The sequence below is a fragment of the Pseudomonas sp. W5-36 genome, assembly GCF_046540455.1.
Taxonomy (GTDB): Bacteria; Pseudomonadota; Gammaproteobacteria; order Pseudomonadales; family Pseudomonadaceae; genus Aquipseudomonas; species Aquipseudomonas graminis_B.
Window position 1 is genome coordinate 1 of sequence record NZ_JAXCIQ010000022.1, and the last position, 56422, is coordinate 56422.

Consider the following 56422-nt stretch of genomic DNA (forward strand, 5'->3'; position numbering starts at 1 on the left):
GTGGGCCGAGCCGCATGGATGCGGCGAGAGCGCCGTCAGGACATGGATGTCCGTTCGGCGCGGGCCCACGGAGCGTCGTCGGAGTGAGGGTATTCCGACGAAGGAGGAACCTAGCCAGGAGCAAGCACCCTTGGTTACTTGGGGTGCTTTTCCAAGTAACTCGCCGAAGGCGAAACACGAGGCCGTTAGGCCGAGGCTCTTGATCTTGAATTACTGCAAAGCATCACTGAGATGCCCCAACCCCGCCAGCTCCAGCTCCTGCCGCCGAATACTGTCCAGACTCACCGCCGCCCCCTGCGCATCGGGCACCGCATGCCAGACCACAAAATCCCGCTGAACATCCAAAAACAAAAAGAAATCGTTAAACAACTCCGCCTGCGAAAACCGCCGCTCCAATGCATCGCGCAACTGCTCCGGACGCAAGGCCCGGCCCTCGATATGCAACGCAATGCCCCAGTCCCGATGCTCACGTCGACTGACAAACGCCACGCCCGTCGCCACCGGCCAGATCGCCGCACGCTCAGCGGCGACGTGGGCATAAAACGCTGCTTTTTCCGATACCCGAATCATGCTCAGTCCTTTAATGGCACCACAGTAAAATCCTGCTCATGGTCACGCTCATCAATCCCCTGACGCATGTCCGGCGGCCACCAGATCACCAACTCCCGGTCATTGGAATCCGGCCGCTTGCACGAATAACCCGAGCACCCATGGGTGGCACACCCCGCCAACGTGGCAGTGACCAGAAACAGCAAAAGCAAACCGCGCAGGTTCATCGTGTAGCCCCCTTGAGCAGCGAAGGTCGGTTCTGTTTGGCCTTGCTCGACACCTGCGGCTGACGCAGGGCGATGTAGATTTCACTCTCCGCCCCCGGCTGCAGCCACGCATGGGGCCAGGCGCTGACACCCATCACCCAGCGACCGCCACAGCGGCTTTCGTCGATGCGCACCGGCTTGCTGGTGGTGTTGCGCGCCACGACCACCGCGATGCCCCAGTCCTTGCGGGTAAACCACTGGGAACGCTGGCGATCCATGCTCAGGCCGACGCCCGGATCACACAGGCTGTCGGCTTCGAACGGCAGGGTCTCGCCGCTGTTGAAGCCCACCGGGGTCACGCCGTCGAGCAACTGGGTGAAGGCGTTCTGCACATCGCTGCGGGTCGGTTGTTCACCACCGTCGCGACGTTCCTTGATGCGCTTCATCTGGTCATCGACATCGTGGGGGTTGCCGTTCTGCACGTAGCGCGCCGGATTGATCTGATCGCCGATCAGCCGAGGCGTGAGGATGAACAGGCGCTCACGCTGGTTCAGCTCGCGACTGCGGGACTGGAACAGCAGCTTGCCGATCACCGGAATGTCGCCCAGCAGCGGGATCTTGTTGACCTTGTCGGTGGTTTCCAGCCCGTGGAATCCGCCGATCACCAGGGAGCCATGCTCCGCGATCACCGCCTGGGTGCTGACGTTGCCCTTGCGCACCGCCGGCTGATCTTCGTTGATTTGCGAGGTGTCGATCTGGCCGTCCTCGATGTCGACGATCAGTTGCACCTGGGATTTGCCGTTCTGGTCCAGGGAGCGCGGAATCACCTGCAAGCTGGTGCCCGCCGTGATGGCCTGAATGTCGGCGACGCGTTCGGAAGTGGCAGTGAGGTATTCGGTGCGGCTGAAGTCGATCACCGCCGGCTGGTTTTCCAGGGTCAGAATCGACGGATTGCCGATCACCGACGCCGCGCCGTTGCCTTCGAGGGCATGCAGGTCGGCCGAAAATTTGCCGGCATCCTGGATAAACAGCGTGGTGCTGGTGCCCTGCTCGAACAGGTTGGCGCCGCCGCTCACGCTGCCGCCCTTGAAATTCCAGCGGCTGGACAGCTGCGCCAGTTCGTTGCGGTCGATGTCGAGAATCACCGCGTCGATCTCGATCAGGTTACGCGGCGTGTCCAGTTGCTTGACCAGCTTCTCGTACATCGCCCGGCGTTTGGGCAGGTCGTAGATCAGCACCGAGTTGTTGCGCACGTCGGCGCTGACGCGGATCTTCGAACGGCCCTTCTCTTCATTGGAGGACCCGCCGCGCTTGCCACGGGAACCCAGCACTCGGTCCAGCCCCTGTTCGATGGCGCCGGTGTCGAAACCCTGGCCTTCCATGCCGCCGTAATTCAGGCCCGACGACGTGGTGCCGCCTCCGGATCCGGCTGTACCACCCTGCCCTTGCAGCAGATTGACACCGTTGATGGATTCGCCACGGGAGCGGCTTTCCAGCAGCTCCTGAAGAATGCTCGCGACGCCGGCGACGGTGAGCTGTTGATCGCGATAACGAATGGTGCGGTCGGCGGCGTTGGCGTACTTCAGCGGCAGGACCACGACGTCCTGCTTCTCGGCTTTTTCCGGTGCCTCGACCTTCTTGCTGTAACTGCGCACGAAGTCGACGTACTTGGCCGGACCGCGCACCAGCACCACCCCTTCGTCGGGCAAGGCGCCCCAGCCGAAACGCTTGTCCAGCAGGCCGACATCGGACAGCGCCTGCTGCAGGTCATCGACCGCTTCCGGCGACACTTCGATCCGCGCCGAGGTCTGCTCGCTGGTAGGGCTGATGTACAGGGTTTCGTTGTAGACGAACCACTGAAAGTGATGCTCCTGACCCAGCCGGTCGAGGAATTCCTGAGGGTTCTGCGCACGAATGCGCCCGTCCAGCGTGCCCGACATCGCCGGCATGTCCAGACCGATGCCGAACTCCTTGGCGAAATCTGCCAGCGCAGTCGCCAGCTCGGTCTGCCGCGCATCGTAGGCGTAGGCGGTGTGTTTCCAGGCGTCAGGCACCGCTGCCAGCGCCGGCGCGCCGATGCCGATGCCGATCATCAGCAAAGGCAACCACATTAAGGCCTTGCGCATTTCACACTCCCGGTTGCCAGGTTTTGAGGGTCGAGCGGGACGACGAGGCGGTCGCGCTGCGAATCGAGGTTTGCATGAGGCTGAGCATCGCGGCGCGCTGATTGGCCAGGCGCTCCAGACGTTCGAGCAGTTGCGTGGGATTGCAGGGGTCGGGAATCCAGCTGACCAACACCACGCAGCGGGTGTCGGGGTCGATCGCCAGTCCGCCCTCACAGGCACAGGCCACGCCGGCACCGCCCTGGGCGAGTACCGCGTCGAGGCGTTGCGGGTCGCTGCCGTCGTAGGGATCGAGCACATCCAGGCTCAGGCGAATGCCGTTGCCCGACACCGCCAGTCGCGCGTTGGCATCGTCGATCCAGCAGTCCAGTGGTGCGAGCGGACGTCGCTCGCACCACTGAGCGAGGATCGCGCTGAATTCACTGAATTCCATCGATGATCGCTTTGGTGATGCCGTGTTTGGCGCGCAGCCCTTCGTTGAGGATCATGTTGGCGACGTTGGTCTGCTGCGAGGCATCGCTGAACGCCTGGAAGTCTTCCATGGTGCCGCTTTCCGAGGCGGTTTCGGCGGCCTCCTGCATGTCGTCCTGGGCGCGGGAATAGGAGTGATCGAGGTGGCTTTGCAGGGATTTGAAACTGATCATGCCGGTGGCTCCAACTGAGGGATTCAACCCCTGAGTGGAATCTGCGGCCGCTCCGGTTCCATGAACCGTCACAACCGGGTCAAGAAAATCTCATGAAGGCGCCGAAGACCCCACCAGCCCGCGGCGCAGGCTGTCCCAGTCGATGTCGAACGCGCCGTTGGCGTCGCTCAGGCGCAGGGTCTGCGGCGCCAGGGCAGGGTCGGGCTTGAGCTGCCAGTGACCGGCGAATCGACTGGCCGACAGCCACTCGCCGAGGCTGTCGAGCATGTCGGGATGGGCGCTGAGCACGGCGGTGGTTTCAACGGACTGTCCGGCAGCCAGATTGCGCATCAGGGCGCAGCTGCGTTCAGCGAGTGTGGTCTGGTCGAGCAACTCGGCAAGGGCCTCATTGAGCAGGGATTCCACGGCCTCCATCGACGCCTCGGCCAAGGCCAGTCGCTGCTGCTCAAGGTGCTGCAGAAAACCGTTGGCGCTGTCCCAGAATTGCGCCAGCGCCTGATCCTTTTCGTGCTGCGCCTGGGCGTGGGCGGCGGCCAGAATCTGCTCGGCTTCTGCCCGGGCATTGTCCAGCACCTCAGCGGCGAGCACGGTACTGGCCAGGTCTTCGCGACGCAGGATGTCGGTGACCAGCACGGTGGAGGAAGACAACACGAGACGACGCTTGGCGAGCATGTTCAGCTCCTGAAATACAATGAGGTAACGGCAATCATCAAGGCGTCGTCACTCGCCACAACACCGAGTACCAGAGGGTTTGCAGCTTGTTCTCGGGCAGCTCGGCGCACGCCGTCGGCAACACATCCGGCGCCCACGACAGGCGCAGCCGTGACCAGCAAGGCTCGCCCGCCCACGCCGCCAGCAATACGCGCGCATCGCTCACCGAGGCGTCCAGCCATAAACCGGGCCGCAACGCCTTGGCCACGGCGCGGCACCAGGGCTCATGCACGTGCCCGGCGTGATCAGCGCTCGCCTGCCCGCCCTGGCCGAAACAGATGCGGCCGGCCAACGACAGCGCCTGCTGCTGTTGCGCGTCACCCAGTTGCAGCCATTGCATCATCGAGTCAACGGGCGGCGGCGGTTGGCTGGGGACCACGCCGACGCTGTGCAGAAAGACGTCGTGCCGCGTGCCGAGCAACTCGGTGCCATCCTCGCGCGTCACGCCGCAATGGTGCGCGAACACGCCGATCCAGTCGGCATGGGCCCATTCCCATGGCGCACACCACCAGCGAATCCAGTGCTCCTCGGCGCTGAGCATTACGCCCTCACCGGCATGCTCGTCCGGGCACTACGGCGCAGGCCGATGCGTTGCAACAGCGCATCGCGCCAGTCACCCCGCAGGGCCAACACGATCAGGGCAATCAGCAGCAGCGCGGCAAACGGCGCGAGCCACAGCATGCGGTTCCAGAAATCCAGGTTGGCGCTGTCGACCAGAAACGGTCCGAAACTCACCAGCCGTTCGGTGTCCTGAAACTCCGCCGCCGGCACGAACACGATGGCGAATTTCTTCGAATCCAGGGGCTCGCCGGACATGCCGGGAATGCTGCTGGCGACCATCTGCTGAATACGCCCGCGCACGCTGTCGGGGTCGAGGGCCGAGGTGTGTTTGATGAACACCGCCGCTGAAGCCGGCTGCACCGGCTCGCCCGGCGCGATGCGTTCAGGCAGCACCACATGCACGCGGGCGACGATCACGCCGTCGATCTGCGACAGCGTCGCTTCCAGCTCCTGGGACAAGGCATAGATGTACCGCGCGCGCTCTTCCAGCGGCGTGGAAATAACCCCTTCTTTCTTGAAGATTTCACCCAGGCTGGTGCGCGAACGACGCGGCAGGCCGGCGGCATCGAGTATCCGCACCGCGCGATTGATCTCGGCGGTCGGCACGCTGATGACCACACCGGTCTTCTCGCTGCGCTTGCGCGCGTCGATGTGCTGGTCGGCGAGGCTGGCGATCACGTCGTTGGAATCCTGCTCGGACATCCCGGTGAACAGGTCCGTGTCATCGCTGCACCCGCTGAGCAGCAGCATCAGGCAGATCAGTCCTGCAGTCAGGTATTTCACGGCATGCCTCTACTGCAGGTTGGTCAGTTTATCGAGGGCCTGGGCGCTCTTGCTGACGACTTTGGTGGTCAGCGCCATTTGCAGCGAATACTGCGACAGCGACCGGCTCATCTGGGAAATTTCCAGCGGGTCGTCAGTGGTGGACGCCCGTTTCATCTTGCGCGCCGCTTGCTGCGAGAGCTTGTCGGTGGCGCCAAGACGGTCCGACAGCGCGCTGGCGATCTGTTCGGACAAATGGCTTTGCTGCATCGACAGCTCGGGACGCATGGCGGCGTTGAACAGATCGACGTCCGCCTGCGAAGGCCCGCTGACCAGTCCCTGATCCAGGCGCGGCTCAAGATCGGTGGACGGCGATTTGAGTTGGTTGACATTGGAAAGGGTCACGGGGGTTCTCCGGCAGACGGTGTCGAGGGGCGCAGCTCGGTTCAGGACAGGCTGTTGCTATTGCTGCTGTTGCCACCGCCCACCAATGCCGAGACAAGGGCAGCAGCGGCCTGGGCCAGGGTGTTTTGCTGATCCTGTTGGGCGAACGGGTTTTGCCCGCCTGCGCCGTTGACGCCGGCACCGTTCTGTTCCGCTTCAAGGCCTTTCTTGATCAGGCCGCTGAGCAGTTGCCCCAGGTCTTGGGTCACGCTCTGGGTGGCACCGCCCGACTGAGACGCATCGTTCATCGGCGTACCGAGGCCGCCGCCGACGCTGGCATTGACGCCCTTCTGCAGCAGATCACCGAGCAGTTGGCCGAGGTCCTGATTCACGCTGCCGGGGGTTTGCATAGCGCCGCCCGATGGATCGGCGGGAGAAAGGCTGCTCAGCTGCGATCCGCCGCCGGCATCACTGAGGCCGTTCTGTTGCTGATCGAGTTGACCGCCCAGAGAGTCGAGCGCAGAACGGAAATCAGCGGTCTCTTTGCCGTCGAGGAAGTTGTCGCCCTCAGCCGTGAGCTCATTCTTCCAGGAGCCCGAGTCCGGTGCCGGGAATTTGACCGGATCCTGGGCCGTGCGCTGGTCCATGAATTCAGCGATTTTTTCCAGCAGCGGCATGTCGCCCTTGGAGAAGGTGGTGCCTTTGTCCGTCTTGGTCAGGAGGTCGTCCAGGGAGGCCTTGGCCAGACCGTTGAGGGTCTTTGACATCAGGTCCGGCGCGCCGGCACCCGCCTGGCCTGCATCGGCGGCAGCACCAAAATTGTCGCCCAGCTTGTCTTTGATCAGGTCGCCCAGCGCCGCCTTGATCATGTCCGGATTGCCGCCGATCAGGGACGCCAACGGATTGTTCTTCTCCATCTGCTTGCCAACCATCTGGCCCAGCGGCGATTCCTTGTCCAGGTGCCCGTCCTTGGTCAGCGCCTGAGCCAGCTGATCAATGACGTCCTTCAGCGACTGCGGGGTCTTGTCGCCGCCTGACGTCGGCTGGGAAGCCACGGTGCCGATGTGCAGGTTTTGCAGCGGATTGGTATTGGCATTGAGACTTAGCATGAAACCTCCATCCTTAGGTGGATGCCCCCCTTTTCAGGGGGCGCTCGGACCGATCAGTAGCTGATGCCCTTGGCGTTCTGCGCTTCGGCACTGATCGCCTTGTTGGCGCTGTCTTCCTTGCCGGAACGGATGGCGCTGAGGACATCGTTGGTCTGCTTGCGGATGTCGGCTTCGGTCTGCATGGCAATCAGGCGCGCCTGGCTGGCATCGGCCTTTTCGGTAGCGGCGTTTTGTGCCGCTTCGGCCTTGGAAGGGGCAGCGGAATCAGTGATCTGGCCTTCCTGCTGGACTTTGGTCACAGCGTTGGCGCCCTGCTGAGTCGCCTGCCCGGCGCCAGTGATAAAGCTGTTGGCGAGGCCACCGACCATTGCTATTGGATTTGGCATGTCGAACACTCCTGAGTCATCACCAGCGAAAGTGCTTGGTGCCAATGGGTGGCCCGGACCTCAGGATCGGTTCCCATGTCGCTCAATAAAGTTCGTAGCAGGCGGGGACGCTGCGGATCTGGCCGTTTGAACGCAGGGTGTGTCGCCAGAGAAGGCGGGATAAACGGAGGTCAGACGTCGAGCTCTTTCATGCGGTGGTAGAGCGTCCGACGGGGGATTTCGAGCTCCTGGCTCACGGCATCGACGCTGTTGTTGTGGCGCTTGAGCGCGGCTTGAATCAGCGCTTTTTCGATGACCCGCAACTGCGATCTCAGGCCCGATGATTCGCCCTCTTCGCTGGCCTCGCCGCCTAGCAGCGGAAAGCCCATGACGTGACGCTTGGCCGCTGATTTCAGTTCGCGGATATTGCCCGGCCAATCGTGGTTGAGCAGAACATGGCGCAGCACGCCAGTGGTCTCGGGCATCGGAACACCCGATTCCTGCGCCGCGGCTTCAGCAAAACGCGCGAACAACGGCAAGATGCGCGCCCTCTGCTCGCGCAAAGGCGCCAGGGTCACGGTCAAGACGTTCAGGCGGAAATACAGGTCCCGGCGAAAACGTCCCTGTTCGACCATCTCGTCAAGGGAGCGCTGAGCCGAGGCGATGACGCACACGTCCAAGGCAATGGGTGATGTCGAGCCGAGGCGTTCGATGGAGCGCGTTTCCAGCACCCGCAGGAGTTTGGCTTGCAGGGCCAAGGGCATGCTGTCGATCTCGTCGAGGTACAACGTGCCGCCCTGGGCCGCTTCGATGTAGCCAACCCGGGCCCGATCGGCACCGGTGTAGGCGCCGCTGACCACGCCGAACAGTTCGCTCTCGGCCAGGGATTCCGGGATGGCCGCGCAGTTCATCGCCACCAGCCGGCCCTTACGACCGGACAGCGCATGAATCCGGCTGGCGACGGTGTCCTTGCCAGTCCCGGTTTCGCCTGACAGCAGCAGGTCGATCCCCAACTGGCCGAGACTGCGGGCCACCACCCGCAGGTTCGGCACCTGATGGTCGTCCTCCAGTTGCTGATCGAATAACTCGTACACACTCATCCACGACCTCTGGTATCTCAGGGTTACGCGACATTGGCTGCGCGAGATTGGCTGCGAGGCGTCCATTGCGAAACAGCGCGCTTGGTGAGGCAGGTATTTGTGGGGCTTCAGGGCGGAACTCGCGTTTTTAGGACCGGCTTTAGCCGGGAAGGCGTCAGGCGTCACACCACACATCTCATGCCGTTCACACCGGCCTCTTCCCGGCTGAAGCCGGTCCTACAAAATCGCCGCTTCTTCAGCATCATTCATCCCCAGCTCCTTCATCCGGTGGTACAGGGTGCGCCGAGGAATTTCGAGCTCCTGCACCACCGCTTCCAGGCTGTGTTTGTGACGCTTGAGTGCGTCTTCGATGAGCATCCTTTCGATGACGCGCAGTTGGGTCTTCAGGCCGGTTTCCAGGTCTCGGTCCGCAGGTGCATCGCCGCCCAGCAGCGGGAACCCCAGCACAAACCGCTTGGCGGCCGACTTCAGCTCGCGAATGTTGCCGGGCCATGAATGGCTGAGCAGGACCTGCACCAGGCGATTGTCCAGCTCGGGAACCGGGCAGCCAAAATCGGCGGCGACTTGCTGGGTGAACTGGTCGAACAATGGCAGGATCTGCTCGCGACGCTTGCGCAAGGCTGGCATTTGAATAGTCAGCACATTGAGCCGGAAAAACAGGTCGCGACGAAAAAGCCCTTGTTCCACGAGTTCATCCAGAGGGCGCTGCGCCGAAGCGATGACCCGAAGGTCCACCGGAATGAAGTCGGTCGACCCCAGGCGCTCGATGCCCCGGGTTTCCAGAATCCGCAGCAGCTTGGCCTGCAGGCTCAGCGGCATGCTGTCGATCTCGTCCAGGTACAGCGTGCCGCCGCAGGCCGCTTCGATGTACCCCTCCCGAGACCGACTGACACCGGTATAGGCGCCGTTCACGACCCCGAACAGCTGACTTTCCGCGAGGGATTCGGGAATAGCCGCGCAGTTCATACCGATGAAAGAACCTGTCCGACCGGACAAGTCATGAATACGTTTGGCCAGCGTGTCTTTCCCTGTTCCTGTCTCCCCGCACAGCAGCAAATCCATACTCAGGTTTGCGGTATTCAATGCTATCTGCTGGATATCCAGCGCCACATTTTCTGGCGGACAGGAACAGTCGCTTACATCGATTTCTTCTTTCATCGATACCTCTCGTAGTGGGAGCAAGCGATTTATTAATACCACGCATTACAAAGGCAGCCACAATTAAATTTAGTTCCCCGACGTCACGAGACCTACTTCACAGGCGACCAGTGATAGCACTTTGACTTTATTGACGAAGACAACTAATTATCCGCAAAACATTCAAACGACTATTTAAAATCATCCGTTGCCCCCGACTGGACGATGAAGCGTCGGAGGCGTCCAACGGCCCGGCCGGCCTGGCGCCTGCATCACAATAGCTTAACAATCATCAGGTTATGCTCTGCCATGGTGCGTCCCCTCTGTCTTCCCCTCATCGCTACGGCGGCGGCGAAGCGGTTGACAAGCCAGCACGCTGACTCATGCCGTTTCAAACTTATTGTCATTCCCCGCGCGCTCGACCACCGCGTATTTAATATTCGCTCGTCCCGAACAAGTAATGCGAACTTACTTGATCGCCTGACTTACATATCCCGTCCCTTTATAACTTATATAACGTCACGCACCTATTTAAGGCGAACCCATCATTGACACCTGAATTATTAGTTTCAAGGAAGGCTAGTTTAACTCCGTTCGGAAATCCGACTGAGCCAAGTCGGTTTTCCGAACACGCTTTACTGTACTCTCGCGTATAGGTCCAAACCCCCTGCGTTTAGCGGGTCGGACATACCGACTATCATGATTTGAACTATTAACAGCGAAGCAAAGGTTTGCGGATCAATAACGATTCGGTAATGGGATCCAACTATTCCTCGCCGCGCAGGATGATCTTCCAGGCACTGCTCAACGAGCCAAAAGGCTCATCAACCTATGGCAGTGGATGTTTCGAATTGTGTCTTCGGAGGCGACTGGCCATGATGTATCGGCGTTTTTACAAAACGCCGGCAAAGTTCGGTGAAATTTTCGTTAATTCATTGTGTGAATAAGTCTGACCCGGCTCATCCGGGTCGATGGGACGTGCAAAGCAGGCGGGCGGATGTGTGTCTGCGCCGGTACACGGCGAGCCCATTGCTGCCAAAAGTGGGCCCGAAGCGGACAACCTCACGGCTGAGGCGTCGCCTCAGGGGCGCACAATTCCCGCTGACGCCGTGGCAGTCGTGACCGCCAGTGCCTCGTTACCGTGCACGACGTCGTCGGTCATTTTGTCCAGAGTGGCGGAAAGCTGCTCGAACTGGTCGCGAGGCACGAGCAGGCGAGAGGGTCCGTCGGCGGTTTTTTTGCGCAGAAATGCCGGGTTGAGGTTCAACAGCACCGAGCGATCGATGCCGGCGCTGACAGCGAGCCGTTCCAGATCCACCGGCCGCGCCAGCTCCAGCTCCGTGAAATACGGCGCGTTGGCAACCGGGCTGAGTTTCACGCCATAGGTCTCGGGTTCGCGCACCAGCAACGACAGCGCCAGCAGGCGCGGCACATAATCCTGGGTTTCCTTCGGCAGGCTCAGGTGCCAGTAATCGGTGGGTAGCCCTCGCCGCTGATTTGCGTCGATAGCCCGGCTCACCGTGCCCTCCCCTGCGTTATAGGCGGCCATGGCCAGCAACCAGTCGCCACCGAACTGGCCATGCAGACGCGTCAGGTAATCCATCGCCGCTTTGCTGGACGCCACGACGTCCCGGCGGCCGTCGTACCAGGCGGTCTGGCGCAGGTCAAAATCGCGCCCGGTGGCCGCCATGAACTGCCACAGCCCGGCCGCGTCACGGATCGAATTGGCCTTGGGGTTGTAGGCGCTCTCGATGATCGGCAATAGGGCCAGTTCCGCCGGCATCGCGCGCTGATCGAGGGTTTCGACGATGAAGTGCAAATACGGGCTGGCCCGCTGGCTGGCGTTGCGGATGAACCCTGCATTGCCCAGCAGCCAGTTGCGCTGACGCACGATGCGTTCATTGACGCCATTGTCGTCGGCCAGGCGGAAATCCTGCCCCATTCGCTGCCAGATATCACTGCCGTCGTAGGGTTGCGTCGGCCGCGAGTAAGCCAACGGCTCTTCGCTGCGATGGAGCCCCGCCACCAGGCGCGGCGTGCGTTCGGTACTCGCCTCGGGAGGGCCGTAGGACTGGCACCCGGCACACAGCACCGCGACGGTCAGTGAAGCGATGCGCATCGGTCGAACGACACGCAAAACGCCCGAATACGGGCGGAAGGCAGGCGGCATGGGAGGTCATCCTGAGAGGTTTATGCTGTGTGGCACGGGCGCTTGAATGGTTCCAATACGCCCGTGCTGTCACACCCCTCCTGCGCGCCTTCCTTATATAGAAAGCCTCTGCATCACGAATGCATCACCTTGTCGTGATCGCGAACGCTGTATTTCACCACGCCCCAGATCAGCAGCTCGTCGCCCTCCATAACGTAGCGCGGCGGGTATTTGGTGTTCTCGGACTTGAGGATGACCTCGTTGCCACGCATGTGCAGGCGCTTGCAGACGGGCTCGGTATTCAGCGCGGCGATGACGATGTCGCCATGCTCGGCATACAGGCTGCGGTCGACAATCACCAGATCGCCGCAATAGATGCCCGCGCCCTGCATGCTGTCGCCTTCTATTTTGACCAGATAGACATGGGGCGCGCGGATGTCGAAGAGCTCGTCCAGCGAGATGTGCCGCTCGATGTGATCGGCCGCTGGCGAGGGAAAACCCGCCGGTACTTGAAAGGCATAAAGGGGGAACCGCTCGCCCGCCGCTGACAACCGGCCAAGGATGGTGACACTCATGGGACTGACCTTGTGTTTGTTAACTGTACGTATATACAGTTAACGTTCTCAGCCGCGCGCGGTCAATGTTGTAAGCAGGAAAATTCGACGGGTGACACATGTGCGGACGCTACTCGATCTACGAGCCAATGGACCATTACCTCAAGACGCTTGCGCCAGAGCAGTTGGTGATCAACGGCTACGATCTCTGGCCCATCGAGCGTTACAACGTGGCGCCGACCACCCGCGTCGAAATCATCCGGCCGGTGACTGACGGCCTGAGCGTCGACAAAGTGCGCTGGGGCTGGTCGCCCCACTGGGCCAAAGGTAAACGGCCCGACCCGATCAATGCGCGGGTCGAAACGGTCATGACAGGCAAGTTCTTCAAGGATCTGTGGCCGAACGGTCGCGCCCTGGCCCCGGCCAATGGCTGGTACGAATGGGTCAAAGACCCGAACGACTCGAAGCGCAAGCAGCCGTACTTCATTCATCTGAAGGACCAGGGGCCGATGTACTTCGCCGCCTTGGGACAGGTCAGGCCTGGGCTTGAGCCGGATGAGCGCGACGGCTTCGTCATCATCACCGCAGCGAGCGACGCGGGCATGCTCGACATCCACGACCGCCGCCCCTTGGTGCTGACGCCCGAGCTCGCACGGGAATGGGTCGACCCGCAGACACCGGCCTCACGGCTCGCGCAAATCGCCCAGGAAGGCTGCCGGCCGGTCAGCGATTTTCACTGGCATGCCGTGGGCAAAGAGGTCGGAAATGTGCGCAACGAAGGTGCGCAGTTGATCGAGCCCTTGGCCGGGCTCGATTTGCTGACGGAGGATCAGGACGAGAACGTTTGATCGCTGCACATGGCGATCACGCGGCACTCAATGGGGCAGGTTTGGAGTGATCAGAGCGTCCACTTCACCGAGAACATCAGGTTGCGCGGATCGCCGTAAACGCCGGTACCCGACGCGATCGGAATGCCCTGCCAGTAGCGGGTGTCGAACAGGTTGTTGACGTTGACCCGGCCGTCCCAGTGCTCGTTCAGCTTGTAGCCGGCCATCAGGCCGACGATGCCGTAAGCGTCCTGATCGGCCTGGCCGTCGCCAACGCGGTTGAAGGTCTTGCTCTGGGCCAGCACGTCCGCCCCCACTCGCCATTTGTGCAGCTCGCCGGGCAATGTGTAGCTGGTCGCGGCTTTGAACAGATGTTTCGGCTGCTCGGGGGCGAACAGTTTGCCTTCGTTGCTTTTGGTGCCGTCTTCGACAAACTGGCTCAACACGTAGGTGTACGACGCCGAGAACTGCCAGTCCGGCGTCAGCGCGCCGCTCAGTTCGGTATCAATCCCGCGGCTGCGCACTTTGCCCGCTGCACCGTAGCAGCTGGACGCCGGGAAGCTCGGGCAATTGGTGGAGTTCTGGTCCTGCACCAGGTACGCGCGGTTTTCCTGCTCCATTTCAAAGAGCGCCACCGAGGTATTCAGCGCGCCGTCGAAGTATTCGCCCTTCAGGCCGATCTCGTAGTTCTTGCCCGTCATTGGCTTCAACACCGAGCGCGCTGAATCCATCTCGGTCTGCGGCTTGAAGATTTCGGTGTAGCTGGCGTAGGCCGAGTACGTGTCGTTCAGGTCATAGATGACGCCGGCGTAGGGCGTGACTTCGCGGACCACCTTGTAATCGCCGCTGCCGGCGCGGTTGTCGAAGTCATACCAGCTGACGCGGCTGCCGAGGATGACGTGCAGCGGGTCGATCGGGTTCAAGCGCGCGACGGCGTAAACCCCTTCTTCGGTAGCGGCATTGCGGGTTTCGTACAGGCTGGTGTCGACGTCAGGTTTGAGCAGTGAATGGGTCGGGTTGTAGAGGTCAATGGGCGTGCCGTCGGTCCAGCCGCCCCACTGGTGAAATTTCTCCTGCCGGTGGCTCACGCCCACGACCAGTTCATGCTCGCGACCGAACATCTGAAACGGCCCGCTGAGGGAGGCGTCCAGGTTGGTCTGGTCATCGTCGTCGCGGTACTTGCCGTGGTACTGCTGAAAACCCAGACCGTCGTAGTTGCCGATGTAGCTGGAGAAGGTGTCCGCTTCAGCCCAGATCTTCTGTCCCGCCAGCTTGGCCGACCAGCCGTTGTCGAATCGGTGGGTGACGTCGGTGAAGAACATGATGTTGTCTTTGTTCCAGTACGACCAGTCGTTGCTGAGGAACGTCGAACGCTTGAGGTGCAGGTCTTCGCCGTTCGGGCCGCTGGGCAGACCGCCCCAGTCCGAGGTGTTGTCGTCACGCTGTTTGGACGCGCCGACGGTCCAGGTGGTCGAGTCGTTCAGGTCGGCTTCGAGAATCCCGTAAAAGGTCTGCCGCTGATTTTTGCGGATATCGGAGAAGCTCTTGTCATCTTCGTACGCGGCCACCACACGGCCGCGAACGGTGCCGGAGTCGTTGAGCTTGTTCGACGCATCGACCTCGGTGCGGTAACGGTCCCAACTGCCGGCGCTGGTGGTGACACTGACCTGCGGCACGGCGGTCGGGCGCTTGCGCACCAGGTTCAACGTCGCCGCCGGGCTGCCCGCGCCGGTCATCAGGCCCGTCGCCCCGCGAACCACTTCGACGCGGTCATACATGGCCAGATCCGCGCCGGAAATCACGTCCTGGGTGTAGGCGCTGATGCTGCTCGGCAGGCCGTCGTACATGATGTTGTCGATCTTGAAACCGCGCGCCAGAAACTCCTGACGGTCCGACGCCGTTCGGTGCAACGTCACGCCGGGCGCGTATTTCACCACATCGTTCAGGTCATTCATGCCCTGATCGTCCATGCGCTGGCGGGTGATCACACTCACCGACTGCGGCGTCTCGCGGATGGACAGCGGCAGCTTGGTCGCCGTGTTCATGGAACCCGTTGTGTAGGACCCCGAACTCTCCGTGGTCGCCTGTCCCGCGATGCCGTAATCGGCGTTGATGCTCAGGCCTTCCAGCGCGACGGCGCCCGACGCCGAATTGCTGCTGGCACTGCCCGGTTGAGCGAGCGATGTTACCGGTGGCTGATCCGGCAAATTCTGCTGCGTCGGCGCTGCGAAGGAATGGCTGGAGAAACCAAGGGCAACAAGTGCCGACAAGGCTGGCAGGGCGGGACGTAGCATCGGGTGCTTCCTGGAAAGGGCGAGAGCTGATCTGCGGCGCATCACCCTGATGAGCGACGTTCCACATGGCGAAAAGCTATGAGGGCGCCGATCGTAACAACCTTTTTATAAATTGTTAATGCAAACCGTTTCCATTTGTTAAAGCGTGTGATTTGTTTTTACTGCTCTTACGTCCATCAGTCGGCTCGGGCGAATTCAGTCTGGACCGGGCGGCGAGATCACAACTATCATGCCCACGTCTCACGATGAATAACCAAAGGTACTACCTTGCCCCGTTCCAACTGGCTGCCTACGCCGCCTTAGCGCTACGCCCCCCTCGCTTGACCCTGACCGCCACCTGACTGCGGTCGAATCCTGCTGCGCCTGATTTTCTGTCCGCGGCTAATCCACAACTCAATTGAAACAGACACACGTGTATCGCCCAGCGCCCGCCGCTGTGCGTCATGCCGTGCCTGCCCTGGGTGAATTAATGTTTGAAAACATCAGAACCGCCTGGCTGTCCGACGCCAGAGCGAACATACTCGCTGGACTCGTTGTTGCGCTGGCCCTCATCCCCGAGGCGATCGCCTTCTCCATCATTGCAGGCGTCGACCCTAAGGTCGGCCTGTATGCCTCTTTCTGCATCTGCACCGTCATCGCTTTCGTCGGCGGCCGCCCGGCGATGGTGTCGGCGGCGACCGGAGCGATGGCCCTGCTCATGGTCAATCTGGTCAGGGACCATGGCCTTCAATACCTTCTGGCAGCTTCGTTGCTGTGCGGAGTGCTTCAGATCATCGCCGGCTATCTGCGCCTGGGTGAGCTGATGCGTTTCGTCTCCCGCTCCGTCGTGACCGGGTTCGTGAACGCCTTGGCGATCCTGATTTTCATGGCCCAACTGCCGGAACTCACAGGAGTGACCTGGCCGGTTTATGCCCTGACGGCGGGCGGGCTGGCCATCATTTACCTGTTTCCACGACTGCCGGTGCTGGGGAAACTGCTCCCCTCGCCGCTGGTGTGCATTATCGTACTCACCGCGATTTCAATCTCGATGGGACTGACCGTACACACCGTAGGCGACATGGGATCGTTGCCTGACAGCCTGCCGATATTTCTATGGCCGGACGTACCGCTGAACCTCGACACCCTGCTGATCGTTTTGCCCTACTCTGCCGCCCTGGCGATCGTAGGGCTGCTGGAGTCGATGATGACCGCGACCATCGTCGACGACCTGACAGACACCTCCAGCAACAAGAACCGCGAGTGCAAGGGGCAAGGCATCGCGAACATCGCGTCCAGCCTGATAGGCGGCATGGCAGGTTGCGCAATGATCGGCCAGTCAATGATCAATGTGAAATCCGGCGGCCGCACCCGACTGTCGACGCTGAGCGCCGGGGTGTCGCTGCTGGTCATGATGGTGTTTCTCGGCGACTGGCTTGCGAGAATCCCGATGGCGGCGCTGGTGGCCGTGATGATCATGGTGTCGATCAGTACGTTCAGCTGGGACTCGATCCGCAACCTCAACAAGTACCCGCTTTCAACCAACATCGTTATGGTGGTGACGGTCGTGGTCGCCACCGACAACCTGGCCTTCGGCGTTGTGGCGGGTACCTTGCTGGCGGCAATGTTCTTCGCAAACAAGATCGGCCATCAGCTCGAGGTGAGCTCAACCCGTGATCCCGAGCACCCTCACCGCACGTATGAGGTAACCGGTCAGGTGTTCTTCGGATCAGCGGACAGGTTTATCCGATCCTTTGATCTCAAAGAGCCCCTCGAGACGCTGGCCATTGACCTTCGCGCCGCGCACTTCTGGGACATCACGGCGGTTGCGGCATTGGACAAAGTGGTGCTCAAGCTTCGTCGACTGGGGGTCCAGGTGGATGTCGTCGGGATGAACCAGGCCAGTGCAACTCTCGTGGATCGCTTCGGCATTCATGACAAACCGGACGGTTTAGAGACGCCAATGGGGCACTGACCGCAGCAAAACGGTCAGCAGTGACGCCGGGAAGGCTTGGCAACGGCCTGCGCTGCGCAGAGACGCAGCGCTGCAATGGATACGCGTGGTTTGCGAAAGTGATCCGGCGTCGCCCGTCATCAAGCCACCGCGCGTCGCCCTCCACCGAATAATTTGGGGCCCAACAAATTGACTGTCAGACCCAACATCACAAGCACACCCCCCGCGCATTGCAGCACGCTGAGTCGCTCGCCCAGCACCAACGCTGAGGAACTCAGGCCGACCACCGGCACCAGCAGGGAAAACGGCGCGACCTTGCCCGCCGGGTAGCGAGACAGCAGCTTGCTCCAGCTGATGTAGCCGAAGAGCGTGGCGACGAAGGCCAGATAAGCCAGCGACAGCACCGAGCTCCAACTCAGGTTGAGCAATGAATGCTCAATGAGCGCCGGCCCCTCCAGCCACAGCGACATGGCGAGAAACGGTAGCGGCGGAACAATCGCTCCCCAGACCACCAGCGCCACGAGATCGACGTTGCCGAACCGGCGCGTGATGATGTTGCCCAACGCCCACATCGAGGCCGCGCACAACACCAGCAACACCGCCAGCAGCGGTGTCGCAGCCCCTGTGCCCATGCCGATAAGGGTCAGCCCGCCCGCGGCGATGAGTAAGCCCGCCACGCTATAGATGCGTAATTTCTCACCGATGAAGATCGCCGCGAACAGCAGCGTGAAGAACGCCTGCGCCTGCAGCAGCAGGGAGGCCAGCCCCGGTGGCATGCCATGGGCCATGCTCTCGAACAGAAAGGCAAACTGACCGAATGAAATGGTCGCTCCGTACGCAAGCAGCCAGAACCAGGGCAACTGCGGACGACGGATGAAAAACACGGCCGGAATCGCAACCAGCGTGAACCTCAGCGCGCCCAGCAGCATCGGCGGCAGGCCATCCAGCCCGTATTTGATCACGATGAAATTCAAACCCCACGCGATGATGACCAGCAATGCCAGGCAAAGGTCTTTAAACGGCATGGTGTTCCTTAAGAGTTGGCAGGTAGTTGGGGAGAGCCCGATGAAACAATAATCGCCTCGTGCCTGCTGCATTTGCAAACGCCTTGGCACCGTTGAATGAAGAATTAGTTAATTGATTATTTAGCACTGAGCAAACCCACGGACATGCTAGCCATAGGCCTGCCCATCCGCCGAACGCACCTTAAGTATTCAAAAATCCGGCAGACACGCTGATCGCTGGAACGGACCTCAGCGCCTTCCTTTGGAGCTCCGGAGAAACTCACATGCAACTACAAAACTTTAGAATTGCGACCAGAGCGCTGCTCTGCTTCGGTCTGATCACGCTGATCCTGCTAGGCCTTGGCGTGTTCGCTTACGTTCAAATTGATGAAATGCGTGCCACTGAACAAAAGCTGGAAACCGACGTGGTGCCCAGCATTCAGGTGATTGACGATATCCAGATCGCTCTGCTGCATACCCGGCTGGAAAGCATACGATCGCTGGCGGTGTCGGGCTCAGACGCACAACGCAAAGTCACCGATAATATTTTTCAAGACATCGCCACGCTCGAAGAAAAGACGGGCTACTACCGAGCACACCTGATTACTGATGAAGAAGATAACAAGCAGTTTCAGACCGCGAACGGCCTGATGGAGAAATACATAGCTGGCGTCAAAAACATTATTTCGCTGAATAAAACCGACCATCAAAGCGCGCTGGACTACGCCAACAACGAACAGGCGCAGACCGCGACGCAGTATCAGGCAGAGCTCACAAAGCTGCGCGACCTTAATTCACAGAACGCCGTCAACGCCGGGCATCGCGCTGCAGAGGTTTACAACCACAGCATCATGGTTCTTATCTCCGTTGTTCTGGGTGCATCGGTGCTCACCATAGGCCTGGCTTATGCCCTGACCCGAAGCATCGTGAAGCCGGTCGGCAGTTCGTTGACCTTCGCGGAGAAAATCGCAACGGGCGACCTCTCCGGCGTCCTCGCCGTGACAGGGCGGGATGAGATATCCAGTCTGATGATTGCGCTCAATCTCATGGCCGGCAATTTGAAGACCACGCTGACTGAAATATCGGGAGCGGCCGACCAACTGAGCACCGCGTCCGTGGAAATGACATCGATCACCGAAAACGCAGACCGGACACTTCAAAGACAGAACAGTGAGATCGAACAGGCGGCCACGGCGGTCACCGAGATGAGTGCGGCGGTGGAAGAAGTCGCAAGAAATGCGAACTCGACGTCCGAGGCCGCACAGTCATCCAGCACATCTGCCGAAGAGGGCAACCGCCGGGTCGTCAACACGGTGACGGCCATGACGAACCTCGCCGACCTCGTGGACAACTCTGTGGTACAGGTCAAGGCCCTGGCCAGTCAGGCTGACGATATTACGAAAGTGCTGAGCGTCATCCGCGCCATCGCCGAGCAGACAAACCTGCTCGCGTTGAACGCGGCAATTGAAGCGGCGCGCGCCGGGGAACAAGGACGCGGCTTTGCCGTAGTGGCAGATGAGGTACGAGCCCTGGCGCACCGGACCCAGCTGTCTACTCAGGAAATCGAGCAGATGATCACCAAGGTCCAGTCAGGGTCCGCCGCGGCGGTTGAATCGATGGACAAAAGCAGGCAGGAGGTTCACAGCACGCTGACCTCTGCGAAAGACGCAGGCTCGTCCCTGCGCCTGATCACCGACGCGGTCCTGGAAATCAACGAACGAAACATGCAGATCGCGACGGCTTCGGAGCAACAAGCCCATGTTGCCCGAGATGTGGACAGAAACCTGGTGAGCATTCGGGATTTGGCCATACAAAGCACCGAGGGCGCGAGACAGACGCTGGAAGCAAGCAGCGAACTGTCGACGCTCGCGGTCCGACTCAACGACATGGTCGGCAAGTTCCGGCTTTAGCCCATGGCTGCTTTGACGCCCTGAAGCCGGCTTCCCTGCCCCAACGGCTTGCTGATGACTGTGCCGCTGATCACGGAACGTCCTTGAAAAACATGTGGCTCCCGAGTTTCAGAGTCGGCTTGGCGCTGGCTGCCCACGCCGGAGCCCTCGACAAAGTGGTCGCGTAGTAGTGAGTGGCCCCGCCGGTGGGGTCTGGCACGTTCCCGTCGATTACTTGGTCGGCAGCGATTTGGCACTGCGCCAACTCGCGGAACGGAATCTGTCGCGCGCCGCTCACGGACGGATAGTTCGGGTCGCCCTTGTTCCAGCAACTGAACTGATAGGGCTTCTGGCACACCCCGGCATAGCCCTCGCCCCACCATGACTTTTCTTGTCCATCGTTCACGCGGTTGCGGATCGTCCAGGCCACGGCCAGCATTCCGGCAAGCCCTTCCCCACGAGCTTCGCCATACAGCGTGCGGGCGAGCAAGTCGCGATCTCTATCAGTGACGGTCATGGCTATTCTCCAGACAAAAAACCCGCTCATCGGCGGGCTAGACGATCGGATGTGCTTTTGGGGGCGGTCTGCCGCGCGTCACGCTCGAGGGCGATGGCGCCCTGCAGACTGACAACGCGAATCTGCTGGGCCGCAATCAGCAGTCCCATCACGATTGCAATCACTACAGCGGCCCGCAATGGCTCGCAATGTGGAACCCGCTTTGGCTACGGCGACAATGGCCCCAAGGCTCATAACGAATCCGCCTTGCGTCCGAGGAACCGGATGATCAGCTCGCGGATCGCCGTCACGCCGATGAACCCTATGGTGCCGCCGGCGGCGACGGACAGACTCGACGGCCAGGCCATCCATTCGATGACGCTGCTGGCTGACAGGCTCAATGCACCACAGATCAGCGCCTCAAGCACGACGCGCCATTTGTTGGCTTCTTTGCCTTCATAGAGCACGCGCAACAGAGAAGTGGTGGCGGCCATGATCGCTCCCTGCCAGAGCGGCGTCGTGATGATCAGCCAGACGTGCGCCCAGAAGTCAGGTGTTTTTTCCGGCATCTTCGTCGACCTCCGACAGTCCGCCCCCTCGGGCTCGGGGAATGGGTCAGCCCCTCGGCAATCCCTACTTGGAGCGATGAATGTGGCGGGGCTGAATACGAAAAAGCCCCGGCAAATGCCGAGGCTCTGAATAAGTGCATGTCGTTCACGCTGCCCGTCGGAGCAGCGCGGGTACTGTTAAGTAGCGTTCCGGATCGGGTGTTCACACCCGCGGTCGCTGAAAGAATGGGAAGGAAAGCCTCCCGGAATGGGAGGCTCAGGCTCTGACAGCCAGACCTACGCTTGCGCGTAACCCCACTGAGTGATGCGCTCAGCGAAGTATGGCTTCACCATCGTAACCGTTGCCGCCTGGTTACTCGCTTCAAGGCTCATCTTCTCGCCGTCAGTGCCCGGACCCGCGACCCATAGGGTGACGGGTATTTTCTCAGCCTTGGCTTTGTCGAGCAGATTCTTCAGCGCGGTGCGGCCAGCATCCGTTGGTGGAATGCCAGTCTCGCCGATGAATGCTGCCATCTTGTTGGCTTTGGCGTAAGTCAGAAACGGACCCACGATTTGGTCGCGCAGCGCCGTTGGCGAAATCTGGGTGTTGTCGCCGTTGTAGGCACCGCTCGATCCGCCATCGACGTCAGCATAGGCGTGCGCTTCCCAAACAATGGAATTTGCCGGGTCCACAATTTTGGACTGTAGATTGACCGAGGCAGTCGCCCAGTCCTTGGCGCTAGCGTATTGCAGGCCACAGATGAAGACTGGCTTTTTGGAGCTGTTGCGCAGGGCCTTCAGCACGGTATTCATCGTGTTGATGTAAAGGGTTTCCAAGTCGGCCGACGTAATGTAGTCCTTTGCGCCGGCGTTGGGGTTGGGATAGGGCTCGTTGCCCAAACCCCAACCCAGAACCATAGGGTCGTCGCACGCAACAACCAACTTCTGGTGGAAGTTCGCCAAGTGGACCGCACTCCAGGAACCACCACCGACGGAGTTACCCTCCTGGATCAGAACCTGCTCTGTAATTTTCCAGCCGTCTTGATTGCCCGCCTCTTTACTTGGGTAAAGCTGACCGGTCAGTTGGCCATTCGCATCGGTCTGGTAGCGATGCAGGCGCATGTAGTGATGCGGATCGGGGATGATCCTGGCTTCACCGTTAGAGTCATCGCTGATCGCCTTCAGCATTTCCTTCCACTTGTCCACGAACTCCTGCTTCAAGTTCGCGCCTTGACCTGGCAGACCGTCGATTGTCGACAGCTCAATGGCGCGCTGCAGTTCGAACGGAAAACGGATAAGGCGCACACCGAGGTTCTTCACCCAGTGAGTGATGGTGTCCCGAGTGGGCCATTGATAATGAGTGCCGGCCGAACCTGGAAGGATTTGACCCGCATTGGCGACCGAGCCCAGGTTGATTCCTACCAGAGGAATGTTTTTGAGCTGGGCGATTACTGAGCTGCTATTGGACATTTTGATTACCTTGAGTCGAATGATTTTTAGCGGAGAATTCCGCATTCATGTCGCTCACAGGCGATAGCTCGGGGCACGTGGCCCTCACATGATTCAACGTCCCGCACCGGGAACACTTGATCTGGAGCTCCGTCATCTCACCGATACGGGCGAGAAGTCTTTTGCACTTTCCACATCTGCAATCTTTCAACATTCCGCGAAGCCTTTTGGATTCTGCCAGGCTCCGCCCCGCTCGCGCGGAGAGTAAGGGCCTCGGCTGGTTTGCAGGTACAGCCTGCGATCTGGCGATCCCTGTGGGTGTTAGTGCACCCGCCTGACTGCCCTCTCTTTCTTCGTTGATTTCCCGTCTGGCCCTGTTGCCAAGGCCAGCCAGCGAAATCGGTGATTCCGTCCTGCTAAAGAGCTTTGATCCAGTCGGTCCCTTGTCGGGGCTGGGAGACCACTTCGCTGGTCCCTGGCTATCTGGCGGCTTCACCAGTCATGTATCGCTGCGGTATGTCGCTGCGATGGATGTAAGTTAGCAAGCGCTAAATTTAGCGTCAATAGCTAATGCTAAATTATTTTCGTGCCTGTAATGGGTGCTGGTCGCTCGAGGCAGGTCGATATTTCTGACAGGGGTTTTGCAAACAGCTGACTGCCGTTATGCTTACGAGAACTGTACGCATATACAGTAATCAAGGAGAAACTGATGTCCCTACCAGAGAAGAAAAAGTCTCAAGAGCGCGAGCCCATGTCCGGCCTGGAGCGCCTGAACCTAAGGGTGGCGGGCATGATCAACCACCCGATCGCCCAGGATCAGATGTGGGTCACGATCCATAAGCTGGAGACCGACGGCGAGCGAGAGTGGGACGAAGTGATGGGGGCTATTGCGGAAGTGGATGGGATAGAGATGGTTTTCAACGATGAAGACAGTTCGGTCACGCTGAAGTGGGAAGCGCCGTCAGATGACGATCCCCGCGTCCAAGTGCGGGACGAATTCGAAGCACTGGAGGAAGCCGCGCCTTTCTGAGTGCACAAAAAAGCCCGCTTGATTCGCGGGCGTCTGCACCTTCAAAAAACCGCCTGTGCCGGCCACTAGTCGGCCAGATCGGCCAGCGCAACTAGGCCTTTCTTGCGTTCCAGATCAATAAAACCTTAGCATGGATCGTCACGTCGTCGATCCTTGCCGTCTGGTTCTCATAATGCTGATTGTCTGAAATAAGCCTGTAATTCTCTTCGTCCAGTCGCATCACGCGCTTGATGTACAGCTCTTGGTGCCAAGTCAGTACGTAGATGCCCTCACCGATGAAGTCCTGCACGCCTTTGTCGACGATCACCAAGTCTTTATCGTTGATGGTTCCTTCCATGCTCTGACCCCAGCCACTGATCATGGCCAGAGCTGTCTTCGAGGTGTAGGTCACACCTTTCTCGCGAAGAATCTCCTCTCTGACAACCAAGTTGCGCACTACCTCATTGTAATCAGGCGGCACTTGTCCGTGACCCATCGCTGCACGTATGTCGTACTGGCGAATGACAATCTCTTCATGGGTAGGACGAAGGGCGGCGTAATTGGCCGGAAGCACGTCTGTGCTCTGGTCATCCGGGTCGGCAGCCGCCGCCACAATCCGGTCCCGCGCCTCATTTGAAAAGCCTTTCACCTTGGCGAGAGACTGTTTGAGCTGTTCCAGTGCCGAAAGCCCGGCCTTCACTGATGTCGCGGAAGTCTCGGACGCAGCAGGGCTGACCAAGCTTCCCGAAGGAAGGCCGATCTTCTCTTCCAAATTCGCAGCAGCTTTCTCGCCGAGATTTCTGTGCCCGTTAAGAATCTGGGACAGATACGACGCATCGAGGCCGTGCCTATTGGCGAAATCTTTCTGGGAGGCCCCGGCCATCAGGGCTTTCAGGGCGTCGGCTCTAAGCTTGTTAATGTCCATGTCCCATCATCGCTTCCGGTTAGCATACAGTAAATTACGGTCTGCTATCAGCCACATGATTAGCCTTTGCTAATGCTCACGCAAGCCGGGCAGGATGATCCGAAAGATGAAGATCAAGTGCAGCCCATCGAAAACCAGACCCCGAAAACGAAAAAAGCCCCGCATATGCAGGGCTTTTTACTGTGTTTGGCGGGGAACTAGGGATTCGAACCCTAGAAACGCTATTAACGTTCGCCGGTTTTCAAGACCGGTGCATTCAACCACTCTGCCAATTCCCCGAAGCATTTGGCGTCGAAGGTTTTTCACCCCTCCGTCGCTTTGCGGGCGCCATAATACCGTAATGAAACAAGCTGTCAAACTCTCCGGCTAGCGCGCTGCCTCGCCTCTGTTATGATCTTTGCAACTTGAGGTTTCAAACCCTTCGTTTTCACCACCAGGAGTAGCGCCATGCGCGAACAGGATTACGCAGTCAACAACCGCGTGCAGGTCGAGCAGCTAGAGGTTAGCCGCGTCCTGCGCAACACTTACGGCCTTCTGGCCCTCACCCTCGCCTTCAGCGGCGTCATGGCGTTCGTCTCCCAACAGATGAACTTCGGTTACCCGAACGTCTTCGTTGTGCTGATCGGCTTCTACGGTCTGTTTTTCCTCACCAACAAATTGCGCGATTCGGCGTGGGGTCTGGTCTCGGCGTTCGCGCTGACGGGCTTCATGGGGTTCATCCTCGGCCCGATTCTCAACCGCTACATCGGCATGCAGGGCGGCGCTGAAGTCGTTGCCTCCGCGTTCGCGATGACGGCCCTGGTCTTCGGTGGTCTGTCGGCCTATGTGCTGATCACGCGCAAGGACATGAGCTTCCTCGGCGGCTTCATCACCGCAGGCTTTTTCGTGTTGCTCGGGGCCGTAGTAGCCAGCATGTTCTTCCAGATCAGCGGCCTGCAACTGGCGATCAGCGCCGGCTTCGTGCTGTTCTCGTCGGTCTGCATTCTGTTCCAGACCAGCGCGATCATCCACGGCGGTGAACGCAACTACATCATGGCGACCATCAGCCTGTATGTATCGATCTACAACCTGTTCATCAGCCTGTTGCAGATCTTCGGCATCATGGGCAGCAAAGACTGATCAGTGTGCCCGCTTCAACAAAAAGCCCGCTTCTGCGGGCTTTTTGCTGTCCGGCGTTCGTGAATTCTTTATCATTGCGCCCATGTTCCCTGTCAGCGCCCGACCGAGCCGCCCATGAAGTTCGCCATTGCCCTGCATTCGCCCGCCCACGCGCCCTCCTCCCGGCGTGCATTGCTGTTCGCTAAAGCTGTGTTGGCGCAGGGCCATGAAATCGTGCGCCTGTTCTTTTATCAGGACGGCGTGCACAGCGCGTCCGGCAATGTGGTGTCGCCCCAGGACGAGTCGGATACCGCCGCGCAATGGCGCGATTTCGTCAGCACCCACAAGCTTGATGGCGTGGTCTGCATCGCAGCCGCCCTGCGCCGGGGGGTGTTGAATGCTGAAGAGGCGGAGCGTTATTCGCGACCTGCGGCGAACCTGTCGGCACCCTGGGAATTGTCGGGGCTGGGTCAGCTGCACGAGGCAGTACAGACGGCCGATCGCTTGATCTGTTTTGGAGGGCCGTAACGTGGCGAAGTCGTTATTGATCATCAGCCGTCAGGCGCCCTGGTCGGGTCCGGACGCGCGCGAGGCATTGGACATTGCCCTGGCCGGCGGCGCGTTCGATCTGCCGGTCGCCATGCTGTTCATGGACGACGGTGTGCTTCAGTTGGCCGCGGCGCAGAACGCCAGCCAGGTGCAGCAGAAAGACCTGAGCGCCAACCTGCAGGCGTTGTCGATGTTCGGCGTGGAAGACTTGTTCGTCTGCCGCACCAGCCTGAATCAGCGCGGGATGCCGCCAACCGGGTTAAGCGTCGAACCGCTCCAGGTGCTGGATGACCCGCAAATCGCCGCGCTCATTGACCGTTACGACCAAGTGATTACGATCTGATGGCTACCCTGCACGTACTCTCTCATTCCCCTTTCACCGACTCGCGCCTGAGCAGTTGCCTGCGCGTGCTAGGAAGCGAAGACGCGATCCTGCTCTGCGGCGACGCAACCTATGCGTTGCGCGCAGACACCGCTGCAGCCCAGTCGCTGAACGCGAAAACCGGCAGCCTGAAGGTGTTCGTGCTCGATGAAGACGCCACCGCTCGACACATCGCGCTGCCTGACTGGGCACAAGGCGTCGACTATGCCGGCTTCGTGACGCTCTCGGTGCACTACGACAAGGTCAACACCTGGCTATGAAACAGCTCATCGTCGACGGGCGCGATATTCAGCTGGACAAAGACGGCTATCTAGAGGACCTGCACGACTGGTCCAGCGAGGTCGCTGAAGCCTTGGCCCTTGAGGCAGACATCGCCCTGACGCCGGAGCATTGGGAAGTTCTCGAATTGCTGCGCGCGTTCTATGCAGAATTTCAGCTGTCCCCGGCCACACGGCCGCTGGTCAAGTACACCGCGCTGAAACTGGGCGCCGACAAAGGCAACAGCTTGCACCTGAATCGTCTGTTCAACGGCACTCCCGCCAAACTTGCCGCCAAGCTGGCGGGCCTGCCCAAGCCGACCAATTGCCTATGACTGACTTCACCCCCCTCGTCACCGAAACCCCTGCCGAGCATCCCTTCGCGCCCTTCGTTCGTATTCTCGGCAAGGGCAAGCGTGGTGCGCGCAACATGACCCGCGCCGAAGCCCGGGAAGCCATGGGCATGGTGCTCGATGAAAAAGTCGAAGACACCCAGCTCGGCGCTTTCCTGATGCTGCTGCGGCACAAGGAAGAGAGCCCGGATGAGCTCGCAGGCTTCACCGAAGCGGTGCGCGAGCGTCTGCATGCGCCGGAACTGACGGTCGATATCGACTGGCCGACCTACGCCGGCAAGAAGCGTCACCTGCCGTGGTACCTGCTGGCCGCCAAGTGCCTGGCGCAGAACGGCGTGCACGTATTAATGCACGGCGGCGGCGCCCATACCGCCGGCCGGTTGTACAGCGAGCAGTTGCTGAACCTGTTGGGGATTCCGCTGTGTCGCAACTGGCAAGCGGTGGGTGAAGCGCTGGAGCAGCAGAACATTGCGTTCTTCCCCCTCGGCGACTGGGCGCCGCAGCTTCAGCGCATGATCGATCTGCGCAACACGCTGGGGCTGCGCTCGCCGATCCATTCGCTGGCGCGCATCCTCAACCCACTGGGCGCGCGGTGCGGGCTCCAGAGTATTTTCCATCCTGGCTATCAGGGCGTGCACCGCGACGCCAGCAGCCTGCTCGGCGACCACGCCATCGTGATCAAGGGCGACGGTGGTGAGGTCGAGATCAATCCCGACACCATCAGCCATTTGTACGGCACCACCGATGGCCAGCCGTGGGATGAGGAATGGCCAGCGTTGTCGGACCGTCGCCATGTGAAGCCTGCCACCCTCGACCCGCTGCATCTGGTCGCGATCTGGAAAGGCGATATCGAGGACAGCTACCCGCAGCTGGCGCTGATCGCAACCATGGCGCTGGCACTGCGGGGCCTCGGGATGCCGCGGGCTGAAGCCTTCGCCCAGGCGGAGCAGTATTGGGCAAACCGGAACAGATCGATTTAGCCGATAGCTACTCCCCAGTCTTTGCGCCATTCGTTCGAACGATTGCCTTTAGACTGATCTCCAACGTACTTCGGTACAGCTCAATTTGGAGTCAGGCATGGGCCTTCTCGTTGAAGGACGCTGGCAAGACCAGTGGTACGAAAGCAGCAAAGACGGCGCGTTTCAGCGCGAGCAAGCCAAGCGCCGGAACTGGGTGACTGCTGATGGCAGCCCCGGCCCGTCCGGTGAAGGCGGCTTCAAGGCGGAGGCCGGCCGCTACCATTTGTACGTTTCCCTGGCCTGCCCGTGGGCCCATCGCACGTTGATCGTGCGCAAGCTCAAGGGTCTGGAAAGCCTGATCGACGTCTCGGTGGTCAGTTGGCTGATGCGCGAGAACGGCTGGACATTCGACAAGCAGACCGGTTCTACCGGCGATGCGCTGGATGGCCATACCTTTATGTACGAGCGCTACCTCGCCGACACCGCCGATTACACCGGTCGGGTTACGGTACCGGTGCTGTGGGACAAGCAGCTGAATCGCATCGTCAGCAATGAGTCGTCGGAAATCATCCGGATGTTCAATTCGGCGTTCGACGAACTGACCGGCAATCACCTGGATCTCTATCCAGAGCCGCTTCGCAACGAGATCGACCGGCTGAACGACCGGATTTACCCGGCCGTGAACAACGGCGTCTATCGCGCCGGATTCGCGACGTCGCAAGGTGCGTACGGAGAGGCTTTCGATGAGGTGTTCGCCGAGCTGGATGCGCTGGAAACGCTGCTCAGCGAGAAACGCTATCTGGTGGGCGAGTACCTGACTGAAGCGGACGTGCGCCTGTTCACCACGCTGATTCGCTTTGACGCGGTGTACCACGGGCACTTCAAGTGCAACCTGCGACGCATTGCCGACTACCCGAACCTGAGCAACTGGGTGCGCGAGATGTATCAGCTGCCGGGTGTTGCCGAGACGGTGGACTTCGTGCACATCAAGCATCACTACTACGGGAGCCACGCCACCATCAACCCGACCGGTATCGTGCCAAAAGGGCCGCAGCAGGACTTCAGCGGCGAGCATGATCGGGGGCGTTTGAACGGAAAAGGGATCTTGCAGAACGGCTGAAGGGTTTCAGTTAACACTGAAACCCCGCCTGCCTCTCCACCGCATAAACTTTGAAAGACTGCGGTGGAATCAGACGCTCGCCTGAGCCCCTTCGAACCATGCCAGTTTCTCCCGCAACTTCACCACTTCGCCCACAATCACCAGGGTCGGCGCATGGACTTCGTGCTCGGCCACCAATTGCGGCAGATTGGCCAGCGTGCCGGTGAAGACGCGCTGGTTGACCGTGGTGCCCTGCTGAATCAACGCCGCTGGGGTGTCGGCCGACCGGCCGTGCCGGATCAACTGCTCGCAAATAACCGGCAGCCCGATCAGGCCCATGTAGAGCACCAACGTCTGCGATGGCGACACCAGATCCTTCCACGGCAGGTCGGTAGAGCCGTTCTTCAGGTGGCCGGTCACGAAACGCACGGACTGCGCGTGATCGCGATGGGTCAGCGGAATACCGGCGTAGGCCGCGCAACCACTGGCCGCGGTGATACCCGGCACGACCTGGAACGGAATGCCATGGGCGGCCAGCTCTTCGATTTCTTCGCCGCCACGGCCGAAGATGAACGGATCGCCGCCCTTGAGGCGCACCACGCGTTTGCCCTGCTTGGCCAGATTCACCAACTGCTGGTTGATCTGATCCTGGGGCAAGGCGTGGTCGGCGCGCTGCTTGCCGACGTAGACCCGGTCAGCGTCGCGGCGGCACAAGTCCAGGATCGCCGGCGCTACCAGGCGGTCGTAAAGCACCACGTCCGCCTGCTGCATCAGACGCAGTGCGCGAAAGGTCAGCAAGTCAGGATCACCCGGCCCGGCGCCCACCAGGTACACCTCACCGGTCGTGGGCGGCGCCTCGCCGTCGATCTTCGCTCGCAGCAACCTCTCGGCTTCGGCGCCCTGTCCGGCCAGCTGCCGATCAGCGATGGGCCCCTGGAATACATCCTCCCAGAACGCCCGACGCTGCTGAACGTTGGGAAACAGCCCTTTCACCTGATGACGAAAGCGCGCGGCCAGACCGGCCAGATGCCCGTAGGTAGGCGGAATCCAGGTTTCCAGCTTGGCGCGGATCAGACGCGCCAGCACCGGCGCATCGCCACCGCTGGACACCGCGATCACCAGCGGCGACCGGTCGACAATCGCCGGGAAGATCACGCTGCACAGCGCAGGCGCATCCACCACGTTGACCGGCACACCGCGCTGGCGGGCATCGGCTGACACCTGCGCATTGAGCGGCTCATCGTCGGTGGCGGCGATAATCAGCACGCAGCCGTTGAGGTCCGACTCGGTGTAGCCACGCAGAATCTGCTCGCCACCGCTGCGCTCGATCAGCTCGCGCACTTCCGCCCCGATCTCGGGAGCAACCACGCGCAGCACCGCACCGGAATCAGCCAGCAGGCGAGACTTGCGCAAGGCAATCTCGCCGCCGCCGACCACCAGCACCCGAGCGCCCCGAAGGTTATGGAACAGTGGCAGAAATTCCATTTAGCCGATGACCTCGATGCCGCCCATCCATGGCTTGAGAACGTCCGGCACGCGGATCGAGCCGTCGGCCTGCTGGTAGTTTTCCAGTACCGCCACCAGCGTGCGACCCACCGCGAGGCCCGAACCGTTCAGCGTGTGAACCAGTTCCGGCTTGCCGGTTTCCGGGTTGCGCCAGCGCGCCTGCATACGACGCGCCTGGAAGTCGCCGCAGTTGGAGCACGACGAGATTTCACGGTATTTGTCCTGGCTCGGAATCCACACTTCCAGATCGTAGGTTTTCACCGCACTGAAACCCATGTCGCCTGTGCACAACGCCAGTACGCGGTACGGCAATTCGAGCAGTTGCAGAACGCGTTCGGCGTGACCGGTCAGGCTCTCCAGCGCTTCCATGGATTTTTCCGGCTCGACGATCTGCACCATCTCGACCTTGTCGAACTGGTGCTGACGGATCATGCCGCGGGTATCGCGACCCGACGCGCCGGCTTCGCTGCGGAAGCACGGGGTGTGGGCGACGAACTTCAGCGGCAGCTGCTTGGCGTCGATGATTTCGCCGGAGACGATGTTGGTCAGCGACACTTCGGCGGTCGGGATCAGGTACAGATCGGCCTCGCCTTCGCGGGAGATCTTGAACAGGTCTTCTTCGAATTTCGGTAGCTGGCCGGTGCCCTGCAATGCGGGCGCCTGGACCAGATACGGCGTGTAGGTCTCTTCGTAACCATGCTCATTGATGTGCAGCGTGATCATGAACTGCGCCAACGCACGGTGCAGGCGCGCAATCGGGCCACGCAACAACGCGAAACGGGCCCCGGACAGCTTGGCGGCGGTTTCGAAGTCCAGCCAGCCGAACTTCTCGCCCAGGGCGACATGATCCTGAACCGCGAAGTCGAATGAAGCCGGTGTGCCCCAGGTACGCACTTCGACGTTTTGTTCTTCGTCAGCGCCCACCGGCACCGATTCGTGGGGCAGGTTCGGCATGCTCAGGGCCATGGCATCGAGCTCGGACTGAATGGCGTCCAGTTCTTTCTTGCCGGTGCTCAGCTCTTCGGCCATGCGATCGATGTCAGCCATCAGCGGCGCGATGTCTTCGCCGCGCTGCTTGGCCTGACCGATGGATTTGGAACGGGCGTTACGCTCGGCCTGAAGCTGTTCGGTGCGGGTCTGCACCGTCTTGCGCTGGGCTTCCAGCGCTTCGATGCGGGCCACGTCCAGTGTGAAGCCACGGGAAGCCAGGCGATCCGCTACGTCCTGAAGTTGGGTACGTAACAGTTTGGAGTCGAGCATATCGGTCTCTCGTATATTAAATTCGGGTCAAAGACAGGCCAGCCCACGTTGCGAGCAGCCCGCCCAGTACGCTGATGAGGGCGTAGCCAATGGCCAGAGGAGCCTGGCCGCTTTCAAGCAGACGAATCGTGTCCAGTGAGAAAGACGAAAACGTCGTCAAACCACCGAGGAATCCCACCATCAATCCGGCGCGCAACTCGATCGGGACTTCCGGGCGAATCAGAAACAGCCCGTAGAGCAGACCGATCAGCAGGCACCCGACCAGATTCACCGCCAGCGTTGCTGTGTAGAAGTAGCGCGGCCAGTTCGCGGCCACGACGTTAGCCGTGGCGAAACGCAGTAATGTACCAGCGACGCCACCGGCGGACACGGCAAGAATCAACTGAATCACTATTTTCTCCGTTGACGAGGGCTGGCGCGGTCGAGCGCCGACAGGTGTTTGAGTTTTTCGCCGATCTTCAGCTCAAGGCCGCGGGGGACCGGCTGGTAATACTGACGCGGTTCAAGCTCGTCGGGGAAGTAGTCTTCACCCGCCGCGTAGGCATCCGGCTCATCATGGGCGTAGCGGTACTCTTCGCCGTAGCCGAGCTGTTTCATCAGCTTGGTCGGCGCGTTGCGCAGGTGCAAAGGCACTTCCAGCGAACCGTGCTCGGTGGCTTCGCGCATGGCCATTTTGAAACCCATGTACACGGCGTTGCTCTTCGGCGCGCAAGCCAGATACACGATGGCCTGGGCGACGGCCAACTCGCCTTCCGGGCTGCCGAGGCGTTCCTGCACATCCCACGCCGACATGCACAGCGGCAAGGCGCGCGGATCGGCGTTACCGATGTCTTCGCTGGCCATGCGCACCACGCGCCGCGCCAGATACAACGGATCACAGCCACCGTCGATCATTCGCGCGAACCAGTACAGCGCGGCGTCGGGGTTGGAGCCGCGAATGGACTTGTGCAGCGCGGAAATCTGGTCGTAGAACGCTTCGCCGCCCTTGTCGAAGCGACGGCGACTGTCACCGAGCAGGCTTTGCAGCAACTCGGGATCGATTTCGCTGCCGTCTTCCGCCAGGTCCGAGGCGTTCTCCAGCAGATTGAGCATCCGCCGGCCGTCGCCATCCGCTGCAGCCAGAAGCGTCTTGAACGCCTCGTCGCCCAAGGTCAGATGGCGATTGCCCAGCCCGCGTTCTTCGTTCAGCGCGCGGTTGACCAACTGGCGCAGCGCCCCTTCGTCCAGGCTCTTGAGCACATAGACCCGGGCGCGAGACAACAGCGCGTTGTTGAGTTCGAAAGAAGGGTTTTCGGTGGTGGCGCCTATGAAGATCAGCGTGCCGTCTTCCACGTAGGGCAGAAACGCATCCTGCTGGGACTTGTTGAAACGGTGCACTTCGTCGACGAACAGAATGGTGCGGCGGCCGTACTGACCCGCCTGCTGCTTGGCGACCTCCACCGCCTGGCGGATCTCTTTGACCCCCGCCAGCACCGCCGACACCGTTTCAAAATGCGCGTCGGAGACTTTCGCCAGCAACCGCGCCAGCGTGGTTTTGCCCACGCCGGGCGGCCCCCAGAAAATCATCGAATGCAGCGCACCCTGCTCCAGCGCTTCACGCAGTGGCTTGCCGTGGGCGAGCAGGTGCTGCTGGCCAACGTACTCGTCCAGATTGGTCGCTCGCAGGCGCGCGGCCAACGGTTGCGCGATCGGTTCAGTGCTGAACAGGTCCATGAAACAGGCGAACCCCTTTTATTCCTGAATGACGTCAGCGCCCTTCGGGATCTGGAACTGGAATTTGCTCGCGGCGACAGGCTCGTTGGCCTTGACGCCGGTGAACAGGATATTGGTGCGCTGGCCGACACTGTCGATCAGTTGCATGTCGTTGATCATGCCGTTGCGAAAGGACAGGCGCAGGCTGTCGAACAGGGTGTCCCGAGACTTGGGCTTGAGCACGAAGTCGATCACGCCGCCCGCCTCCTTGGCACTGATGTCGAAGCTCTCGCTGATTTTCGACACGTCGCCGGACAGCAGCAGCGCCGGGGTCTGGGTCAGGCGCTGGTCGAGGGTCTTGATGGTGACCTGCTCCAGGTCAGGGTCCCACAGGGAAACCTTCTTGCCATCGGACACCATCAGTTGCTCTTGCGGCGCGTCGGTGTGCCAGTAGAACAGGCCCGGGCGCTGCAAAGTCATTTGACCGGAGGTTTCCTGCAACTGCGTGCCGCCACCGTCGAGGGTGAGCTGGGAGAAGCGCCCGCTCAGGGTTTTCGAGTTTTCCAGCAGTTGGGTCAGGCGTGCCACGTCCTTGCTGTCGGCGTGGGCCGAGACAGCAGAAAAAGCCAGTGCAGATACCAACAGCATGCGGATAAGACGCATGGGATTCCTCTTTGAGTGTGGTTGAAGCCGGGCGCCGTCGCGATGGCGACGCCCGGTAACGCGTGACCGGGAAGTGTCAGTCACGCACAGGGGCTGGCGCAATCACTTCGCGCGAGCCGTTGGTGTTCATGGGTGTTACGACGCCGGCGTTTTCCATGGTTTCGATCATCCGCGCGGCGCGGTTGTAGCCAATCTTCAGCTTGCGCTGTACCGCAGAGATCGACGCGCGACGGCTTTCCAGCACGAACTTGACCGCTTCGTCGTACAGCGCATCGCTTTCGCTGTCTTCGCCATCACCGCCGCCACCGCCACCGTCGAAGCCGCTGCCCGGCTCTTCAACGCCGGCCAGGATGTCGTCGTTGTAGTTCGGCGTACCCCGCAGCTTCCACGCCTCAACCACGCGGTGAACTTCTTCGTCCGAGACGAACGCGCCGTGCACACGAATCGGCAGGCTGGTGCCCGGCGGCATGTAGAGCATGTCGCCGTGACCGAGCAGTTGTTCGGCGCCACCCTGGTCGATGATGGTCCGGGAGTCGATCTTGCTCGACACCTGGAACGCCATGCGCGTCGGGATGTTGGCCTTGATCAGACCGGTGATCACGTCCACCGACGGTCGCTGGGTCGCGAGAATCAGGTGGATACCTGCCGCACGGGCCTTCTGGGCGATACGGGCGATGAGTTCTTCGACCTTCTTGCCGACGATCATCATCATGTCCGCGAATTCGTCGACCACCACAACGATGGTCGGCAGCTTGGTCAGCAGCGGCGCTTCGTCGTGAATGCTTTCGCGGTGGTACAGCGGATCGGACAGCGGCGTGCCGGCCTCCTCCGCTTCACGCACCTTCTGGTTGAAGCCCGACAGGTTACGCACGCCCATCTTGGCCATCAGTTTGTAGCGGCGTTCCATTTCAGCCACCGACCAGCGCAAGGCGTTGGCGGCGTCCTTCATGTCGGTCACCACCGGACACAGCAAATGCGGGATGCCTTCGTAGATCGACAGCTCGAGCATTTTCGGGTCGATCATGATCAGCTTGGCGTCTTCCGGGCCGGACTTGAACAGGATCGACAGGATCATGGCGTTCACGCCCACCGACTTACCGGAACCGGTGGTACCGGCGACCAGCAGGTGCGGCATCTTGGCGAGGTCGGTGATGACCGGTTTGCCGCCAATGTCGTGACCCAGCGCCAGGGTGACCGGCGATTTCGCGTCGTCGTATTCCGGCGTCGACAGGACCTCGGAGAAGCGCACGATCTGGCGATCTTCGTTGGGAATTTCGATACCGACGGTGGTCTTGCCGGGAATGACCTCGACCACACGGACGCTGGTCACTGCCAGGGAGCGTGCGAGGTCTTTCGCAAGGTTTGAAATGCGGCTGACTTTCACGCCGGCAGCCGGCTGGATTTCGTAGCGGGTGATCACCGGCCCTGGATGAATCGAGTCCACGGTGACTTCGACGCCGAATTCCTTGAGCTTGATCTCCAGCAGATGCCCCACCGCCGCCAGGGATTCAGGCGAATAGTTGAGCTGCTTTTTCTCAGCCGGATCGAGGATCGAGATGGGTGGCAAGGTGCCTTCCACGGCGCTGTCGACGAACAACGGCGCCTGCTTCTCTTTCTGCACGCGCTTGCTCGGCTCAGGCGCGCGTGGCGGTGCCGGGGCGATGACCGCGGGCACGTGCTTCTCACGGGCGACCATGTGCTCAGTCAGCGCCTGCTCGCGCTCGATCAGGCGCTCCTTGGCTTTGGCCTGCTCACGTCGATCCGGGGCCACCGGCGCGACCACTTCGTCGACACGCATGTCGACTTCACGCAACTGAGCCACCATCTGCTTGCGCTCATTGCGGGCGGCCCACCAGCGGTTGAGGGAGCCGGTGAAGAGTTCGATCAGATCCAGGGTGATCTTGCCGGTGTTGTCCATCACCTTGAACCAGGACAGATCGGTGAACACGGTCAGGCCGAACAGAAACAAGGCGATGAACAGCAGCGTGCTGCCCTGAACATTCAGCGCACGCTTGGCCAGATCGCCCAGCACTTCGCCCAGCACGCCACCGGCCGAACCCGGCAGGCCCGACGCCGAATGAAAGTGCAAGTGCGCCAGCGAAGCGCCCGCCAGCACGAGAAACACCAGCCCGATCATGCGCCAGGAAAACAGCCAGCCGCTCCATTGCCATGGCTCATGGCGCTGGCGGAACACCTGATAGGCCTTGACGCCCAGCAGCAACGGGAAGATGTAGGCGAAGTAGCCGAGGATCATAAACAGGATGTCGGCAGAATAAGCACCGGCGAAGCCTGCGGCGTTCTGGATCTGCGCCGAATTGCTCGAGCTGCTTGTGTGGCTCCAGCCCGGATCGGCCTGATCGTAGGTCAACAGCGCCATGATCAGATACAGACACAGCGCGCCGAACGCGATCAGTGCACCTTCCTTGAGCCGGTAGTGCAGGTGCTGCCGCCAGAGCGGAACGGGGGTGGGTGCCATGGTGGATTTCTTCAAAACGCTTCAATTCCTGCGCGCAAGCGCGAACATCTGATGATTGACTGTGTACGACTGCCTGGGCGAAATGGCAGTGGCTTTCCCGAACATCGGCCAGAAGAGCATCCTGGCAACAGGGAAAACCGCGCCTGCGATAACGCACGCTCGACAGGTGACTTGAAATGAGGTTAAACAACATCGGCATTGTACGGATTTGCACGCCGCGCGCTACGTTAGTCTGGCGCGGTGCTTGCAGATGTTCAAGCTTCGCCGGCCGCTGACAATTTGAGCACGCATTTTCTTTGCCGACAAAGGCTTATGACGGGTTTTTGCGACTCGCTTGAACTATCAAAAGGCCATGTCTGGATGAAAAAGCCAACTGCTCCAGTTTCCAGGCGCGATCAAGCGGCTTGTGACCGCATTTGCACTACGGAGTTGCACACCGCGTTGACTCCCCTCCCCTCTCGTAAAGTCTGGATGCCATGCTGACCTGGTTACAACGCGACACCTTCGATTTCCCTCCGCTGGAAAAAGCCATGCGCGAGCCCAACGGACTGCTGGCCGGCGGCGGCGATTTGTCGGCTGATCGCCTGATCGCTGCGTACCGGCATGGCTGCTTTCCGTGGTATCAGCAGGGCCAGCCTATTCTCTGGTGGTCGCCGGACCCGCGCACCGTGCTGTTTCCGGAAGAGCTGCATGTATCCCGCAGCCTGGGCAAGTTGCTGCGTCAGGGGCGTTATCGGGTCACCTTCGACCAGGATTTCGCGGCGGTCATTCAAGCGTGCGCCGAACCCCGGGCCTACGCCGACGGCACGTGGATCACCGGCTCCATGCAGGCAGCCTACATTGAACTGCACGCCCGCGGCTTCGCCCACAGCGTCGAAGTCTGGGACGGCGACGCGCTGGTGGGCGGCCTGTACGGATTGGCAATGGGCCATCTGTTCTTCGGCGAATCGATGTTCAGCCGCGCCGACAACGCTTCCAAGGTCGGTTTCGCAACGTTGGTCGAATACCTGAAAGAATCGGGTTTTGTTCTCATTGATTGCCAGATGCCTACCCAGCACCTGCTAAGCCTTGGCGCGCGCTCGATTGCGCGCCAGACCTTCGCCGACTATCTGCACAAACACCTCGACGGGAGCCATTCAGCCGATTGGTCACCTAGGCGAGTTTGATTGGCCTGGCATACACTCATGTCTACAGTTTTTCTCGAGGGTTGATCATGACCGAGCTGGCGCGGCTGAAGTTCTATGCCACTCAACCCCACTCCTGTAGCTACCTGCCCGAGGAACAAGCCACTACGCTGTTTCTCGACCCCAGCCAGCCAATGGATGTCCAGGTCTATGCCGATCTCTCGGACATGGGGTTTCGCCGCAGTGGCGATCATCTTTACCGTCCGCACTGCCAGAACTGCAGCGCCTGTGTGCCTGCGCGCATTCCTGTGGGACTGTTCGTGCCCGATCGTCAGCAAAAACGTATTTTCAAAAGGAACGCCGATCTCGAAGTGACGAGCACCAAGCCGCATTTCAGTGAGGAGTACTTCGATCTGTATCAGCGCTACATCGAACAGCGCCATGCCGATGGGGATATGTTTCCGCCGAGCCGCGACCAGTTTTCCACCTTCCTGGTCCGGGACCTGCCGTTTTCGCGTTTTTACGAATTCCGTCTGGAAGGCCGACTGCTCGCCGTGGCCGTCACCGACCTGCTGCCCAATGGTCTTTCTGCCGTTTACACCTTCTACGAGCCATCGGAGGAGCGCCGCAGCCTTGGGCGGTACGCGATTCTCTGGCAGATCGCCGAAGCCGCACGCATGCAATTGCATGCGGTATACCTCGGCTACTGGATAAAGAACTGCAAAAAGATGAATTACAAGACCCAATATCGCCCCATCGAACTGCTCACCAATCAAAGATGGGTCACTCTTTACTGAAGCCCTTGGCTTAAACCTCAGTTTTCGGGCACAATGCAGCCCGCTTTTGCCTGGCTGCCGTTTGCACCGGGCCATTCATTGGATACCGAGGGCTTTACTGCATGTCGAAAGAAGACAGCTTCGAAATGGAAGGCACTGTCGTCGACACCCTGCCCAACACCATGTTCCGTGTGGAGTTGGAAAATGGGCACGTCGTAACCGCGCACATCTCCGGCAAGATGCGCAAGAACTACATCCGCATTCTTACCGGCGACAAGGTCCGCGTTGAGCTGACGCCCTACGACTTGAGCAAAGGTCGCATCACTTACCGCGCCCGCTAACAGGTCTTAACAAAAACGCCCGGCACATGCCGGGCGTTTTTGTGTGCGCGGGTTTAGTCCCGAGCCAGCCAGACACAAAAAAAGGCGCCTTTCGGCGCCTTTGAGGTTTATTGCGATAGCCAAAACCTCAGGCCATTTCAGCCGTGGTCTCGTAATCGAACGTGATCTCGCCGTCCTTGAAGTCGATGTGTACCACACCGCCATGCTCGGACAACTCGCCAAAGAGGATTTCCTCGGCCAGCGGACGCTTGATCTTGTCCTGGATCAGTCGTGCCATCGGACGGGCGCCCATCGCCGCGTCGTAACCACCTTCGGCCAGATAACCTCTCGCCGCTTCGGTCACTTCCAGCAGTACGCGCTTGTCTTCCAGCTGCGCCTGAAGCTCGGTAAGGAACTTGTCCACCACGCTCTTGATAACCTCATGGCTGAGGCGACCGAATTGAATGATGGTGTCCAGACGGTTGCGGAATTCCGGCGTGAAGCTCTTCTTGATCACTTCCATCGCATCAGAAGAGTGATCCTGATGGGTGAAACCGATCGAGGCCCGCGCCGCCGTTTCGGCACCGGCGTTGGTGGTCATGATCACGATCACATTGCGGAAGTCCGCCTTGCGCCCGTTGTTGTCGGTCAGCGTCCCGTGGTCCATCACCTGCAGCAGCAGGTTGAAGACTTCCGGGTGCGCCTTCTCGATTTCATCGAGCAGCAGCACGCAATGCGGTTGCTTGGTGACGGCTTCAGTGAGCAGGCCGCCCTGATCAAAACCGACATAGCCCGGCGGCGCACCGATCAGACGCGATACGGTGTGACGCTCCATGTACTCGGACATGTCGAAACGCACCAGCTCGATACCCAGCGCCTTGGCCAACTGACGCGCAGCCTCGGTCTTGCCGACACCGGTCGGACCGGCGAACAGGAACGAGCCGACAGGCTTGTCCGGCGACTTGAGGCCGGCACGGGACAGCTTGATCGCAGTGGACAGCGAGTCGATGGCGGCATCCTGACCGAACACGGTCAGCTTCAGGTCGCGTTCCAGGTTACGCAGCAACTCCTTGTCGGAGCTATTGACGTGTTTTGGCGGAATCCGCGCGATCTTCGCCACGATGTCTTCGACCTGTGGCACTTCAATGCGCTTGACGCGCATTTCCACCGGTTGCAGCCGCTGATAGGCGCCGGCCTCGTCAATCACGTCAATGGCCTTGTCGGGCATATGACGATCATTGATGTAGCGCGATGCCAGCTCGGCAGCGGCACGCAGGGCTTCGTCGCTGTATTCGATATTGTGATGCTGTTCGAAACGACCTTTCAGGCCACGCAGAATGCCGATGGTGTCTTCGACGGAGGGCTCGGACACGTCGACTTTCTGGAAGCGGCGGGCCAGCGCACGGTCTTTCTCGAAGATGCCGCGGAATTCCTGGAACGTGGTCGAGCCGATGCAACGGATATCACCCGAAGACAGCAGCGGCTTGAGCAGGTTGGAAGCGTCCATCACGCCACCTGACGCAGCGCCCGCACCAATGATGGTGTGGATTTCGTCGATGAACAAAATAGCGTGGGGACGTTTCTTCAACTCGCCGAGCAACGCCTTGAAGCGCTTCTCGAAATCGCCACGGTACTTGGTACCGGCCAGCAGTGCACCCAGGTCGAGGGAGTAGACGACGCTGTTGGCAAGCAGATCCGGCACCTGGTTGTCGACGATGCGTTTGGCCAGGCCTTCGGCAATGGCGGTTTTACCCACCCCGGCCTCGCCCACCAGCAGCGGGTTGTTCTTGCGACGCCGCGCGAGAATCTGAGCGACGCGCTCGACTTCCATCTCGCGCCCTACCAGCGGATCGATGCGGCCTTGACGGGCCAGCTCATTCAGGTTGCTCGCATAGGCATCCAGAGGATTGCCTGAGGAAGAAGACTCACCGCCCTCGTCATCCTGCATATCTTGCTCACCTTCAGATTGATCGCCATGCCCGGGCACTTTCGAAATACCGTGGGCGATGTAGTTGACGACATCGATACGGGCAACGCTCTGCTGCTTGAGCAGGAACACTGCCTGGCTCTCCTGCTCGCTGAAAATGGCCACCAGCACGTTTGCGCCCGTGACTTCCCGCTTGCCGGAACTCTGCACATGAAAAACCGCACGCTGTAGAACGCGCTGGAAGCCGAGTGTAGGTTGGGTCTCGCGATCCTCGTCGTGGACGGGAATCAGCGGCGTGGTGGAGTCGATGAACTCCTGGAGGTCGTGTTTGAGTTTGTCGAGGTTTGCGCCGCAGGCACGCAGTACGGTGGCGGCAGCCTCATTGTCCAATAAGGCCAGCAGGAGGTGCTCGACGGTCATGAACTCATGACGTTTCGAGCGGGCCTCCTTGAAAGCCAGATTGAGGGTGACTTCGAGCTCACGGTTTAACATAGCTTCACCTCATACCCAAGTGTCCGGCGGTTAACCGTCCTTCTCGATTTCACAGAGTAGCGGATGCTGGCTTTCCCTGGCGTACTGGTTGACCTGCATAGCCTTGGTCTCGGCGATGTCGCGGGTAAACAATCCGCAAACGGCCCGTCCCTCTGTATGGACGGCCAGCATGACCTTGGTCGCCAGCTCACGATTCAGGTTGAAAAACACCTCGAGCACTTCGACAACGAAATCCATCGGGGTGTAGTCATCATTGAACAAAACCACCTTATACATAGGCGGCACCTGCAATGTCGGCTTGGCTTCTTGTACAGCGATGCCCGACGCATCGTCCTCATGGGGCTGCGGGTCATCCTGATTGAATGTTAGTCGAATCTTGCTGAATGCATGCATGGTAAAGAAGGTTCACAGAGGACGTGATTGAAATAAGTGGTGGCGGTGATACCGGTTTTCAACTGGACCGCCGCTTGACCTTGACTATCGGCCAATCGGTGTTACAAACAATAGAACCCACATTGGGTAAAAAGGGTCCGCGCAGTCAACCAAAATTTTTTAGGTCCGGCGGATGAGAGGTGATGATACTCCCATCGGAGTCCTTTGCAGAGGGATGTGACTATGCTAAGCGGTAAGGTCAAGTGGTTTAACAACGCCAAGGGGTATGGCTTCATCGTTGAAGACGGCAAGTCTGAAGACCTGTTCGCTCATTACTCGGCGATCGCTATGGACGGCTATAAAACGCTGAAGGCCGGACAGCCGGTCCAGTTCGAGATCATCCAGGGTCCAAAAGGTCTTCACGCCGTGGGGATCATTGCGCAGGTCCCCGCTGCTGCCCATGAAGCCGTCACTCAACACCAGAGACAGGAAGAGAAGCAGCGGGCATAGCGTAACAATCACGCCTGAGCCGGACCGTTCAAGCGCGAGATTCGAAAAGCCGGTCAATCCGTTCAGGGTTGACCGGCTTTTTTTTGTGCCGCTCCCCTTTCGGGACGTGCATCTATATAGCCGTGAGAAACGCTGCCGTGATGGGGATGCGCCTTTAGTCGAAATCCATTGAGCGACCGAACCAGGTACATCGCCTTCAGACCACTGCGACAGCTTGCCGCAGGCCCCGCTGTACAAGGGCTGAAGGGTTTTCCGGGGAAATCATGACGCTTGCCTGAATCCGCGCGACCGCCCCGGGCACCGCAAAGCCGTCACACGAGTACCGTAGTAATGGCCGGGTGCAGTGATATACTCAGCGCCGGTGACCGTTGGGTCATTGGGGGCCGAACCACCTGAGACCAGGCTTTCAGCCCTCGACAGGCCAGACCGCTACCCGGGTCCGACCGTTTGACGCTCGACTGATGCACCCCCTATCACGCGACGAAATTCTCGACTTTCGGCTCATCGATACCTTGGGCGAAAGTGCCTACCCTGCGCATCTCGAAATTTTGTGTACGCTCAGCAAAGAAGAGAGTTATCCCGAATATGTCCAACCGCTCGAAGATCATCTACACCTTCACTGACGAAGCGCCAGCCCTCGCCACCTACTCACTGCTGCCTATCATCGAAGCGTTCACCGCCTCCGCTGACATCGCCGTTGAAACCCGCGACATCTCGCTTGCAGCCCGCATCCTCGCCAGCTTTCCCGAGCGCCTGGGTGACAAGAAGGTGTCCGACGATCTGGCAGAGCTGGGCCAACTGGCGACCACGCCGGAAGCCAACATCATCAAGCTGCCGAACATCAGCGCCTCGGTTCCACAACTGAAGGCCGCGATCAAGGAACTGCAAGCCAAGGGCTACGACATCCCGAACTACCCGGATGAAGTCGTGACCGAAGCCGACAAGGTTGCCCAGGCGGGCTACGACAAAGTGAAAGGCAGCGCCGTGAACCCGGTTCTGCGTGAAGGTAACTCTGATCGTCGAGCGCCGCTCTCCGTCAAGAACTACGCGCGCAAGCACCCGCACAAGATGGGCGCCTGGTCGGCGGACTCCAAGTCCCACGTGGCGCACATGGACAACGGCGACTTCTACGGCAGCGAAAAATCCTCGCTGATCGAAGCCGCTGGCGCCGTGAAGATCGAGCTGATCGGCAAAGACGGCAGCACCACCGTGCTGAAGGACAAGACCTCGGTACTGGCCGGTGAGATCATCGACTGCGCCGTCATGAGCAAGAAAGCCCTGCGCGCTTTCGTGGCCCGTGAAATCGAAGACGCCAAGAAGCTCGGCGTGCTGTTCTCCGTGCACTTGAAAGCCACCATGATGAAGGTCTCGGACCCAATCATGTTTGGTGAGTTCGTCGCTGAGTACTATCAGGAAGCGCTGAGCAAGCACGCTGACGTCCTGAAGGAAATCGGCTTCAACCTGCACAACGGCATTGGCGACCTGTACGCCCGCATCAAAGACCTGCCGGCCGACCAGCAAGCGCAGATCGAAGCGGACGTCAAAGCCGTTTACGCGACCCGCCCTGCTCTGGCGATGGTCAACTCCGACAAAGGCATCACCAACCTGCACGTGCCGAGCGACGTCATTGTCGACGCCTCGATGCCGGCGATGATTCGTGATTCCGGCAAGATGTGGAACAACGACGGCGTTCTGCAGGACACCAAGGCCGTGATCCCGGATCGTTGCTACGCGACCATTTACCAGGCAGTAATCGAAGACTGCAAGCAACACGGCGCCTTCGACCCGACCACCATGGGCAGCGTGCCAAACGTTGGCCTGATGGCGCAGAAAGCCGAAGAGTACGGCTCGCACAACAAAACCTTCCAGATCGACACCGATGGCGTGGTCCGTGTGACCGACGACAAAGGTCAGGTCTTGATGGAGCAGACCGTTGAAGCCGGCGACATCTGGCGCATGTGCCAGACCAAAGACGCGCCGATTCAGGACTGGGTCAAACTGGCCGTCAACCGTTCGCGCCTGAGCGGCACCCCGGCCATTTTCTGGCTGGACCCTGAGCGCGCCCACGACGCGGCGATGATCAAGAAGGTCGAGCACTACCTGAAGGATCACGACACGGCAGGCCTGGACATCAGCATCCAGTCGCCCGTCGACGCGATGAAGGTTTCGTTGGAGCGTATCCGCGCGGGCAAGGACACCATTTCGGTGACCGGCAACGTGCTGCGCGACTACCTGACCGACCTGTTCCCGATCATGGAACTGGGCACCAGCGCCAAGATGCTGTCCATCGTGCCGCTGATGAGCGGCGGTGGTCTGTTCGAAACCGGCGCAGGCGGTTCGGCGCCCAAGCACGTTCAACAGCTGAACGAAGAGAACTTCCTGCGCTGGGATTCGCTGGGTGAATTCCTGGCGCTGGCCGCGTCTCTCGAGCACTTGGGCAACGTCTACGACAACCCGAAAGCGCTGGTACTTGCCACCGCCCTGGACAAGGCCACCGGCCAGTTCCTGGACAACAACAAGTCGCCATCGCGCAAGGTCGGCGGTATCGACAACCGTGGCAGCCACTTCTACCTGGCCACCTACTGGGCTCAGGCCCTGGCGGCACAGACCGAAGATACGGCGCTGCAAGCCAAGTTCACCGAGCTTGCAAAAACCCTGGCTGACAATGAAGCGACCATCGTCGCCGAGCTGAACAGCGTACAGGGCAAGCCATTGGACATCGGCGGCTACTACTTCCCTACCCCGGAACTGGCCAGCAACGCCATGCGCCCAAGCAAGACCCTGAACGACGCGATTAACGCGTTGAAGTAAGGTTGTAATGCTTGATCACAAACCCCGGCCCGGTGCCGGGGTTTGTGTTTCTGGGCAGCACTGCAATCTGAACACACGACCTATGTTTGACACCTGCCGCATGAGCGAACTATCCATGACCTGGCACCCCCACATCACCGTCGCAACCGTCATCGAAGACAACGGCCGTTTCCTGTTCGTTGAAGAACTGAAAAACGGCAAGCTGGTGCTCAATCAGCCTGCCGGGCACCTGGAGCCTGATGAGACGTTGCGTGAAGCGGCCATCCGCGAAACCCTTGAAGAAACCGGCTGGGACGTCGAGCTGACGGGCGTCGTCGGCATCTACCTGTACACTGCGCCAAGCAATGGCGTGACCTATCAGCGTGTGTGTTTTTCGGCCAAAGCGACGCGACACCACCCCGAGCGTGCGCTGGACACCGGCATCGTCGGCGCCCCCTGGTTCAGCCGCGACGAACTGGCCAGCCAACCGGAGCGCTGGCGCAGCGAGCTGGTCCTGCGCTGCGTGGACGACTACCTGATAGGTCCGATTCACAGCATCGAGGTTGTGCGCGACTGACCGGCCGCCCAGCGCAACTGAATAGCTTTTAGCCTTGGCGCCGACTCCCTGTTAGAATCGCGCCCTTTCCTGCTGCTACCCAATCGAATTCCTATGTCTGATTCAGCCTTTTCCGATACAGAAAAGAAGCGCGTCATTGTCGGCATGTCCGGCGGCGTGGATTCTTCGGTCTCCGCCCTTCTGCTCATGGAGCAGGGGTACCAGGTGGAAGGCCTGTTCATGAAGAACTGGGAAGAAGACGACGGAACGGAATACTGCACCGCCATGGACGACCTCGCGGACGCCCAGGCCGTGTGCGACAAGATCGGTATCAAACTGCACACCGTGAATTTCGCGGCCGAGTACTGGGACCACGTCTTCGAACACTTCCTCGAGGAATACAAAGCCGGGCGCACGCCGAACCCGGACATCCTGTGCAACCGCGAAATCAAGTTCAAAGCCTTCCTCGACTACGCCTTCATGCTCGGCGCCGACCTGATCGCGACCGGTCACTACGTGCGTCGCCGCGACATCGACGGCCGCACCGAACTGCTCAAGGGCCTGGACCCGAACAAGGACCAGAGCTACTTCCTGCATGCCGTCGGCGGCGAGCAGATCGCCAAGACGCTGTTCCCGGTCGGCGAACTCGAGAAGCCCCAGGTGCGCGCCATCGCCGAGAAATACCAGCTGGCGACCGCGAAGAAGAAGGACTCGACCGGCATTTGCTTCATCGGCGAGCGTCGCTTCACCGACTTCCTCAAGCAATATCTGCCTGCGCAGCCCGGCGAAATCAAGACCACCGAAGGCGAAGTCATCGGTCGCCACGCCGGCCTGATGTACCACACCATCGGCCAGCGCCAGGGCCTGGGCATCGGCGGGCTGAAAGATGCCGGTGATGAGCCGTGGTACGTACTGGTCAAGGACCTGGAGCACAACGAGCTGATCGTCGGCCAGGGCAACGAGCATCCGTGGCTGTTTTCCCGCGCCCTGCTCGCCTCTGAGATCTACTGGGTCAACCCGATCGACCTGAGCAGTCCGCGCCAGCTGACCGCCAAAGTGCGGTACCGCCAAAGCGACCAGCGCTGCACCCTGGAACGCACTGAAACCGGCTACCGCGCCACCTTTGACGAGCCTCAGCGCGCGGTCACGCCCGGCCAGTCCGTGGTGTTTTACGACGGCGAGGTCTGCCTGGGCGGCGGCGTCATCGAAATCGCCGAGCCGTGGCACACCAGGGACGCACGTTGATGACCCCGATTCAGGAACAACTCGTCGCCCTGGCGGGGGTCTTTCAGGCCGCCGTGCTGGTCGATCGCATCGCCAAGACCGGTCAGGCCGGTGAAGCCGCCGTGGGCTGTATGATGGGCACCCTGCTGGTCATGGACCCGAAAGACACGCTGGACGTGTTCGGTGGCGACGACCTGAATCTGCACGAGGGCTATCGCGCCCTCGCCAGCGCCCTGGAACGCGATCCGGCCACGTTGCAACGGGAACCATTGCGTTATGCCCTGGCGATGCTGGGCCTGGAGCGTCAACTGTCCAAGCGCGACGACATGCTCGACACCATCGGCAAGCGCCTGCCGCAGATCAAATCCCAGGTTGAGCATTTCGGTATCGCTCATGAGAACGTCATTGCCGCCAGCGGCGCGCTGTATCAGGACACCCTGAGCACCTTGCGTCAACGGATTCAGGTCCACGGCGACATGCGTAATCTGCAGCAACCTAACAATGCGTCGAAAATCCGCGCGCTTTTGCTGGCCGGGATTCGTTGCGCGCGACTTTGGCGACAAGTGGGCGGTCACCGCTGGCAACTGGTCATCAGCCGCCGCAAGTTATTGAAAGAACTGTATCCATTGCTTCACCGCTGAGGGGCCAACGCCCTTCAGCTCGCTTCCGACCCGACATCGCGCGACTCATAACGGTCAGCCAGCCTCGGCTGACCGGAATTTTCATGTATGATACGCGCCCCTTTTCGTTGCCCGACAGTCCGAGAACACCCTATGCAGCTTTCTTCGCTCACTGCGGTTTCCCCTGTAGATGGCCGCTACGCCGGCAAAACCCAGGCCCTGCGCCCGATTTTCAGCGAATACGGCCTGATCCGTTTCCGCGCCCTGGTGGAAGTACGCTGGCTGCAACGCCTGGCGGCTCACCCGCAAATCCCTGAAGTCCCGGCCTTCTCCGCCGAAGCCAACGCCATCCTCGATGCCATGGCCAACGATTTCGCTCTCGAGCACGCCGAGCGTGTCAAAGAGATCGAGCGCACCACCAATCACGACGTCAAGGCCATCGAGTACCTGCTCAAGGAGCAGGCTGCCAAGTTGCCGGAGCTGGCCAAGGTCAGCGAGTTCATCCACTTCGCCTGCACCAGCGAAGACATCAACAACCTGTCCCACGCGCTGATGCTGCGCGAAGGCCGTGACACCGTGCTGCTGCCCCTGATGCGCCAGATCGCCGAGTCCATCCGCGAGCTGGCGATCCGTTTCGCCGCCGTGCCGATGCTGTCGCGCACCCACGGGCAGCCGGCCTCGCCGACCACCCTGGGCAAGGAACTGGCGAACGTCGTCTACCGCCTGGAGCGTCAGATCACTCAAGTCGCTGCCGTGCCGCTGCTGGGCAAGATCAACGGCGCCGTCGGCAACTACAACGCGCACCTGTCGGCCTACCCGGACATTGACTGGGAAGCCAACGCCCGCGCCTTCATCGAAGACGAGCTGGGTCTGGGTTTCAACCCCTACACCACGCAGATCGAACCCCACGACTACATCGCCGAGCTGTTCGACGCGATCGCCCGCTACAACACGATCCTGATCGACTTCGACCGCGACATCTGGGGCTACATCTCCCTGGGCTATTTCAAGCAGCGCACCATCGCCGGTGAAATCGGTTCGTCGACCATGCCGCACAAGGTCAACCCGATCGACTTCGAAAACTCCGAAGGCAACCTCGGCATCGCCAACGCGCTGTTCCAGCATCTGGCCAGCAAGTTGCCGATCTCCCGCTGGCAGCGTGACCTGACCGACTCCACCGTGCTGCGCAACCTCGGCGTGGGCTTTGCTCACAGCGTGATTGCCTACGAAGCGAGCCTCAAAGGCATCGGCAAGCTGGAGCTCAACGAGCAGAAGATCGCCGCCGATCTGGACGCTTGCTGGGAAGTCCTGGCCGAGCCGATCCAGACGGTCATGCGTCGCTACGACATCGAAAACCCGTACGAGAAGCTCAAGGAATTGACGCGCGGCAAGGGCATCGGCCCTGAAGCGCTGCTGACCTTCATCGACGGCCTGGACATGCCTGCCGAAGCCAAGGCCGAGCTGAAGAAGCTCACCCCGGCGAACTATATCGGCAACGCCGTGGCGCAAGCCAAGCGCATCTGACCGCACTGCACCCGCTCTGAACGCCCGGCTGAGCCGGGCGTTTTTATTCCCGTCGTAAAAATCCGTTTTTTCAATAGGTTACACATGAATCCTGACATCCCTCTTCAGCTCCTAGGTGGCATCACAGCGCGCGAGTTCCTGCGTGACTACTGGCAGAAGAAACCTTTGCTGATCCGTCAGGCCATTCCGGATTTCCAGAGCCCGATCGACGCTGACGAATTGGCCGGCCTGGCACTGGAAGAAGAAGTTGAATCGCGCCTGGTCCTCGAGAAAGGCGAGCGCCCGTGGGAGCTGCGTCGCGGCCCGTTCGCCGAGGACGACTTCAGCACGTTGCCGGAGCGCGAGTGGACCCTGCTGGTCCAGGCTGTGGATCAGTTCGTGCCTGAAGTCAGCGAATTGTTGGAAAACTTCCGCTTCCTGCCGAGCTGGCGCATCGATGACGTCATGATCAGCTACGCCGCGCCGGGCGGCAGCGTGGGTCCGCATTTCGACAACTACGACGTGTTCCTGCTGCAGGGCCATGGTAAGCGTCACTGGCAGATCGGCCAGATGTGCGACTCCGAAAGCAAGCTACTCGAGCACGCCGACCTGCGCATCCTTGCCGACTTCCAGGGTACCGACGAGTGGACGCTGGAACCGGGCGACATGCTCTACCTGCCGCCGCGCCTCGCCCACTGCGGCGTCGCGGTGGATGAGTGCCTGACCTACTCCGTCGGGTTCCGCGCGCCAAGCGCCGCCGAAGTGCTGACCCACTTCACGGACTTCCTCAGCCAGTTCATGCCTGAAGAAGAGCGTTACACCGACGCCGACGCGCAACCGGTCAGCGATCCGCACCAGATTCAACACGACGCCCTTGACCGCCTGAAGGGCTTGCTCGCCGAGCACATGGGTGACGAGCGCCTGCTGTTGACCTGGTTCGGCCAGTTCATGACCGAACCGCGCTATCCTGAACTGGTGGTCGGCCCGGAACTGGCCGAGAGCGAGTTACTCGACAGCCTGGAACAGGGCGCCGTGCTGATCCGCAACCCGAGCGCGCGACTGGCGTGGTCGGAAGTCGACGACGACCTGCTGCTGTTCGCCAGCGGTCAGAGCCGTCTGTTGCCGGGCCATCTGCGTGAACTGCTGAAAATGATCTGCGCGGCCGATGCGCTGCACATCGACAATCTGGGCCAATGGCTGGCAGATGATGATGGACGTAACCTGCTCTGTGAGCTGGTCAAACAAGGAAGTCTGGGGTTTGCTGATGAATAAGATCCACGTACGGGTAGCCGACTGGCAGAAAGACAACGCCGACATTCGGCGAATTCGTGACGCCGTGTTCGTGTTTGAACAGTCGGTTCCGCCCGAACTGGAATGGGACTCGGAAGATGCAGGCGCCCTGCACTTTCTGGCGCTTGAAGGGGATTACGCCGTGGGCACCGCGCGCTTGCTGCCCGATGGTGAATTCGGCCGATTGTCCGTGCTCAAGGACTGGCGCGGCCTGAACGTGGGTGAGGCGTTGATCACCGCGATCCTCGCCGAAGCAGAGCGCCGCGACCTGAAACAGACGCGGCTCAGCGCACAGGTTCATGCCACGGCGCTGTATGAGCGCTTTGGCTTTACCGTGGTGAGCGACGAGTTTCTTGAAGCCGGCCTGCCCCACGTGGACATGGTGCGCAACTCGCACTGACTGCACCTGGCGACATTTGCGCCCCGGCGTTCGCGCTTCAGCTGCCTAAGCTGAAACAAAAGCACCGGGGCGTTTTGCTGTCTGCGATTCAACTTGGTGCTGCCCAGGCCGACACACTGGCAAACTCGTCGTTCAGACGCGCCCCTCGCGGAGACCACACCGATGTCATTACGCACCCTGCTCGCTTCACTGCTGTTGGCTTGCAGCTTCACGGCCGCGGCCGCCACTGAAGTCATCCCCCTGAATTACCGCACCAGCGACGATTTGCTGCCCACCGTGAAGTCGTTCCTGGGCAACGAAGGCAGCGTCAATGCCTACGGCAACAAACTGATCGTCAACGCCGAGCCGGACAAGATCAGCGAACTGCGCGACCTCCTCGGCCAGCTCGACACTGCGCCCAAGCGTCTGATGATCAGCGTCGACACCAGTGACAGCACGGTGCAGAGCGACCAGGGCTACTCGGTCAACGGCACCGTGCGTTCGCAGGACGGACGCCTCAGCGCCGACGGCCGGACGCGCATCCAGAATTACGGCACCGCGAGCCGCGACGGCGGCGTGCAGCAGGTTCAGGCCAGCGAAGGGACCCCGGCTCTGATCCAGATGGGCCAGAGCATACCGATCACCTCGGTGCAGTCCGATGGCTATGGCTACCCGCAGACCAATACTCAATACCGCAACGTGACCCAGGGCTTCTATGTCACGGCGACGGTCACCGGCGACATCGTCCATCTGAGCATCAGCACCAACAACGACCGCATGAGCCAGCAACAGGCTGACGCGATCAAGGTTCAGAGCACCGACACGCAAGTCAGTGGTCGGCTGGGTGAGTGGATCACGCTAGCGGGCGCCAGCGGTCAGTCCCGCGCCGATGAGCACGGCGTGGCCCGGCGCTACTCGACTCAGGGCAGCAACGACATGCAACTGCGGGTGAAGGTCGACAGCCTGGATTGACATGATGTGATCGCGAGTTACTGCGCACACCTTGTGGGAGTGAGCTTGCTCACGAAGGCTCTATCTCAGCCAATGAAGATTCAGCGGATGTACTGGCCTCTTCGCGAGCAAGGTGGAGCGCCACCCCGGTCGCTCCCACACGGACCGTGTCCATCTGTGCCGCTTCGGTTATACCGCTAATTATGTAGTGCCCGATCCGGCACTACATCTTGCCCCACTCCCGTATCCACCCAGTATTCACGCTGATTCCCCCTTCCCAGCACCCACACGCCTGAAACTGACCGACAAGTCCCATTAGACGAAATATGTAGTGCAGCAAAAAAAGCACTACAAATTGTTTGACGAGGCAAAATTGCCGAGGCATGATGGCCTCGCTCCCGCTGATCAGGGGTCGTGCAGAACTCTCCCTGATCGCGCTCGAACTCAACACGTTCGCGCCGATTAGCGTCATTTACGCCCACAAGGCTGTTTCATCGCCTCATCATCTCGATGGCGAATAAATCTGACTGAAACAATGCTCCCCGGATCAGCGAGCAGCCATCCGCGCGCCTTGAAGAAAGACCGGCGGCGGCGAAGCAAGGCGCTTCACCTCAAGACCCACAACATCAAGCAACGAGGTTTACCCCATGGCACTGACACGCGAACAACACATTGCAGCCATCGAGAAAGACTGGGCCGAGAATCCACGCTGGAAAGGCGTCACCCGCACCTACTCCGCTGCTGACGTCGTCCGCCTGCGTGGCTCGGTTCAGCCTGAACACACGTTTGCAAAGCTGGGCGCTGAAAAGCTGTGGAACCTGGTGACCCAGGGCGCCAAGCCGTCCTTTCGTCCCGACAAGGATTTCGTCAACTGCATGGGCGCTCTCACTGGCGGTCAGGCCGTGCAACAAGTCAAAGCCGGTATCCAGGCGATCTACCTGTCTGGCTGGCAAGTCGCGGCGGACAACAACTCCGCCGAATCGATGTACCCCGATCAGTCGCTGTACCCGGTGGACTCGGTGCCGACCGTGGTCAAGCGCATCAATAACTCGTTTCGCCGCGCGGACCAGATCCAGTGGAAAGCCGGCAAGAACCCGGGCGACGAAGGCTATATCGATTATTTCGCGCCGATCGTGGCCGACGCCGAAGCCGGTTTCGGCGGCGTGCTCAATGCCTACGAGCTGATGAAGAGCATGATCGAGGCAGGCGCTGCCGGCGTGCACTTCGAAGACCAACTGGCGTCCGTGAAAAAATGCGGTCACATGGGCGGCAAGGTTCTGGTCCCCACCCAGGAGGCGGTACAGAAACTGGTGGCCGCACGTCTGGCGGCTGACGTTGCCGGCGTGCCGACCATCATTCTGGCGCGCACCGACGCCAACGCGGCGGACCTGCTGACGTCGGACTGCGATCCGTACGACCAGCCGTTCGTCACCGGCACCCGCACGCCGGAAGGCTTCTACAAAGTACGTGCCGGCCTGGACCAGGCCATTGCCCGCGGCCTGGCGTACGCGCCGTATGCCGATCTCATCTGGTGTGAAACCGCCAAGCCGGATCTGGACGAGGCCCGTCGCTTCGCCGAAGCGATCAAAAAGGAATACCCGGATCAGCTGCTGTCCTACAACTGCTCGCCTTCCTTCAACTGGAAGAAGAACCTGGACGACGCGACCATCGCGAAATTTCAGCGCGAGCTGTCAGCAATGGGCTACAAGCATCAGTTCATCACCCTGGCCGGCATCCACAACATGTGGCACAGCATGTTCAACCTGGCCCATGACTACGCCCGCAACGACATGACTGCCTACGTGAAGCTGCAAGAACAGGAGTTCGCCGACGCCGCCAAGGGCTACACGTTCGTGGCGCACCAGCAGGAAGTGGGCACCGGGTACTTTGATGACATGACCACGGTCATTCAGGGCGGCAAGTCTTCGGTGACGGCACTGACTGGCTCGACGGAAGAAGAACAGTTCCACTGACGCTTTTCGAACCGCCCTCTTCCCGGCGAAAGCCGCCGCCACAGAATACAGGAGCCGCCTTCGGGCGGCTTTCTGCTGACTGCCCGGAATTAACCTACGTTGACAGTCAACTATTAACGATAGACAACTCTCATCAGCCGATAAAAGTTAATTAATCAGGCCATCAATAACCGGGTAACTTCCCCGCGATAATTAATGGGAACTTCGTCACGTCGCAGTGACACATGATAATCACCCTCCCCAAATGATATTTATTATCATTTAAGTCGTGGCTAATTGCCGGCCTGCCCTACGATACATATTTCTCCAAAGCGGCTTCGACGCCCGCCCCTGCTGGGGCTAAGCATGAAAACCGTGACCTATCTCATTAATCCTGCGAATAAATTTGATGCAGAAAATTTACTTGCCCTCCTTTTGCACATAAAATCCCGGGATTGATCGCACTGCGACATATCGTCACTGCTTCTACTTCTTTCAAGCCCAGAGACCTTTGCTCTCTGTTAAGGACTGCCAGCATGCCCGACTCGACAGGATTGATTGCCCACAATTGGGGCTTCGCCGTGTTTCTCCTTGGTGTCGTCGGCCTCTGCGCCTTCATGCTCGGCCTTTCCAGCCTGCTGGGTTCCAAAGCCTGGGGCCGCAGCAAAAACGAACCGTTTGAATCCGGCATGCTGCCCACCGGCGGCGCCCGTCTGCGGCTCTCGGCAAAATTCTATCTGGTCGCGATGCTGTTCGTGATTTTCGACATTGAAGCCCTCTTTCTTTACGCCTGGTCTGTGTCCGTCCGCGAAAGCGGCTGGACCGGCTTCGCCGAAGCGCTCGTTTTCATAGCAATTCTGTTGGCAGGTCTTGTCTACCTATGGCGGGTAGGGGCGCTCGATTGGGCTCCCGTTGGTCGTCGTAACCGGCAGGCGAAGCTAAAACAATGAGGCTTTGGCAATGCAATATAATCTCACCAGGATCGACCCGGATGCTCCTAACGAGCAGTACCCCATCGGCGAACGCGAAGTCGTTTCCGATCCGTTAGAAGATCAAGTCCACAAAAACATCTACATGGGCAAGCTCGAAGACGTACTGAATGGTGCCGTCAACTGGGGTCGCAAGAACTCCCTTTGGCCGTACAACTTCGGTCTGTCGTGCTGCTATGTGGAAATGACCACCGCCTTCACTGCCCCCCACGACATCGCGCGCTTCGGCGCCGAAGTCATCCGGGCATCGCCGCGTCAGGCGGATTTCATGGTGATCGCCGGTACACCCTTTCTGAAGATGGCCCCGATCATCCAGCGCCTCTACGAGCAGATGCTGGAGCCCAAGTGGGTGATCTCCATGGGCGCCTGTGCCAACTCCGGTGGCATGTACGACATCTACTCCGTGGTTCAGGGCGTGGATAAATTCCTCCCCGTGGATGTTTACGTGCCCGGCTGCCCGCCCCGCCCAGAGGCATTTCTGCAAGGCTTGATGCTGTTGCAGGAATCCATTGGACAGGAGCGTCGTCCTCTTTCCTGGGTCGTCGGTGACCAGGGCGTTTATCGCGCCGAGATGCCGTCGCAGAAGGAACAGCGCCGCGAACAGCGTATTGCGGTGACCAACCTGCGCAGCCCCGACGAAGTCTGATCCAGTTTTTCTTTTACAAAAAGAAGCCTGAACCTGGGTTCATTCTGTACGTTGACCGATAGCGATCGAGACCTATGACTGCAGACACCGCTCTGTACATCCCGCCTCACAAGGCTGACGACCAAGAGGTCGTCGTTGAACTCCATAACCGTTTTGGCGCTGAAGCCTTCAGCGCCCAGTCCACTGTCACCGGCATGCCCGTGCTGTGGGTGCAACGCGCCCGGCTGATCGAGATCCTGACCTTCCTGCGTCAGATGCCCAAGCCGTACGTGATGCTGTACGACCTGCACGGCGTCGACGAACGCCTGCGGACCAAGCGACGTGGCCTGCCGGATGCTGACTTCACCGTGTTCTATCACCTGATGTCGATAGAACGTAACAGTGACGTGATGATCAAGGTTGCGCTTTCCGAAACCGACCTGAGCATGCCGACCGTGACCGGCATCTGGCCAAACGCCAACTGGTACGAGCGTGAAGTGTGGGACATGTTCGGGATCGACTTCCCGGGCCACCCGCACCTGACCCGCATCATGATGCCGCCGACCTGGGAAGGTCACCCGCTGCGCAAGGATTTCCCGGCCCGTGCCACCGAATTCGACCCCTACAGCCTGACCCTCGCCAAGCAGCAGCTGGAAGAGGAAGCCGCGCGCTTTCGTCCGGAAGACTGGGGCATGAAGCGTTCCGGCACCAACGAGGACTACATGTTCCTCAACCTGGGCCCGAACCACCCTTCGGCCCACGGTGCATTCCGCATCATCCTGCAGCTGGACGGCGAAGAGATCGTCGACTGCGTGCCGGACATCGGTTACCACCACCGTGGCGCCGAGAAGATGGCCGAGCGCCAGTCCTGGCACAGCTACATTCCGTACACCGACCGCATCGATTACCTCGGCGGCGTGATGAACAACCTGCCGTACGTGCTCTCGGTCGAGAAACTGGCCGGCATCACCGTGCCGGATCGGGTCAACGTCATCCGCATCAT

General features: G+C 60.3%; 56 protein-coding genes, 1 tRNA gene and 2 pseudogenes (1 of these 59 cut by a window edge). 28 read left to right on the plus strand and 31 right to left on the minus strand.

The genetic code is table 11. The features are described 5' to 3' along the window. Positions 1-210: 210 nt before the first annotated feature. The 15 genes and pseudogenes from SLW74_RS24300 to SLW74_RS24370 all read right to left on the minus strand — a co-directional run bounded on the left by SLW74_RS24300 (position 211) and on the right by SLW74_RS24370 (position 12375). The gene (locus SLW74_RS24300) at positions 211-570 is read right to left on the minus strand and encodes a type III secretion protein HrpV (protein WP_065989226.1); all 360 of its coding nucleotides are present in this window, start codon (positions 568-570) and stop codon (positions 211-213) included. A 2-nt stretch (positions 571-572) separates the two neighbouring features. Further along, positions 573-776 carry an HrpT family type III secretion system protein gene (hrpT, locus tag SLW74_RS24305; RefSeq protein WP_074891941.1) on the minus strand — a complete coding sequence of 68 codons (204 nt, stop codon included), beginning with the start codon at positions 774-776 and terminating at the stop codon, positions 573-575. After that, on the minus strand, positions 773-2881 hold the full coding sequence (sctC, locus tag SLW74_RS24310) for a type III secretion system outer membrane ring subunit SctC (protein ID WP_410930376.1): 2109 nt from the start codon (positions 2879-2881) through the stop codon (positions 773-775). Before sctC ends, hrpT begins: the two co-directional genes overlap by 4 nt. A gap of 1 nt (position 2882) precedes the next feature. Beyond that, on the minus strand, positions 2883-3311 hold the full coding sequence (locus tag SLW74_RS24315; protein ID WP_192134524.1) for a type III secretion protein: 429 nt from the start codon (positions 3309-3311) through the stop codon (positions 2883-2885). Beyond that, the gene (locus SLW74_RS24320) at positions 3298-3522 is read right to left on the minus strand and encodes a type III secretion protein (RefSeq protein ID WP_410930377.1); all 225 of its coding nucleotides are present in this window, start codon (positions 3520-3522) and stop codon (positions 3298-3300) included. The genes SLW74_RS24315 and SLW74_RS24320 overlap by 14 nt, the downstream gene beginning before the upstream one ends. Before the next feature lie 90 nt (positions 3523-3612). Further along, positions 3613-4194 carry a type III secretion system stator protein SctL gene (gene sctL, locus SLW74_RS24325; RefSeq protein WP_410930378.1) on the minus strand — a complete coding sequence of 194 codons (582 nt, stop codon included), beginning with the start codon at positions 4192-4194 and terminating at the stop codon, positions 3613-3615. 37 nt (positions 4195-4231) lie between these two features. Then, positions 4232-4774: a type III secretion protein gene (locus SLW74_RS24330; RefSeq protein WP_410930379.1), complete on the minus strand. Its 543-nt coding sequence runs from the start codon at positions 4772-4774 to the stop codon at positions 4232-4234. Beyond that, entirely contained in the window at positions 4774-5577 is an 804-nt protein-coding gene (sctJ, locus tag SLW74_RS24335) for a type III secretion system inner membrane ring lipoprotein SctJ (protein WP_369319888.1), read from the minus strand. The genes SLW74_RS24330 and sctJ overlap by 1 nt, the downstream gene beginning before the upstream one ends. A gap of 9 nt (positions 5578-5586) precedes the next feature. Then, positions 5587-5961, minus strand: coding sequence for a type III secretion system inner rod subunit SctI (gene sctI / locus SLW74_RS24340; RefSeq protein ID WP_192134532.1), 375 nt, complete (start codon positions 5959-5961; stop codon positions 5587-5589). A 41-nt stretch (positions 5962-6002) separates the two neighbouring features. Beyond that, entirely contained in the window at positions 6003-7049 is a 1047-nt protein-coding gene (locus SLW74_RS24345) for a harpin HrpZ family protein (protein WP_192134534.1), read from the minus strand. A gap of 53 nt (positions 7050-7102) precedes the next feature. Then, entirely contained in the window at positions 7103-7435 is a 333-nt protein-coding gene (locus tag SLW74_RS24350; RefSeq protein ID WP_065989208.1) for a hypothetical protein, read from the minus strand. A 170-nt stretch (positions 7436-7605) separates the two neighbouring features. Continuing rightward, positions 7606-8514, minus strand: coding sequence for a sigma 54-interacting transcriptional regulator (locus tag SLW74_RS24355; RefSeq protein WP_410930380.1), 909 nt, complete (start codon positions 8512-8514; stop codon positions 7606-7608). A gap of 216 nt (positions 8515-8730) precedes the next feature. Beyond that, the gene (locus SLW74_RS24360; protein WP_410930381.1) at positions 8731-9672 is read right to left on the minus strand and encodes a sigma 54-interacting transcriptional regulator; all 942 of its coding nucleotides are present in this window, start codon (positions 9670-9672) and stop codon (positions 8731-8733) included. A gap of 1063 nt (positions 9673-10735) precedes the next feature. Next, positions 10736-11821, minus strand: a pseudogene (locus tag SLW74_RS24365) (transglycosylase SLT domain-containing protein); the annotation flags it as partial. A gap of 113 nt (positions 11822-11934) precedes the next feature. After that, the gene (locus tag SLW74_RS24370; protein ID WP_065989204.1) at positions 11935-12375 is read right to left on the minus strand and encodes a LexA family protein; all 441 of its coding nucleotides are present in this window, start codon (positions 12373-12375) and stop codon (positions 11935-11937) included. 98 nt (positions 12376-12473) lie between these two features. Here SLW74_RS24370 and SLW74_RS24375 point away from each other — a divergent pair, with 98 nt between their 5' ends. After that, positions 12474-13202 (plus strand): SOS response-associated peptidase family protein, encoded by a 729-nt coding sequence (locus SLW74_RS24375; protein WP_410930382.1) that lies wholly within the window; start codon positions 12474-12476, stop codon positions 13200-13202. A 50-nt stretch (positions 13203-13252) separates the two neighbouring features. Here the strand turns inward: SLW74_RS24375 and SLW74_RS24380 are convergent, their stop codons facing one another. After that, complete coding sequence (locus SLW74_RS24380) at positions 13253-15475, minus strand: TonB-dependent siderophore receptor (RefSeq protein ID WP_410930383.1); 2223 nt, start codon at positions 15473-15475, stop codon at positions 13253-13255. Positions 15476-15944: 469 nt separating this feature from the next. Here SLW74_RS24380 and SLW74_RS24385 point away from each other — a divergent pair, with 469 nt between their 5' ends. After that, positions 15945-17426 (plus strand): SulP family inorganic anion transporter, encoded by a 1482-nt coding sequence (locus SLW74_RS24385; protein ID WP_410930384.1) that lies wholly within the window; start codon positions 15945-15947, stop codon positions 17424-17426. Between the two features lie 119 nt (positions 17427-17545). On the opposite strand, the gene SLW74_RS24390 is transcribed toward SLW74_RS24385, so the two are convergent. Beyond that, positions 17546-18430 carry an EamA family transporter gene (locus tag SLW74_RS24390; RefSeq protein WP_065989199.1) on the minus strand — a complete coding sequence of 295 codons (885 nt, stop codon included), beginning with the start codon at positions 18428-18430 and terminating at the stop codon, positions 17546-17548. A gap of 263 nt (positions 18431-18693) precedes the next feature. Here SLW74_RS24390 and SLW74_RS24395 point away from each other — a divergent pair. Further along, positions 18694-19461 (plus strand): annotated as a pseudogene (locus SLW74_RS24395) (MCP four helix bundle domain-containing protein); the annotation flags it as partial. Between the two features lie 69 nt (positions 19462-19530). Next, positions 19531-20319, plus strand: coding sequence for a methyl-accepting chemotaxis protein (locus SLW74_RS24400; protein WP_410930403.1), 789 nt, complete (start codon positions 19531-19533; stop codon positions 20317-20319). Positions 20320-20389: 70 nt separating this feature from the next. Here SLW74_RS24400 and SLW74_RS24405 read toward each other — a convergent pair whose 3' ends face one another. From SLW74_RS24405 to SLW74_RS24420, 4 genes are all read right to left on the minus strand, one after another. Further along, a complete protein-coding gene (locus SLW74_RS24405; protein WP_410930385.1) occupies positions 20390-20815 on the minus strand; it encodes a cell wall hydrolase in 426 nt (141 codons plus the stop codon). Positions 20816-21045: 230 nt separating this feature from the next. Further along, on the minus strand, positions 21046-21363 hold the full coding sequence (locus SLW74_RS24410) for a phage holin, lambda family (RefSeq protein WP_192134554.1): 318 nt from the start codon (positions 21361-21363) through the stop codon (positions 21046-21048). A gap of 276 nt (positions 21364-21639) precedes the next feature. Next, positions 21640-22812: a cellulase family glycosylhydrolase gene (locus tag SLW74_RS24415; protein WP_410930386.1), complete on the minus strand. Its 1173-nt coding sequence runs from the start codon at positions 22810-22812 to the stop codon at positions 21640-21642. Beyond that, the gene (locus SLW74_RS24420; protein WP_296311197.1) at positions 22802-23005 is read right to left on the minus strand and encodes a Com family DNA-binding transcriptional regulator; all 204 of its coding nucleotides are present in this window, start codon (positions 23003-23005) and stop codon (positions 22802-22804) included. Before SLW74_RS24420 ends, SLW74_RS24415 begins: the two co-directional genes overlap by 11 nt. Positions 23006-23500: 495 nt before the next feature. Between SLW74_RS24420 and SLW74_RS24425 the strand changes: the two genes are divergently transcribed. After that, complete coding sequence (locus SLW74_RS24425; protein ID WP_192134560.1) at positions 23501-23821, plus strand: DUF1654 domain-containing protein; 321 nt, start codon at positions 23501-23503, stop codon at positions 23819-23821. Between the two features lie 91 nt (positions 23822-23912). Here SLW74_RS24425 and SLW74_RS24430 read toward each other — a convergent pair whose 3' ends face one another. Continuing rightward, positions 23913-24725 (minus strand): XRE family transcriptional regulator, encoded by an 813-nt coding sequence (locus SLW74_RS24430; protein ID WP_141695182.1) that lies wholly within the window; start codon positions 24723-24725, stop codon positions 23913-23915. A gap of 187 nt (positions 24726-24912) precedes the next feature. Next, a tRNA-Ser gene (locus SLW74_RS24435) sits at positions 24913-25003 on the minus strand. Between the two features lie 169 nt (positions 25004-25172). Between SLW74_RS24435 and SLW74_RS24440 the strand changes: the two genes are divergently transcribed. From SLW74_RS24440 to SLW74_RS24470, 7 genes are all read left to right on the plus strand, one after another. Next, positions 25173-25844: a Bax inhibitor-1/YccA family protein gene (locus tag SLW74_RS24440; protein ID WP_410930387.1), complete on the plus strand. Its 672-nt coding sequence runs from the start codon at positions 25173-25175 to the stop codon at positions 25842-25844. A gap of 114 nt (positions 25845-25958) precedes the next feature. After that, positions 25959-26351, plus strand: coding sequence for a sulfurtransferase complex subunit TusD (gene tusD / locus SLW74_RS24445; RefSeq protein ID WP_065989181.1), 393 nt, complete (start codon positions 25959-25961; stop codon positions 26349-26351). A 1-nt stretch (position 26352) separates the two neighbouring features. After that, a complete protein-coding gene (gene tusC / locus SLW74_RS24450) occupies positions 26353-26715 on the plus strand; it encodes a sulfurtransferase complex subunit TusC (protein ID WP_410930388.1) in 363 nt (120 codons plus the stop codon). Then, a complete protein-coding gene (tusB, locus tag SLW74_RS24455; RefSeq protein WP_410930389.1) occupies positions 26715-27014 on the plus strand; it encodes a sulfurtransferase complex subunit TusB in 300 nt (99 codons plus the stop codon). The genes tusC and tusB overlap by 1 nt, the downstream gene beginning before the upstream one ends. Continuing rightward, positions 27011-27346, plus strand: a complete 336-nt coding sequence (locus tag SLW74_RS24460; RefSeq protein WP_410930390.1) for a TusE/DsrC/DsvC family sulfur relay protein — start codon at positions 27011-27013, stop codon at positions 27344-27346. The genes tusB and SLW74_RS24460 overlap by 4 nt, the downstream gene beginning before the upstream one ends. Next, positions 27343-28344 carry a glycosyl transferase family protein gene (locus SLW74_RS24465; RefSeq protein ID WP_410930391.1) on the plus strand — a complete coding sequence of 334 codons (1002 nt, stop codon included), beginning with the start codon at positions 27343-27345 and terminating at the stop codon, positions 28342-28344. Before SLW74_RS24460 ends, SLW74_RS24465 begins: the two co-directional genes overlap by 4 nt. Positions 28345-28441: 97 nt before the next feature. Beyond that, the gene (locus tag SLW74_RS24470; protein WP_410930392.1) at positions 28442-29443 is read left to right on the plus strand and encodes a glutathione S-transferase family protein; all 1002 of its coding nucleotides are present in this window, start codon (positions 28442-28444) and stop codon (positions 29441-29443) included. A gap of 69 nt (positions 29444-29512) precedes the next feature. Here SLW74_RS24470 and cysG read toward each other — a convergent pair whose 3' ends face one another. The 6 genes from cysG to ftsK form a co-directional block, all read right to left on the minus strand. After that, entirely contained in the window at positions 29513-30907 is a 1395-nt protein-coding gene (gene cysG, locus SLW74_RS24475) for a siroheme synthase CysG (protein ID WP_410930393.1), read from the minus strand. Beyond that, the gene (serS, locus tag SLW74_RS24480; protein WP_065989165.1) at positions 30908-32188 is read right to left on the minus strand and encodes a serine--tRNA ligase; all 1281 of its coding nucleotides are present in this window, start codon (positions 32186-32188) and stop codon (positions 30908-30910) included. A gap of 16 nt (positions 32189-32204) precedes the next feature. Beyond that, positions 32205-32579 carry a fluoride efflux transporter CrcB gene (gene crcB, locus SLW74_RS24485; RefSeq protein WP_065989163.1) on the minus strand — a complete coding sequence of 125 codons (375 nt, stop codon included), beginning with the start codon at positions 32577-32579 and terminating at the stop codon, positions 32205-32207. Then, the gene (locus SLW74_RS24490; RefSeq protein ID WP_065989161.1) at positions 32579-33901 is read right to left on the minus strand and encodes a replication-associated recombination protein A; all 1323 of its coding nucleotides are present in this window, start codon (positions 33899-33901) and stop codon (positions 32579-32581) included. The genes crcB and SLW74_RS24490 overlap by 1 nt, the downstream gene beginning before the upstream one ends. 18 nt (positions 33902-33919) lie before the next feature. Then, the gene (gene lolA / locus SLW74_RS24495; protein WP_065989159.1) at positions 33920-34543 is read right to left on the minus strand and encodes an outer membrane lipoprotein chaperone LolA; all 624 of its coding nucleotides are present in this window, start codon (positions 34541-34543) and stop codon (positions 33920-33922) included. Positions 34544-34619: 76 nt separating this feature from the next. Beyond that, on the minus strand, positions 34620-37019 hold the full coding sequence (gene ftsK, locus SLW74_RS24500) for a DNA translocase FtsK (protein ID WP_410930394.1): 2400 nt from the start codon (positions 37017-37019) through the stop codon (positions 34620-34622). Between the two features lie 476 nt (positions 37020-37495). On the opposite strand from ftsK, the gene aat reads away from it, so the two are divergent. From aat to infA, 3 genes are all read left to right on the plus strand, one after another. Beyond that, positions 37496-38185 carry a leucyl/phenylalanyl-tRNA--protein transferase gene (gene aat / locus SLW74_RS24505; protein ID WP_410930395.1) on the plus strand — a complete coding sequence of 230 codons (690 nt, stop codon included), beginning with the start codon at positions 37496-37498 and terminating at the stop codon, positions 38183-38185. A gap of 47 nt (positions 38186-38232) precedes the next feature. Then, on the plus strand, positions 38233-38940 hold the full coding sequence (locus tag SLW74_RS24510) for an arginyltransferase (RefSeq protein ID WP_065989154.1): 708 nt from the start codon (positions 38233-38235) through the stop codon (positions 38938-38940). 101 nt (positions 38941-39041) lie between these two features. Then, entirely contained in the window at positions 39042-39260 is a 219-nt protein-coding gene (gene infA / locus SLW74_RS24515) for a translation initiation factor IF-1 (RefSeq protein ID WP_002553999.1), read from the plus strand. Between the two features lie 127 nt (positions 39261-39387). Here infA and clpA read toward each other — a convergent pair whose 3' ends face one another. Together clpA and clpS are read right to left on the minus strand one after the other, a co-directional pair. Continuing rightward, a complete protein-coding gene (gene clpA / locus SLW74_RS24520; RefSeq protein ID WP_065989148.1) occupies positions 39388-41658 on the minus strand; it encodes an ATP-dependent Clp protease ATP-binding subunit ClpA in 2271 nt (756 codons plus the stop codon). Positions 41659-41688: 30 nt separating this feature from the next. Next, positions 41689-42051 (minus strand): ATP-dependent Clp protease adapter ClpS, encoded by a 363-nt coding sequence (gene clpS / locus SLW74_RS24525; RefSeq protein ID WP_065989146.1) that lies wholly within the window; start codon positions 42049-42051, stop codon positions 41689-41691. 222 nt (positions 42052-42273) lie between these two features. On the opposite strand from clpS, the gene cspD reads away from it, so the two are divergent. The 13 genes from cspD to nuoC all read left to right on the plus strand — a co-directional run. Beyond that, complete coding sequence (gene cspD, locus SLW74_RS24530; RefSeq protein ID WP_410930396.1) at positions 42274-42540, plus strand: cold shock domain-containing protein CspD; 267 nt, start codon at positions 42274-42276, stop codon at positions 42538-42540. Positions 42541-43125: 585 nt separating this feature from the next. After that, entirely contained in the window at positions 43126-45351 is a 2226-nt protein-coding gene (locus SLW74_RS24535; RefSeq protein WP_065989144.1) for an NADP-dependent isocitrate dehydrogenase, read from the plus strand. Positions 45352-45466: 115 nt separating this feature from the next. After that, on the plus strand, positions 45467-45907 hold the full coding sequence (locus tag SLW74_RS24540) for an NUDIX hydrolase (RefSeq protein WP_410930404.1): 441 nt from the start codon (positions 45467-45469) through the stop codon (positions 45905-45907). Between the two features lie 93 nt (positions 45908-46000). Continuing rightward, complete coding sequence (mnmA, locus tag SLW74_RS24545) at positions 46001-47131, plus strand: tRNA 2-thiouridine(34) synthase MnmA (RefSeq protein ID WP_192134584.1); 1131 nt, start codon at positions 46001-46003, stop codon at positions 47129-47131. After that, positions 47131-47751 carry a high frequency lysogenization protein HflD gene (gene hflD, locus SLW74_RS24550; RefSeq protein ID WP_065989140.1) on the plus strand — a complete coding sequence of 207 codons (621 nt, stop codon included), beginning with the start codon at positions 47131-47133 and terminating at the stop codon, positions 47749-47751. The genes mnmA and hflD overlap by 1 nt, the downstream gene beginning before the upstream one ends. 132 nt (positions 47752-47883) lie before the next feature. After that, positions 47884-49254, plus strand: a complete 1371-nt coding sequence (gene purB, locus SLW74_RS24555) for an adenylosuccinate lyase (protein ID WP_410930397.1) — start codon at positions 47884-47886, stop codon at positions 49252-49254. An 84-nt stretch (positions 49255-49338) separates the two neighbouring features. Next, positions 49339-50505 (plus strand): cupin domain-containing protein, encoded by a 1167-nt coding sequence (locus SLW74_RS24560; RefSeq protein ID WP_192134588.1) that lies wholly within the window; start codon positions 49339-49341, stop codon positions 50503-50505. Then, entirely contained in the window at positions 50498-50923 is a 426-nt protein-coding gene (locus SLW74_RS24565; RefSeq protein WP_065989671.1) for a GNAT family N-acetyltransferase, read from the plus strand. Before SLW74_RS24560 ends, SLW74_RS24565 begins: the two co-directional genes overlap by 8 nt. Before the next feature lie 162 nt (positions 50924-51085). Further along, the gene (locus SLW74_RS24570; protein WP_065989135.1) at positions 51086-51874 is read left to right on the plus strand and encodes a secretin N-terminal domain-containing protein; all 789 of its coding nucleotides are present in this window, start codon (positions 51086-51088) and stop codon (positions 51872-51874) included. Positions 51875-52500: 626 nt separating this feature from the next. Beyond that, a complete protein-coding gene (aceA, locus tag SLW74_RS24575) occupies positions 52501-53826 on the plus strand; it encodes an isocitrate lyase (protein ID WP_065989127.1) in 1326 nt (441 codons plus the stop codon). Positions 53827-54341: 515 nt separating this feature from the next. After that, positions 54342-54755, plus strand: coding sequence for an NADH-quinone oxidoreductase subunit A (locus tag SLW74_RS24580; protein ID WP_037008823.1), 414 nt, complete (start codon positions 54342-54344; stop codon positions 54753-54755). A gap of 10 nt (positions 54756-54765) precedes the next feature. Continuing rightward, entirely contained in the window at positions 54766-55440 is a 675-nt protein-coding gene (locus tag SLW74_RS24585; protein WP_065989126.1) for a NuoB/complex I 20 kDa subunit family protein, read from the plus strand. A 74-nt stretch (positions 55441-55514) separates the two neighbouring features. Next, on the plus strand, positions 55515-56422 hold the 5' portion of the coding sequence (nuoC, locus tag SLW74_RS24590; RefSeq protein ID WP_065989125.1) for an NADH-quinone oxidoreductase subunit C/D. The gene runs 874 nt beyond the window's last position; only the first 908 of its 1782 coding nucleotides appear in the window; its start codon is at positions 55515-55517; its stop codon lies off the right edge, out of view.

Bases quoted from the DNA above. Each gene is read 5' to 3' on its own strand.
- SLW74_RS24540 (WP_410930404.1), top strand. From the start codon at position 45,467: ATGACCTGGCACCCCCACATCACCGTCGCAACCGTCATCGAAGACAAC.
- SLW74_RS24300 (WP_065989226.1), bottom strand. From the start codon at position 570: ATGATTCGGGTATCGGAAAAAGCAGCGTTTTATGCCCACGTCGCCGCT.
- SLW74_RS24330 (WP_410930379.1), bottom strand. From the start codon at position 4,774: ATGCTCAGCGCCGAGGAGCACTGGATTCGCTGGTGGTGTGCGCCATGG.
- SLW74_RS24410 (WP_192134554.1), bottom strand. From the start codon at position 21,363: ATGCCGGAAAAAACACCTGACTTCTGGGCGCACGTCTGGCTGATCATC.
- SLW74_RS24375 (WP_410930382.1), top strand. From the start codon at position 12,474: ATGTGCGGACGCTACTCGATCTACGAGCCAATGGACCATTACCTCAAG.
- SLW74_RS24320 (WP_410930377.1), bottom strand. From the start codon at position 3,522: ATGATCAGTTTCAAATCCCTGCAAAGCCACCTCGATCACTCCTATTCC.
- SLW74_RS24560 (WP_192134588.1), top strand. From the start codon at position 49,339: ATGAATCCTGACATCCCTCTTCAGCTCCTAGGTGGCATCACAGCGCGC.
- SLW74_RS24535 (WP_065989144.1), top strand. From the start codon at position 43,126: ATGTCCAACCGCTCGAAGATCATCTACACCTTCACTGACGAAGCGCCA.
- hflD (WP_065989140.1), top strand. From the start codon at position 47,131: ATGACCCCGATTCAGGAACAACTCGTCGCCCTGGCGGGGGTCTTTCAG.
- SLW74_RS24405 (WP_410930385.1), bottom strand. From the start codon at position 20,815: ATGACCGTCACTGATAGAGATCGCGACTTGCTCGCCCGCACGCTGTAT.
- SLW74_RS24465 (WP_410930391.1), top strand. From the start codon at position 27,343: ATGACTGACTTCACCCCCCTCGTCACCGAAACCCCTGCCGAGCATCCC.
- SLW74_RS24460 (WP_410930390.1), top strand. From the start codon at position 27,011: ATGAAACAGCTCATCGTCGACGGGCGCGATATTCAGCTGGACAAAGAC.
- aceA (WP_065989127.1), top strand. From the start codon at position 52,501: ATGGCACTGACACGCGAACAACACATTGCAGCCATCGAGAAAGACTGG.
- SLW74_RS24420 (WP_296311197.1), bottom strand. From the start codon at position 23,005: ATGTTGAAAGATTGCAGATGTGGAAAGTGCAAAAGACTTCTCGCCCGT.
- SLW74_RS24570 (WP_065989135.1), top strand. From the start codon at position 51,086: ATGTCATTACGCACCCTGCTCGCTTCACTGCTGTTGGCTTGCAGCTTC.
- SLW74_RS24400 (WP_410930403.1), top strand. From the start codon at position 19,531: ATGACATCGATCACCGAAAACGCAGACCGGACACTTCAAAGACAGAAC.
- SLW74_RS24565 (WP_065989671.1), top strand. From the start codon at position 50,498: ATGAATAAGATCCACGTACGGGTAGCCGACTGGCAGAAAGACAACGCC.
- SLW74_RS24585 (WP_065989126.1), top strand. From the start codon at position 54,766: ATGCAATATAATCTCACCAGGATCGACCCGGATGCTCCTAACGAGCAG.
- SLW74_RS24360 (WP_410930381.1), bottom strand. From the start codon at position 9,672: ATGAAAGAAGAAATCGATGTAAGCGACTGTTCCTGTCCGCCAGAAAAT.
- SLW74_RS24415 (WP_410930386.1), bottom strand. From the start codon at position 22,812: ATGTCCAATAGCAGCTCAGTAATCGCCCAGCTCAAAAACATTCCTCTG.
- aat (WP_410930395.1), top strand. From the start codon at position 37,496: ATGCTGACCTGGTTACAACGCGACACCTTCGATTTCCCTCCGCTGGAA.
- SLW74_RS24390 (WP_065989199.1), bottom strand. From the start codon at position 18,430: ATGCCGTTTAAAGACCTTTGCCTGGCATTGCTGGTCATCATCGCGTGG.
- clpA (WP_065989148.1), bottom strand. From the start codon at position 41,658: ATGTTAAACCGTGAGCTCGAAGTCACCCTCAATCTGGCTTTCAAGGAG.
- SLW74_RS24430 (WP_141695182.1), bottom strand. From the start codon at position 24,725: ATGGACATTAACAAGCTTAGAGCCGACGCCCTGAAAGCCCTGATGGCC.
- infA (WP_002553999.1), top strand. From the start codon at position 39,042: ATGTCGAAAGAAGACAGCTTCGAAATGGAAGGCACTGTCGTCGACACC.
- ftsK (WP_410930394.1), bottom strand. From the start codon at position 37,019: ATGGCACCCACCCCCGTTCCGCTCTGGCGGCAGCACCTGCACTACCGG.
- SLW74_RS24490 (WP_065989161.1), bottom strand. From the start codon at position 33,901: ATGGACCTGTTCAGCACTGAACCGATCGCGCAACCGTTGGCCGCGCGC.
- SLW74_RS24345 (WP_192134534.1), bottom strand. From the start codon at position 7,049: ATGCTAAGTCTCAATGCCAATACCAATCCGCTGCAAAACCTGCACATC.
- purB (WP_410930397.1), top strand. From the start codon at position 47,884: ATGCAGCTTTCTTCGCTCACTGCGGTTTCCCCTGTAGATGGCCGCTAC.
- tusD (WP_065989181.1), top strand. From the start codon at position 25,959: ATGAAGTTCGCCATTGCCCTGCATTCGCCCGCCCACGCGCCCTCCTCC.
- SLW74_RS24355 (WP_410930380.1), bottom strand. From the start codon at position 8,514: ATGAGTGTGTACGAGTTATTCGATCAGCAACTGGAGGACGACCATCAG.
- clpS (WP_065989146.1), bottom strand. From the start codon at position 42,051: ATGCATGCATTCAGCAAGATTCGACTAACATTCAATCAGGATGACCCG.
- SLW74_RS24380 (WP_410930383.1), bottom strand. From the start codon at position 15,475: ATGCTACGTCCCGCCCTGCCAGCCTTGTCGGCACTTGTTGCCCTTGGT.
- sctL (WP_410930378.1), bottom strand. From the start codon at position 4,194: ATGCTCGCCAAGCGTCGTCTCGTGTTGTCTTCCTCCACCGTGCTGGTC.
- SLW74_RS24425 (WP_192134560.1), top strand. From the start codon at position 23,501: ATGTCCCTACCAGAGAAGAAAAAGTCTCAAGAGCGCGAGCCCATGTCC.
- cspD (WP_410930396.1), top strand. From the start codon at position 42,274: ATGCTAAGCGGTAAGGTCAAGTGGTTTAACAACGCCAAGGGGTATGGC.
- serS (WP_065989165.1), bottom strand. From the start codon at position 32,188: ATGCTCGACTCCAAACTGTTACGTACCCAACTTCAGGACGTAGCGGAT.
- SLW74_RS24315 (WP_192134524.1), bottom strand. From the start codon at position 3,311: ATGGAATTCAGTGAATTCAGCGCGATCCTCGCTCAGTGGTGCGAGCGA.
- SLW74_RS24580 (WP_037008823.1), top strand. From the start codon at position 54,342: ATGCCCGACTCGACAGGATTGATTGCCCACAATTGGGGCTTCGCCGTG.
- sctC (WP_410930376.1), bottom strand. From the start codon at position 2,881: ATGCGCAAGGCCTTAATGTGGTTGCCTTTGCTGATGATCGGCATCGGC.
- SLW74_RS24510 (WP_065989154.1), top strand. From the start codon at position 38,233: ATGACCGAGCTGGCGCGGCTGAAGTTCTATGCCACTCAACCCCACTCC.
- tusB (WP_410930389.1), top strand. From the start codon at position 26,715: ATGGCTACCCTGCACGTACTCTCTCATTCCCCTTTCACCGACTCGCGC.
- mnmA (WP_192134584.1), top strand. From the start codon at position 46,001: ATGTCTGATTCAGCCTTTTCCGATACAGAAAAGAAGCGCGTCATTGTC.
- SLW74_RS24470 (WP_410930392.1), top strand. From the start codon at position 28,442: ATGGGCCTTCTCGTTGAAGGACGCTGGCAAGACCAGTGGTACGAAAGC.
- cysG (WP_410930393.1), bottom strand. From the start codon at position 30,907: ATGGAATTTCTGCCACTGTTCCATAACCTTCGGGGCGCTCGGGTGCTG.
- lolA (WP_065989159.1), bottom strand. From the start codon at position 34,543: ATGCGTCTTATCCGCATGCTGTTGGTATCTGCACTGGCTTTTTCTGCT.
- SLW74_RS24370 (WP_065989204.1), bottom strand. From the start codon at position 12,375: ATGAGTGTCACCATCCTTGGCCGGTTGTCAGCGGCGGGCGAGCGGTTC.
- hrpT (WP_074891941.1), bottom strand. From the start codon at position 776: ATGAACCTGCGCGGTTTGCTTTTGCTGTTTCTGGTCACTGCCACGTTG.
- SLW74_RS24440 (WP_410930387.1), top strand. From the start codon at position 25,173: ATGCGCGAACAGGATTACGCAGTCAACAACCGCGTGCAGGTCGAGCAG.
- SLW74_RS24350 (WP_065989208.1), bottom strand. From the start codon at position 7,435: ATGCCAAATCCAATAGCAATGGTCGGTGGCCTCGCCAACAGCTTTATC.
- SLW74_RS24385 (WP_410930384.1), top strand. From the start codon at position 15,945: ATGTTTGAAAACATCAGAACCGCCTGGCTGTCCGACGCCAGAGCGAAC.